Origin of the sequence: Corynebacterium capitovis DSM 44611 (genome assembly GCF_030440535.1) — a bacterium.
Classification (GTDB): Bacteria; Actinomycetota; Actinomycetes; order Mycobacteriales; family Mycobacteriaceae; genus Corynebacterium; species Corynebacterium capitovis.
This window is the reverse complement of sequence record NZ_CP047117.1, coordinates 1,431,300-1,486,143: the sequence shown is the minus strand read 5'-3', so window position 1 is coordinate 1,486,143 and position 54,844 is coordinate 1,431,300. Positions and strand designations below refer to the sequence as shown.

The window sequence follows — 54,844 nt, the reverse complement described above, 5'->3', positions numbered from 1 at the left end:
CACCAGCAAGATGGGGCTGCGCATTATGCAAAACGCAGACATTGTATTTGATAACGTCCTGGTCCCCCATAGCAATGTGATCCCGGGCGCGCAATCCTTCGCCAACGTTAACGAGTTCCTCTGTTCTTCGCGCGCATGGGTCGGTTGGCAGGGCGCGGGCTTGCAGCTGGGGATCTTTGACAAGGCGCGCGAGTACGCGGTGACGCGTCAGCAATTCAACCGGCCCATCGCGAAGTTCCAGCTAATCCAGGAACATCTCGCGCGCATCCTCGGCAACGCGAATGCGTCGCTGTCCATGATGGCCCAGGTGGCGCAGCTGCAGGAGGAAGGAAACCTGGACATGCCGCACGCCGCACTGGCGAAGGCAACGACAACTCGGTTCGCACGTGAATCGGCGGCAGCCGGGCGGGCCATCGGCGGCGGCAATGGCATCCTCACCGAGTACGGACTGTCCAAAATGATGGGCGATGCCGAAGTGCTTTTCACCTACGAAGGCACGTATGAGATCAACTCGCTCATCGTCGGCCGCGCCGTCACGGGCGTTTCCGCATTCGTCTAACAACCCCAGGCCATCTGCAACGAAGGGAAGAATAACCGTGGAACTGAATGGAATCTCGACCGTGGTCACGGGCGCCGCCTCGGGCCTGGGCCACGCGACCGCCAAAGCACTTGCCGCGCGAGGTGCCCTCGTGACCGGGTTTGACCTGCAAGAGGGGCCGGAGATGGAGGGAATCTCTTACCTCAGCGTCGACGTCACGGATCCCGCAGCGGTAGCAGAGGCGGTCAAAGTCGCCGCCTCGCAGGCGCCGCTGCGTGTGGCGGTAAACTGCGCCGGCATTTGCCCATCGGCCCGCATCGTGGGCCGCAATGGCCCGCACGATCCTGGCCTGTTTGCCAAGACTATCGACGTGAACCTGCGCGGCACGTTTCACGTTCTGACCGCTGCCGCCGAGGCCATGGCCGCCAACGAGCCTGTCGACGCCGACGGACAGCGCGGCGTGATCATCAACACCGCGTCCATCGCCGCCTTCGAGGGGCAGGTGGGGCAAGCCGCGTACGCCGCGTCGAAGGGTGCGGTGCATTCGCTTTCTCTCACCTGCGCGCGTGACTTGGCATCGCTCGGCGTTCGCGTCAACGCCATCGCGCCGGGAGTCGTGGCAACCCCGATGATGGAGCAGATCACCCCGGAGTTTCGCGCGGAGCTGGAAAGGAGCGTCCCGTTCCCCTCGCGGCTCGCCACACCGGAGGAGTTCGCGGCGCTGGTGCTGTCCATCGTGGACAACACGTATATCAACGGGCAGACGGTCCGTCTGGACGGGGCCTTGCGCATGCAGCCCCGCTAACTAAGCGGGCACCGGGCTCAAGCGCCACGCCGGCCAAGGCCGCCAGCACGGGCGGAAACGTGTTGATCGGCGGGGCGGGGTTGGTCCATACAGGCTAGGCTAGTCCGCGACAAGCGGCTCCATAGTCAGATCGGGATGCTCCTTTTCGACGAAAGCAAGCTTCCATTTGTCACCGAACAGGGCGATGAGCTTGCCGTCGGTGCGGGTGAAAATCTCCACCCCGCGCTGCCGCCCCAGCAGGTCAGCGGATTCGGGGTCGGTGCGCCGCGCCACCGAGTAGGGAACTGGCTCGGTGATGGTCTCGACGTTGTACTCGTTTTCCATACGTGCCTGCATGACTTCAAACTGCATCGGGCCAACGGCCGCCATGACAGGCGCGGCGTCACCGCGCAGGTCATTGCGCAGGATTTGCACGACACCCTCGGCGTCGAGCTGCTCCAGCCCCTTGCGGAACTGCTTGTACTTGCCCAGAGACTGTGCCCGTAGGGTACGGAAGTGTTCAGGGGCGAACTGTGGCATGGGCGGGAACTGCACCTTGCGGCCGCTGTAAATCGTGTCACCTGGCGCGAGGGATCCCGCATTGACCAGGCCGATGATGTCCCCGGGGAACGCGGTTTCCACGGTGTCGCGGTTGCGGCCGAACACGGTCAGCGCGTACTTCGTGGAGAAACTGCGCCCCGACTGCGCGTGGGTGACCTGCATGCCTCGGTCGAACTCCCCTGAGACCACGCGCATGAAGGCCAAGGTGTCCCGGTGGTTTTTGTCCATGCCTGCCTGCACTTTGAAGACGACACCGGAGAAGTCGTCGTCGAGTTCCCTTTCGGCATCCATCGCACTTGTCGACGCCTCCACAGCCGCCGGGTCAGACGCACGCCCGACGGGGGAGGGGGCGATGGCACACAGGGTATCGAGGATCTGGTGCACGCCGAAGTTGAGCATCGCCGAGGCGAAGATGACCGGCGAGGTGATGCACTGTTCGAACAGCTCTTGGTTGTGCACCGCGCCGTCGGCCGCGAGCAGCTCCGCTTCTTCGACGGCGGTTTCCCACGCATCCGCTTCGCGGGTCAGCGCGTCCGCTGGAGTGTAGTGTTCCTCGGGCGCGATGGTGGAGCCGCCGGCGGTGCGGATGAAGTGGATGTACGTGTCCGCTTCGCCGTCGGCGTTGATGTGGGCAAGCCCACGGAAGTCGCCGGCCTCGCCGACGGGCCAGTACAAGGGGGTGGGTTGCAGGTCGATCTCGGTGACGATCTCGTCGATAAGCTCGAGCGGTTCACGCCCCACTCGGTCCCACTTGTTAATCACTGTGACGATCGGCAGGCCGCGCGCCTTACACACCCGGAAGAGCTTGAGTGTTTGAGGCTCCAGCCCCTTCGCGGCGTCGATGAGCATGACGGCGGCGTCGACGGCGGAGAGCACGCGGTAGGTGTCCTCCGAGAAGTCCGCGTGGCCGGGAGTGTCCACGAGGTTGATGACGAAAGGTTCGGCGCCCTCCGACGCGGCAGGCAGGTACTCGAATTGAAGGGCCGAAGAAGCGATCGAGATACCGCGATCCTTTTCCATATCCATCCAGTCCGAGACCGTGGCCTTGCGGTTTCCCTTTCCGTGCACCGCCCCGGCTTCGGAGATGACGCGGGCGTGCAGGGCGAGAGCCTCCGTTAGGGTCGACTTGCCGGCGTCGGGGTGGGCGATGACGGCGAAGGTGCGGCGGCGTCGGGCCTCGGAAAGGGTGCTCATAGGGCGTATAGCCTAGTCGCCTGAGCGGCTCGTTATGAATCGTGCAGCTGTTGCGGAGTATAGTCACCAAGGCAAGATGTAGACACGTCAACAAGAAAGAGTTTCGCATGAAGAAGATTGGTGTCATTCTCGGTTCGGTGCGCGAGGGCCGCCTCGGCGAACAGGTTGCCAACTGGGTCATGGAGGAAGCCTCCACCCACGAGGGTGCCGAATACGAACTGCTCGACCTCACTGCCTTCAACGTGCCGCTGCTCACTTCGGCCACCATCCCGGGTGCGGCCAACAAGCAGTACGACAATGAAAACACCACCGCGTGGTCGAAGGCCGTCGATGCCTGCGACGCCTTTATCTTCGTCACCCCCGAGTACAACCACTCGATTCCGGGCGGTTTCAAGAACGCCTTCGATTCCCTCGGCTCCGAGTGGGCCGGCAAGCCGGTCGCTTTCGTGGCCTACGGCGCTGACGGCGCCATCCGGGCAGTCGAGCATTGGCGCCAGATCGTGGCCAACTTCTCCATGAACGACATCCGCAACCAGGTCTCCCTGGGGCTCTTCGACGACTTCACGAACGGCTCGTTCGCCCCGCGGGACGTCAAGATCGGCGATCGCGCCCGCGTGCTGGCCGACATCGAGGTCGCCCTCGCCTAAATTATCTAGGGGGCGTGGATCTCATTCTGCGCCCGCACGAGTCCTTGAGCGGGCACGAGTCGCGCCGCGCGTGCGGCTTTTTCGACCTCCGCGCTGACGTCGCCCTCTAGGGGGGAGAGCACCCAGTCAGGCACGGGAGTGCCCTTGGGCGGGCGCCCGATCCCAATGCGCACCCGAACATAACCGCGGGTTCCGAGGTTCTCGGTCAACGACTTCAGCCCGTTGTGCCCGTTTTCGCTGCCCCCAAGGCGCAGTCGCACCGTGCCGGGCGGCAGGTCAAGCTCGTCGTGGATGACGACGATGCGCTCCGGCGGGACGTGGTAGCGCTCGGCGAGCGGCGCGACCGCCGCACCAGACTCGTTCATGTACGTCGTTGAGCGAGCGTAGGCAATCCCGTCGCGCACCCCAGCTAGCGCCGGGGCCCCCGGGACGGGACGCAACGCGACACCGCGCTCTCGGGCCGCGCGGTCGAGCGCCATGTAGCCGATGTTGTGGCGGGTCGACGCGTACTCCTCACCCGGGTTTCCCAAGCCCACGACGAGCCATTCCACGGTTAGCTCGTCAGCGGGAACGGGGCGGAGAAGGCGCGCGAGGAATTCCAACATGGGTATGAATGATAGACAATGGCCGGCATGGACCTCCCTCGCATCGTTGCGGCCCCAATGGCGGGCGGGCCGAGTACCCCAGAACTCGTTAATGCCGTGAGCTTCGGATTTCTCGCCCTCGGCACGTGCTTAGTGACCGACGCGCGCGAGCAGCTCGCTGCGGTGCGCGGGCCCTTCGGCGTCAATCTGTTCTACCCGCAGGAAGAGCCTTCGCTTGACGACGTCACGCGGGTCGCCCAGGAGCTCGGTACCGACGTTCCGGGGGTGGACCTAACCGGCGGGTTCGCGGAGAAGTTCGAGCTTGTCCTCCACGCAGCTCCCGCGATCGTCTCCAGCACCTTCGGCTGTTTCACCGCCGCGGAAATCGACCAGTTGCACCGGGTTGGGTCTGCGGCGTGGGTGACGGTGACCTGCGAGTCCGAGGCGCAGGAGGCTGCCTCGCGTGGGGCCGACGGCCTGGTCGTTCAGGGCCCGCTCGCCGGCGGGCACCGCGGGACGTGGGACCAGAATGACACCCCAGACGAAAGGCCCCTTGAGGATCTGCTCCAGGCAGTTCTCGGGGCGGTGCCCACTCCTGTCATTGCGGCGGGCGGGGTGCGCGCTCGACGGGACGTCGAGAAGTTGCTTGGCCTAGGGGCGGCGTCGGTCGCGTGTGGCACTGCCTTCTTGCTGGCCGAGGAGGCGGGAACGAGCGTGCGCAACCGCGAGATCCTGCGCGCTGGGGGTACGTCGGTGAACAGCCGGGCGTTTTCCGGCCGCTGGGCGCGCGGGGTGGAAACGGATTTCACCCGCGCCCACTCTGATATGCCCGCGATCTACCCCTACCTCAAACCGATGGTCCCGGATAACCCGTATTGCCTGGTCGGCCACGGTTTTGATGACCTGGTGCAGGCTCCCGCTGCCGAGATCGAGGCGGCGCTGACGCCCTAAACGACGCGCGTGGTGTTTTCGATGTGGCCCAGGCCCTCGATGGCAACGCGCACCGTGTCGCCGTCACCCAGGTAGCGCTTCGGCGTTCGGGCGTGGCCGACCCCATCGGGCGTGCCGGTGGCGATCACATCGCCCGGATTGAGCGGGTAGAGGTGGGAAATGAACGCCACGAGGGCTGCGGGGCTGAACACCATGTCGTCGGTGGGGGAGTGTTGCATGCGTTCGCCGTTCAGGGTGGTTTCCAGCGCTGGACCCGGAGTCCATTCGGTGTCGAGCCACGGGCCGAACCCTGCCGTCTTCTCGAGGGACTTGCCTTGGTGCCACTGCTGGGTGCGGTACTGGTAGGCACGCTGGGTGTAGTCGTTGATAATGGTGTAACCCGCGATGTGAGCGGCCGCCTCCTGTTCTTTCACGTGGCGCGCGCGCGAACCGATGACCACGGCGAGTTCGCCCTCGAAGTCGAGGGTTTCGGCGTTGAAGGTGGGCACCACGGCGTCGTCGTAGGGGCCGATGAGCGCGTCAGGGAACTTGACAAAGAGCGTGGGGACGTCTGGGCACGCGTGCCCCATTTCGTCGATGTGCGTGGCGTAGTTCAGCCCGACGCAGACGATCTTGCCCGGCCGCGGCACGACCGGAGCGATGTCGGCGGGGGTGACGCGAACTACGGAGCCCCCAGCAGCTGCAATCGCGCGCCACTGTGGGTTGGCAAGCAGCTCGCCGACGTCGGCGTAGCCGGGGAGAACGGCGGCCTCGAGATCAGAAATGAGGCGGGCGGCGACGGTCAGATCGTCCGTGCGGAGTGTGACAAGGCGCATGGTTAAACGCTACCCGCCACGCACAACAGCTCATCGGCGGCGTCCGCGACAACGATGGGCAGCTCTTCGGCTTCCATCCGAGAGAACGGTGCGAGCACGTAATCCGCGGGGGCCATGCGCCCCGGCGGCCGGCTGATTCCCACGGCCAGCTTGTTGTATTCGCGGGTGCCCAGCGACTTCGTCACCGAGCGCAAACCGTTGTGGCCGTGGTCCCCGCCTCCGGCGCGCAGCTGAATTACGCCCAGATCGAGATCTAGCTCGTCGTAGATAACGTAGGTGTCGTCGACCGGTACTCCGAAGTAATCCGCCAGCGCCTTGACTGGGCCGCCGGAGACGTTCATGTAGCCGCGGGTGCGCGCCAGAACGACCCGCCGTTTGGGCAGCAACCTCCCCGCCGCGAGCTCGGCAACCTCCGTGTTCGTCTTTTTGTGAACGCTGAGCTGGGCCGGCATCGGAGTCGCCCGGCCAAGCAACTCCTCGACAACCAACCCACCTGCGTTGTGGCGAGTGCCGGCGTACTGGGGCCCTGGGTTACCCAGGCCAACAACCAAAACGGGGGAATCGGACACGGCCACATCATAAGCGACGCCCCCGCATCCCCGAAGCGGGGAGGGCGGGGGCGTCGTGAAGCGCGGGCAAGCTACTCGGAAGCTTCCTCGCTGGGCTCGGCACCGGCCTCGGCGCCGCCTTCCTCCGCCTCCGCGGCGGCAGCCTCGAGTTCAGCATCCTCCTGGAAGAAGGTGATGTTCACGATGAGGGTTTCCGGGTCGGTGGTGAGCGTAGCACCGGCCGGCAGGGCGATGTCGGCAGCGGTGATCTGATCGCCGATTTCCTTGCCCTCGATAGACACGACGATCTCTTCCGGAATGCTCAGGGCGTCAACCTCGATCTCGAGGACGTCCGCCTCCTGCAGTACGACAGCGTCCGGCTTGGCCTTACCCTCGGTGACGACCGGAACCTCGACGACGACCTTCTCGCCGCGCTTCACACCGAGCAAGTCGATGTGGTCGATCTCGAGGGTGAGGACGTTCTGGTCAACGTGCTTGACCATGCAGAGCAGCTTTTCACCGTCGATCTCGAGCTCGAGGACAGCGTTGACGCCCTCGTTGCGCACGAGTGCGGTGATCTCCAAGCGGTCGATGGAGAAGTGCACGTTGTCGATGCCGGCTTCGTACAGCACGCCGGGGACCTTGCCCTCGCGGCGCAGGCGGCGGGACGCGCCCTTGCCGAACTCCTCGCGCTTTTCAGCCTTGATGACGTGGGGGGTAGACATTTTTTGCAATCTCCTGTGAAGTGCACGGGCCACAGGAAAAGCCTGCGACCACTGAACGGATCTGGTCTCGTCGAGTGATCGCAGGCTTGAGAAAGTCTGAGATTCATATCGCGCCGATAACGGCCTTACAGCCCTCGCCGAGATTGCCCCATCTTAACACCGCTGCCAGAGAGGGCAAAACGCTTCTCGACGCCCACCCGCTAGCGCTGCGGGAGCAGGGCCTGTGCAAAGTACGCATCGAGCGCCTCGTTGTCCCCGAGCAGGAGGACGGCGGCGACGTACTGGGACGTACTGGTCGGGGCGAACAATGACTACGGCACCGTCGCGGCACATCCCGCGGCCAACAAACGCACCCGGACGTTCTCGCGGCGGTGGAGCACACCTTCCGGGTGGCCTGCGAAGCTGGTAAGCCAGTAGGGGTCAACGCTTTCAATGTGGATCAGGCCCGGGCGTATCTCGAGCAGGGTGCCGCGTTCGCGCTGGTGGGCGCCGATGTGCAGCTGCTGGCAACCTCGGCACGTGCCTTGGCGGCGGACTTCATCCCGAACAACAAGTAAGGAGCACGCACATGCTGAACGTAGAGGAACTGCTGAACAAGGTGGAAAAGCGCCTGTTCATTGGCGGCGAGTGGCGGGACGGGTCCGCGGGTGAAACCTACGACGTTCTCAACCCGGCCACCGAGGAGGTGCTGGCGACGATGTCTTCCGGCACCCGCGAGGATTCCCTCGCCGCCCTCGACGCCGCGCACGCGGCGCGCCGGGAATGGGAGCGCACTGCGCCTCGTACTCGGGCAGAGATCCTGCGCAGGGGGTACGGCCTGATGCAGGAGCGCAAGGAGGAGTTCGCCACCCTGATGACCCTGGAAATGGGCAAGTCTTTCACCGAGGCTAAAGGCGAGGTTGACTACGGCTCCGACTACCTGTTGTGGTTCTCGGAAGAAGCCAATCACTTCTTTGGGCACACTAACCTGTACCCGGCGAAGGGCAACCGCATGGTCACGGTACACAAGCCCGTCGGCCCGTGCCTGTTGATCACCCCGTGGAACTTCCCCCTGTCGATGGCGACCCGCAAGATCGCCCCTGCGCTCGCTGCGGGCAACACCGTCATCGTCAAACCTGCGAAGCTCACACCCCTGACCATGCAGTATTTCGTGCAGACGATGGTGGACGCGGGTGTGCCCGACGGCGTAATCAATATCGTCTCCTCGACCTCCGCGGCGAACGTCTCCGAACCAATCATGGAAGACCCGCGCCTGCGCAAGATGTCCTTTACGGGGTCGACCCCCGTCGGGTCCTCGCTCATGGAGCTGGCCGCGAAGAACATCATCAAGGTCTCCCTGGAGCTCGGCGGTAACGCCCCGGCCATTGTCTTCGCCGACGCCGACATGGAGGGCGCCGTGGCGGGGGTGAAGGCAGCCAAGATGCGCAACATCGGGGAGGCTTGTACCGCCGCGAACCGCATCCTTGTGCATGAATCCATCGCCGCTGAGTTCACCGAGAAGTTTGTCGCGGCGATCTCGGCGATGAAGGTCGGCAACGGCATGGACGACGGGGTCGAAGTCGGGCCGCTCATCGAGGCCAAGGCGGTTGAGCGCATGCAGGAGCTTGTCGACGACGCCGTCGCACACGGTGGGACAATTCTCACCGGCGGGAAGGCGGTGGATGGCAAGGGCTACTTCTTCGAGCCCACCGTGATCACGGGCGCCTCCCGCGACGCCAAGGTGTTCCGAGAGGAGATCTTCGGCCCGATCGCGCCCATCTTTACGTTCTCTAGCGAAGAGGAGGCGTGGGAGATGGCCAACGACACCGAGTACGGCCTCGCCTCCTATGTTTTTTCCGAGGACCCAGACATGATGTATCGCGCCTCTGACAACCTGGAGTTCGGCATCCTCGGTTTCAACTCCGGCGTCGTTTCGGACGCATCGATCCCGTTCGGCGGTGTCAAGGCCTCCGGCCTCGGTCGCGAGGGCTCCCGCGAGGGAATGCTGGAGTACACGGAGGTGCAGCACATCGGCACCCGCGACCCCTACCAGCGGGTCAAATAACCGGGTGCGTCGTCAGGAAGCGGCCAGTGCCTGCTTGCGGAAGACACTGGTGCTGACACCGTAAGCGTTTTTGAAGGGGCCTCGGCGGCGATGCGGAGGGTGGCGAACGCGGCCGTGGCCTCGCGCCACTGGGGCAGATTAAGGCTGTTGGTAACCTGGATCGTCATTCGCCCGTAGTCGCGGTGGCTCGGTGTGCAGCAGAAGCTCGTGCACGGATTGTGAAATACGATACCCCGTGGGCATGTGTGTCGGAAAGGACTCATGCGAAGATGAAGGGGTCCCACCCCTTCTTCACAGGAGCACGCAATGAGTTTTCCCACCTACAGTTCTTACGAGGAGCTTCTCTCCGCCATCGACGCGGGTGACTCTGGACGCGAAATCCTCAACCCCGCGACCGGTGAGAGGATCGGTTTCGCCGATACAGACAGCGTCGAGGACCTTAATGCGGCCGTCACGCGTGCCCGAGAGGCCTTCGCGAGCTTCGCCACGACCACCCACGAGCAGCGCAGCGCCATGCTCAACGCCGCCGCGGACGCAATCGAGGCGAACGCGGAGCCACTGGCGCAGCTTCTCTCGCGGGAACAGGGCAAGCCGCTAAACGGCCCGAACGCCCGCTTCGAGGTCGGGGCATGCTCCAGCTGGTTGCGCGCGACCGCGTCCTTCGAGCTGGAACCGGAGGTCATCGTGGACGATGGTGAGACCTACTCCACCATGACGTACCGCCCCTTGGGCGTCGTCGGTGCAATCGGCCCGTGGAACTGGCCAATGATGATCACCGTCTGGCAGGTCGCCCCCGCGCTACGGATGGGCAACACCGTTGTGGTCAAGCCCTCCGAATACACCCCCCTATCCGTTAAGGCCCTCGTCCACCTGATCGCCACCGCCGTTCCTGAGGGAGTGCTGAACTACGTCTCCGGCGACCGCGAACTTGGGGCCGCCCTGTCGAAGCACCCGGACGTGGATAAGCTCATGTTCACCGGCTCCACGTCGACGGGCCAGAAAATTATCGAGGCTTCCGCTCCCACCTACAAGCGCCTTACCCTCGAGCTCGGCGGCAACGACGCGGGCATTGTGCTTGACGACGTCGACCCGGCAGCCATCGCGGAGGGCCTCTTCTGGGGCGCCTTCATCAATACCGGTCAGACGTGCGCCGCGCTGAAGCGCCTCTACGTGCCGGAGTCCATCTACGACGAGGTCGTCAACGCCCTCGCGGAATTCGCGAAGAACGTGCCGATGGGCGAGGGTCTCGACGAGAACAACGTGCTCGGACCCCTGCAGAATAAGGCGCAGTACGACATCGTCGCCGACCTTGTGCAGAAGGCGAAGGACTCCGGCGCGCGCGTAGTCATCGGTGGCGACCCTGAGGAGGGGCAGAAGGGATACTTCTACCCAACGACACTTGTCGCGGACATTGACCCAGACAACGCGCTGGTTGTCGAAGAGCAGTTCGGCCCCGCCCTGCCGATCGTGCGTTACTCCACCGTCGACGAGGCGATCGACCTGGCCAACTCCCTCGACGTCGGGCTCGGCTCCTCCGTGTGGTCCGCCGACCGCGAGCGTGCCCTCTCCGTTGCCGAGCGCCTTCGTGCCGGCACCACGTGGATCAACAACCACGGCGCCGTCGACCCGCGCATCCCCTTTGGTGGCTCGGGGCACTCCGGCTACGGCGTGGAGTTTGGCATCGAGGGCCTCAAGGGCCTCGGCCAGCCCCACGTGATCACGGGGTAGCAAGCAAGGGGGGCGTCGAGAAGAACAAGCTTTTCGACGCCCCCTTTGCCCTGCGGGCTCTACCCCGTGTAGGACTTCTTCCAGGCGGTGAGGAACGCGTCGGTCTCTTCGGCGGTGGTTACCGTGACGCGGATGCCCTCGGGGAAGGCTCGGACGAGCACATTGTTCCTTGCAAGCGTCGCGGCGAGCTCCTCGGGAGCGATGCTGATGGACTCGGCCGGAATCCAGACGAAGTTGGTCTGTGACTTAGGCGAGCCAAGGCCGGTGAGAGCCTCGGCCAGGCGCTCACGCTGCTCGGCGGTGGTCTCGACTCGCTGCTGCAGCTCGTCGTGCATGTCCAGGGAGGCCAACGCGCCGACCTGGGCCACGGAGCTGACGCTGAAGGGGACAGCGACCTTGTTGAGGGCCTCGATGATCTCTACCGGGCCGAAAGCGTAGCCGACCCGGGCGCCGGCCAGTCCATACGCTTTGGAGAAGGTGCGCAGGCCCACGACGTTCCGGTAGGCGGTGATCTCCTCGGTGCCGATAGGCGAGGTACCGGAAAAGTTGTACTCGAAATACGCCTCGTCGAGGGCGACGAGGACGTCTGCGGGAACCGCGGACATGAATTCGCGCCACTCCCGCGTGGTGATCGTCGTCGCGGTCGGATTATTCGGGTTGCACACGAAGATGAGCTTGGTGTCGTCTGTGATGGCGGCGGCGAGACCGGCGAGATCGACGCGATAGTCGGACGTCAGCGCTACGGGTACTGGATTGGCACCGGCGATGTGGACGAAGATCGGGTACGCCTCGAAGGAACGCCACGGAAAGATGACGTCATCGCCCGGTTGCGCAGTGATGTTCACCAGCTGCTGGCAAAGGGCGGAGGAGCCAGTACCCACAGCAACCTGCTCAACCGAGAGACCGAGGTGGCGGGCTAGGGTGGTGCGCAGCTCAATGGCACCCATGTCCGGGTAGCGGTTGACGGTATCGAGCGAACCCGCCATCGCGGCCTTAACCGAGGGAAGCGGACCCTCGGCAATTTCGTTGGATGACAACTTCACGGCGGCGTCGTTGCGCGCGCCGGGCACGTAGGCAGGGAGGTGGGAGAGGTCGGGGCGGATCACGTGGAGTGGCTCCTAGAAATCATCGGGCGGGCGGACGGGCCCGCTGGGTCGGATGCATTCAAATGCTGTGCGTACGGTACCTCGCAGCGCCAGCTCACTGCGCCTGAACGGTGCGTGTTAGGGGTTGCGTGGGCCGCGGGGGCCGAAGTCGAAGTCGGCCGTTGCCGGCCCGAAGCCCTGCAGCGCTTTCGGGGCGTCGAACGGGTCGAGGTGCATCTCGATGAACGCGCCGTTTCCGCAGGATGAGACCTCCTCCAGCACCTTTTCCAGTTCGCCTTCGGTGGAGACGCTGTAGGTCTGCATGGACGTGTCTGCTTTGAACACCTTAGGCAGTTGAGAGAACTGCCAGTCCTGGATGTCGTTGTACTCCCGCTCCATGCCGAGGATGAAGCGTTCAATGGTGTACCCGCGATTGTTCACCAGGAAGATGATGGGTTTGAGATCCTCGCGCAGAATCGTGGAGAGCTCCTGGGCGGTGAGCTGGAAAGACCCGTCCCCGATGAAGAGAAGGTGGCGGCGGTCCGGGTCTGCGAGCATCGCGCCCATCAGGGCGGGCAACGTGAAGCCGATCGAACCCCAGATGGGCGAGTTGATGTACTTCACCGAATCCGGCATGCGCTGCGGGCCGAGACCGATGTTGGAGGTCCCTGCTTCGGCGATGACCACGTCTCCCTCGTCAATGAAGTTCGCGATGCGTGGCCACAGCCTGGCCTGAGTAAGCGGCTTGTCGGGTTGCACGTCGTAGGTCGGCGCGCTCACGGGTTCGGCCGGGGCCTTCTGAGCCTCCGGGACCGCGGCCGCGATGTCTTGTAGAACCTCAAGGGTATTGATGCCCACGATGAACTCGTTGTCGATCACCATGTGCTGGTCGCCGAAGTTCACCACGCCGGTCTCGGGGAGGGCGTGGGTGAAGTTGCCGGAATTGACTTCGATGAAGCGGGGGTTGGTGGTCACGAGGAAGTCCGATCCCTCCACCTTCTCCCTCACGCCGGGAGCAGAGGCGGCGCCGTTGTAGGTGCCAACGCACAGCGGGTGGCGCTCATTGAGCTGTGCCTTCGCGGAGGCCATGTGCGCGTACGGGATCTGGGCCCGGTCGATGATGCGACGGAAAACATCCGTGAAGCCGTGGCGGTCCGTGTCTTGGTCCAACAAGAACAGGGGCCGCTCGGCTTCCGCAAATGCGCCAAGGAACTTCTCGACGGCAGCGTGACGACGTTCCGCGTCGCTCGTCGGAGGATCAACCGTGAAAGGGGTGTCCGGTACGGTGACCTCGAGATGGGTGATGTCGGAGGGGACCTGGATATGCACGGGGCGTTTCTCCCGTACGCAGGTGCGCAGCGCGCGGTCAAACTCTCCCACCACATTCATGGGTGAAACCCGAATCGCCACCTCGGTGAAAGGGCGGACCGCATCCAGCATGTTGTCAAAGTCGCCGTCGGCGAGAGAATGATGGAGGTTCCAGCGGTATTCGGTGGCGTACTGCGGGGGAGCGCCAGCGATGGAGACGACGGGAACGTGTTCCGCACGCGCACCTGCGATGCCGTTAAGGGCGGAGAGCTCCCCGACTCCGTAGGTGGTCAGCAGGGCGCCCACCCCGTGGAGACGGGCATAACCGTCGGCGGCATAAGCGGCGTTCAACTCGTTGCAGGTGCCCACGAAGCGGAAGTCCTCCGCGGCATCGATTTGCTCGAGGAAGCTCAGGTTGAAGTCACCAGGAACGCCGAGGATCTCTCGGATGCCCAAGGCCTTGAGCCTGTCGATGATGAAATCGCCGATGGTCATCGTTGCCATCATGTTCTCCTTCGTGGGGGTTGCCGGACGGGGTGGGCTAGCGGGCAACACTAAATATGGCTGGCTCAGACGGTGCACGCGACGCACACTCGTTATCGTTCACGACACCGAGGCGCTTGTCGTTCATTATCTTGCCCTGTCAGATCAACCGGAGGGTGAGAATTCAGCCCACGAGAGCAATCGGGGTCCGACGTCTCGCCCGCAGCCATGTCCAGCGACATGAACCCGCCGAAGGTAAAGATCACCGCAACAAGGGAGAAGACGATGCCGCTGACGCCGATGGGCCTTCAGCGGGCTCGGGGGGGGGGCACCGCCTTCTCACGGGCGTCGAGAAGGGCCTCAGCACAGCTCGCGGGATGATAGACGAACTCTGCTAAGGGGCAAGGGCCCTCACCTTGCCTAGGCTTGGCCTTCGAAAAGCGTGGTCACCGAGCCATTTTCGAAGATCTCGCGGATCGTCTTCGCCAGCAGAGGAGCGATCGACAGCACGGTGAGGTTGTCCCAGCCCTCCGTGTCCTGGGGCAGCGTGTCGGTGGTGATGACCTCTTCCGCGCCGCACTGGCTCAGGCGCTCGCGGGCGGGGTCGGAGAAGACTCCGTGGGTGCAGGCGATCAGCACCGATTTCGCTCCCGCATCCTTGAGCACGCCGACGGCACCCGAGATGGTTCCGCCGGTGTCGATCATGTCGTCCATGAGGATGCAGTCCTTGCCCTCGACGTCACCGACGACGCGGTTGGACACCACCTGGTTCGCAGCATCGATGTCGCGGGTCTTGTGGACGAACGCCATCGGGGCGTCGCCAAGAGTGTTTGCCCACTTCTCGGCGGACTTCACGCGGCCCGCGTCGGGGGAAACAACGCAGAGGTTGCTCAGCGAGTACTTCGAGGCAATGTAGTCGGTGAGGATCGGCATCGCGTGCATGTGATCCACCGGCCCATCGAAGAAGCCCTGGATCTGATCCGTGTGCAGGTCGACGGACACGATGCGGTCCGCGCCCGCGGCGCTGAGCAGGTCTGCGACGAGGCGGGCGGAGATCGGCTCGCGGCCGCGGTGCTTCTTATCCTGACGGGCGTAGGGGTAGAACGGCAGAATCGCCGTGATGCGTTTGGCGGAGCCACGTTTGAGCGCGTCGATCATGATGAGCTGCTCCATCAGCCACTTGTTCAGGGGCTGCGTGTGAGACTGCATGACGAAGCAGTCGGAGCCTCGGACGGACTCTTCGAAGCGGATGAAGATCTCGCCGTTGGCGAAGTCGCGCGCGGTGGTGGGGACCAGCTCGATGCCCAGCTCGCTGGAGACTGCTTCGGCGAGCGCTGGGTGGGCGCGGCCCGAAAACAGCTTGAGGTTTTTGTGGCTCTCGGTGGAGTATCCGGTCATAGTTTTCTTAGTTCTCCCGTGCTTTCTGGGCAGCCTGGGCCGCGTCGGTTCCGGGGCGGTTCTTCTCCACCCAGCCCTCGATGTTGCGCTGGCGCCCCTCCTTGATAGCAAGCGCGCCCGCGGGAACATCCTTCGTCACTACTGTACCCGCGCCTGTGTACGCCCCATCACCGACGTTGACTGGGGCAACAAACATCGTGTCGGAGCCGGTGCGGACGTAATCACCGATCGTGGTGTGGTGCTTATTCACGCCGTCAAAGTTGGCGAAAACGCTCGATGCGCCGATGTTGGACTCGCGCCCCACGGTCGCGTCACCGATGTAGGTCAGGTGTGGCACCTTCGACCCCGGGCCGATCTTGGCGTTCTTCGACTCGACGAAACCACCGAGTTTGCCTCCTTCGCCCAGCTCTGTGCCCGGGCGGAGGTAGGTGAACGGGCCGACGGTGGCGTCGGCACCAATCACGCTGAGCTCTCCCTGGGTCCTTACCACCGAGGCGCGGGGCCCCACCTCCATGTCGGTCAACGTGGTGTCCGGCCCGATAACGGCACCGTCGCCGATGACGGTGGAGCCCCACAGCTGCGTGTTCGGGTGAATGGTCACGTCGCGTCCGATTTCGACGTCTGCACCGATCCACGTGGTCGCGGGGTCGACGATGGTCGCACCACCGTGCATGAAGCGCAGCACGAGGCGGCGGTTGAGCTCCTTGCCTGCCGTGGCGAGTTGGGCGCGGTCGTTGACACCGGCCAACTCGCGGGCGTCAGGGGCGGTAAACGCACTGACCGTGTTCCCGTCGCCGCGGGCGATGGCTAGCACGTCGGTGATGTAGAGCTCGCCCTGGGCGTTATCGGTCGTCAGACGGGTCAGCGCGTCGCGAAGCACCGCGGCATCGAAGGCGAACACGCCCGAGTTGACCTCGGAGACGCTCTTTTGGATATCGTCGGCATCCTTTTCCTCGACAATCTTCTCCACGCCCCCTTCCGCGTTGCGGATGATCCGCCCGTAGCCTGTCGGGTCATCTAAATCGAGGGTAAGGACGGTCACCGCTGCTGAGGCAGCACGGTGCGCGTCGATAAGAGATTGGATTGTCTCCCCGGTCAGCAGCGGCACGTCGCCGTTGGTAACCACAACAGTGCCCTCGAACTGGGGCAGAGCGGCAAGACCCACCTGGACAGCGTGGCCGGTGCCTTTCTGTTCCTCTTGCACTGCCTGCAAAATGTCAGTGTCAAGCTGGCGCGCGATCTCCTCAACGGCGGGGGAAACCTGGTCGCGCTGGTGCCCCACCACGGTGACCAAGTGCGTCGGCGAGATGGATGCTGCCGCGTGCAGGGAATGCGACAACAGGCTTCGCCCGCCGATTTCGTGCAGAGTCTTCTGCCGGTCCGATTTCATGCGGGTTCCTGCGCCCGCCGCGAGGACCACGATGGCACATTCGGAAGTGGAAGGCACTCGGGAGATCTCCTTCGAATTTCAATAAGAGAGCCGCGCATCTCGCGGCTGAGCAAAAACAAGCATAACGTCTAGCCCCGACCCCCGGACACGTCTTCCAGCCTGCCCGCACCGACCACTCCTGCAGCGCCGAGGGCCGCGAGGAAAACGAGTGTTTCCTGTGTACCAATCGTCGAGACCAGTGAGGACAACCCGCCCACGACGAGCAGCACGACACCCATGACGGTGTTCGACGCTCCCGTGATGAGTGTTCGGCGGTCGCCTTCCGCCATGTCCACGAGGTATGTTTTGCGGCTCACCCGCACGGTCGTGTGCGCGAGGTTCACCAGGAAAAACCCCAGTGGCATCACCCACGCATTCACGCTTGACGACGCCCACCGGGCGCTCGCCACGAGAATCACGAGCACCACCGAGGCCGCCCCTGCACTCCAGGCCATCGCCTGCTTGGATGAGACATCCGACCACCACCCGGACACGCGGCCCCCGAGGAGCGAGGCACCGCCCGAGGCGACGACGAATGCGCCAAGCCCCGTCAAGTCCTGTCCCGACTCGTGGGCGAGGACGACGATGAACGGAGTGGATAGGGCGGTCACCAGCATGAGCGAACGGACGAGGAGAAAGGACCGCACCTTCCGGTCCTCCCGCAACAACGCCAGAGTTTCCGCCAGCCAGTTGTGCCCGTCGGTCGAGCTCGGCCGGCCTTTCGCCACGGGTTCGCGCACCCCTGCGAAGACAATAGCGGCGAATGCCCACGTGGCGGCACCCCCGCCGAGCAGGGCGGCGACGACCCAGCGCGGGGCGCTATCGGGTACCGCGGACAGGCCGAAACCGATCACTAGCGTCGCCGCGCCGGTCAGCGCGGTGGCACGGCCGGTAACCTCACCGCGTCGGCCTTTACTGATCGTCCTGCCTTGCACGTCTTTGCCGGCGATGGAGCACAGCGCGCGGAACACGGCCTGGATGGCCAGGAAGAGGACAACAGCGGAACCCAGGGCGATGCCGTCGAGAAGAAGTGCGGCGACGGCGATCGCGGCGGCGGCGAGTGCTTGGCCGAGCGAGCCGATGATCCACAACCGAGTGCGGGACTTGGCCGACGCGACCCACGGGGTCAAGGCAGCCTGGGGGAGCATCGAACCCGCTTCGCGGATGGGGACGAGGAAAGCGGTAAAAACCGCCGGCACACCCGCAGCGGTAAACACCCACGGGAGAACGGTCTTGCCTGCGACAACTTGATCGCCCACGCCCTGTAACCCGTTCGCCCAAATGAAGCGCCGGGCGTTGCGGCTCTCCAGGGCATCGCTGCCGGTTGTGTCCATAAGACCTGATAGTAGGGTCGAGATGGAAGCGCTACCCGGTAAGTATGAGCTAACCGATTCAGGAGTGATGCCCCATGGCCCTTACACGCAGAACCTTTTTCCGGGGAATGCTCATTGCTACCGCGGGCGTCGTAGCCGCCTGTGCTGGAGAAGGGGGCGCGCGACGCGGTCAGGAGGCTCCGAGAGGAGCGCGCGAGGAGGCGCGAGACTTGCCCATTCCACCCCTCTACGAGGGAGAGTTGACCGGCACCACACGACGGTTCGAGCTCACCGCCCAGACGGGTCAGGCCGAAATCCTCCCCGGGGTCATCACAAACACATGGGGGTTCAATGGCTCATTCCTCGGCCCGACGTTGTACATGCGCCGGGGTGAGACGATTGAAATGACGGTGCGCAACAACGTCACCGAGCCGACCGTCGTCCACTGGCATGGTCTGCACCTGCCGGCTGCCGCCGATGGCGGGCCGGCGCTCGCATTCGCGCCGGGGGAGAGCTGGTCACCCACCTGGACCGTCGACCAAGCGGCCGCGACGTGCTGGTACCACCCTCACCCGCACGAGGTGTCCGCCCTTCACGCGTATAGGGGACTCGCCGGTGGGATTGTCATCGCGGACGATGAATCAGACGCGTTGGACCTACCCCACGCCTACGGGGAAGACGATATTCCCGTCATCATCACGGACGCGAAGTTCACTGAGGACAACCAGCTCGACGAGACGATCGACACCACCTATGGGCTGCTCGGAACGACCCCGGTGATCAACGGCATTACCAAGCCCCGCTTTACTGCGACGACTCGCCGCATCCGACTGCGGCTTGTCAACGGCGCGACGATGCGCTTCCACCACCTGACGCTAGGAGTGCCTTTCCGTGTCATCGCCACGGACCAGGGTCTCCTCGACGCCCCCGCGGAAGTCGACGCCATCTTGCTCAGCCCGGGCGAGCGCGCGGAGATTCTCGTCGAGTTGGAACCCGGCAAGGACCTGACGCTGCGCTCGGACGGTGTCCCCGACAACGGGGGTCTCGAGAAAGGGGAGACCGCAAACGGCTTCGGGCTCAAAGACACCTTCGACCTGCTGACAATCGTTGCCCCAGACGAGTCGGCGCCGGAGTTGGGTGCCGTTCCGGGGCAGCTGGTGAGCGTCGAGAAGCCTGATGCAACGGGCGCGACCGAGCGTGAGTTCCGGCTCAACGGTTTCCAGATCAACGAGCAATCGATGGACATGAACCGTGTCGACTTCGTCATCGATCGCCCAGGCATCGAGGTGTGGCGAGTGACCAACGAAAACTCGGACTGGCCACACAACTTCCACGTGCACAACGCGCGCTTCATGGTGGACAACGCCGATGGCAGCGAGATGGAGTTCACGGCCGGCTGGCACGACACCGTCTACGTCCCGCCGCTGTCGACGCTGATACTGCTGGTCGACATCGGGTATTACCCGGACCCCATGCTGGCGTACATGTTTCACTGCCACATGCTCTTCCACGAAGACGAGGGGATGATGGGGCAGTTCGTGGTGGCTGAGCCGGATCAGGAGGTCCAACTGGCGGGGGCGCATCACCACTAAAAAGCTTCCCCACCAGGACTCGAACCTAGAATGACGGTACCAAAAACCGTAGTGTTGCCAATTACACCATGGGGAAATGCGAGTGCTAAGTGTAGCGCATCTTCCCCCAAACCCTAATCCGCGGTGGGGGCACGGGGAACGTAAGGTGTACTCCATGGCTCGCCAGCGGATGACCGGCTCTCAGCGCCGTGCTCAACTCATGGATATTGGCCGCGCCGCTTTCGCGGAACGCGGCTTTGACGGCACCTCGGTCGAAGAGATTGCCACGCGTGCTGGGGTGTCCAAACCCGTCATCTACGAGCACTTCGGGGGAAAGGAAGGCTTGTTCAAGGCGATTGTGGATGCCGACGCGAAAACGCTAGAGTCCATGATCCTGGATTCAATCTCCCATGGTCGGTGGCGCGAGCGCATCGAGGGCGGGATTGTCTCTCTGCTGACGTTCGTGGAAGAGAACACGGACGGCTTTGTCATTCTCGTCCACAGCCAGGTGCCGGGGGAGGAGCGGATGTTCACCACTATGTTGCAACGCTCGGTCGAGCAGGTGTCAGGATTTCTGGGCGCCGCTTTCGAGCACCGTGGCCTGGATAAGTCCGTCGCTCCCCTCTACGCCCAAGCGTTGGTGGGCACAGCGTCGCACACAGCATTGTGGTGGCTGGATCAGCGCTCCCCGGACAAGTTCGCGGTCGCCGCACACATCTCCAACTTAGCCTGGAACGGGTTGAAGGGGATGGAGGCTCAGCCGAAGATCGAAGCTACTACCGCACACAACATCGCAGGAGAAGGTGCATGACGGAGACTCCGCCCGTACTAGCTGGGCTTTTGACCACAGCTTTGACGGACCCAAAGCTCCAAGGGTTGGTCAGCAACATAGGTTCCGAGCGCCTCCACATCACCGGGATTGACCAGGTGCGCAGCTGGGCCGTGGCGGCTCTGTCACGTCAGGTGCCAGTGCTCCTCGTCACGGCGACCGGCCACGAGGCAGAGGACCTCACCGCGGAGCTCAAGGCTTTGATCGGCGAGAGGAATGTCGCCCAGCTACCGGCCCTAGAGACCCTGCCTCACGAGCGGCTGTCCCCGGCCGCGGATGTCGTCGGCACCCGAGCAAAGGTGCTGTGGGAAATGCCACGCGTCATCGTCGCCGCAGCGCGCGCCGCCTGCCAGCCGGTTTTACCCGCCATCGAGCCGATCGTGGTGCAAAAGGATAAGGAATACGACTTCGCTGATCTCACACAGCGCATCACGATCTACGCCTATGATCACGTCGATATCGTGGCCAAGCGCGGCGAATTTGCCACCCGCGGCGGGATCATCGACGTGTTCCCGACCACCGCGGAGTACCCCGTCCGCGTCGAGTTCTGGGGCGATGAGGTGACCGACATCCGCACGTTTTCGGTCGCCGACCAGCGCACAATCGAGGATATCGAAAGCGTTTCACTTTTCCCCGCGCGCCAGCTTCTTATCGACGACGCCGTGGCCGCCCGGGCCGAACAACTCGCCCGGAATTTCCCCTCCAACCCGACGCTCGTGCACCTGCTCACCCGTGTGTCTGAAAAGCAGCACGCCGATGGCATGGAGGCGCTCATCCCGGTTCTTAGCGACCAGCCTTTCCGCGCCGTGCCCGAGCTCTTGCCCAGCGGGTCAATCGTGCTGGTCACCTCGCCGGAGAAGGTCCGCGCCCGGGTGGCGGACTTGGAAGCGACAGACCAGGAGTTCCTCACCGCGGGGTGGGAAGCCGCCGCAATCGGGGCCGACGGGCCCATCGCGGTGGAGGGCCTCGACGTCTCGGCGTCCTCGTACCGTTCGTTCGAGTCGCTCGAAGCCGCGGCGCGCGCCGCCGGCAACGCATGGTGGACGTTCGCCCCTCCCGGCATGTTCGCGGCCGATGATTCCCAGACCCTGCCGCTGGAGTTCGAGGCGGCACCTGCCCCGAAGGGTGAACCGAAGGCGATCGAGCAGCTCTACACCACGCTTAAGCTCCACCTGCAGCAAAATCGGGGTAGAGCCGCCTTCGTTGCCCCGGCGAAGGGAACCGTGGAGCGGACGGCGGAACGCCTGCGTGAGCACGGGGTCTCCGCGCGCATCGCCAGCCCGGGGCTGGAGCCGGTGGATGGGCAGGTCACCCTGTACCAAGCCCTCTCTCACGCCGGCCTCGTTTTCACCGGACCCAACCTCGTGGTGGTCACAGAAACGGACGTGACAGGCAACCGTGTCGGCGATATCGCGGGAGCGAAACGCCGCACACCGAAGCGCCGCAACCGGGTGGATCCCCTGGCTTTGAAGCCGGGTGACTTCGTGGTGCACGAGACCCACGGCATCGGCAAGTTCGTCAAAATGGCCGAACGCACCGTCAAAGCCGGTGACGAGGACTCCCGCCGCGAGTACATCGTGCTGGAGTACCAGCCTGCAAAGCGCGGACAGCCCAACGACCAGCTGTGGGTGCCGATGGAGTCGCTCGATCTGCTGAGCAAGTACTCCGGTGGTGAGCAGCCGTCGCTGTCGAAGATGGGTGGCTCCGACTGGAAGAACACCAAGCGCAAAGCTCGCGCCGCCGTGCGCGAAATCGCCGGCGAGCTCGTCGAGCTCTACGCCAAGCGCCAGGCAGCGCCCGGCCACGCGTTCGCGGCGGACACGCCGTGGCAGAGCGAGATGGAAGACAACTTCCCCTTCGTGGAAACGGAAGACCAGCTCATCGCCATCGAGGCGGTGAAAGAGGACATGGAAAAGTCCACCCCCATGGACCGGGTGATCGTCGGTGATGTGGGTTTTGGCAAGACGGAAGTCGCAGTTCGAGCCGCCTTCAAGGCGGTCCAAGACGGCCGCCAGGTCGCCGTCCTCGTGCCCACGACGCTGCTCGCCCAGCAGCACTTTGCGACGTTTACCTCCCGCATGGACGGCTTCGGCGTGAACGTAAGGGAGCTGTCGCGGTTTACGTCGACAAGCGATGCGAAGGAGATCATCTCCGGGCTGGCAGATGGGTCTGTCGACATCGTGATTGGCACCCACCGGCTGCTGCAGACCGGGGTGCAGTGGAAAAACCTCGGGCTCGTTGTCGTCGACGAGGAACAGCGCTTCGGCGTGGAGCACAAGGAGCACATCAAAGCGCTCAAGTCGCACGTCGACGTGCTGACCATGACCGCGACCCCAATCCCGCGCACCCTCGAGATGAGCCTGACGGGCATCCGCGAGATGACTTCGATTACCACACCGCCCGAGGACCGCCACCCCGTTCTCACCTACGTCGGCCCGCAAGAGGACAAACAGATCGCCGCAGCCATTCGCCGCGAGCTTCTTCGCGACGGCCAGGTGTTCTACATCCACAACAAGGTCTCCGACATTGAAAAGGCTGCCTCCCACCTCCGTGAGCTGGTTCCTGAGGCTCGCGTCGTCGTTGCTCACGGCCAGATGTCGGAACAGTTGTTGGAGCGCACCGTGCAAGGCTTCTGGGACCGCGAATACGACGTGCTTGTCTGCACCACGATCGTGGAGACGGGCCTAGACATCGCCAACGCCAACACGCTGATTGTGGAGAACGCGCAGAACATGGGCCTGTCGCAGCTGCACCAGCTGCGCGGGCGCGTCGGCCGGTCCCGCGACCGCGCCTACGCGTACTTCCTCTACCCGAAGGACAAGACCCTCACCGAAACCTCCTACGATCGGCTGGCCACCATCGCTCAGAACAACGACCTCGGTTCCGGCATTGCCGTGGCGCAAAAGGATCTTGAGATGCGCGGCGCAGGCAACGTCCTCGGCGCCGAGCAGTCGGGCCACATCGCAGGAGTCGGTTTTGACATGTACGTGCGCCTCGTCGGGGAGGCGGTGCAGACCTACAAGTCTCTCCTGAAGGGGGAAACGGTCGACGCCACCGACCAAGGGCCGAAGGAAATCCGGGTTGACCTGCCCGTCGACGCCCACATTCCCGACACGTACATCAACTCCGAGCGGCTCCGCCTCGAGGTGTACCGAAAGCTCGCCGAGGCGCGTGACGACGCCGCTTTGACAACCGTCGCCGAAGAAATGGTGGACCGCTACGGGCCCTTGCCCACCGAGGTGCGCCACCTCATGGAGGTCGCTCGCGTGCGACACCAAGCTCGCCGAGCCGGAGTTGCTGACATCCTCGCCCAGGGCACCCGGATCAAGTTCCACCCCGTTGAGTTGTCCGATTCCAAGCTGGTTAGACTGAAGCGACTTTACTCCGGAGCGACCTACCGGGCGGCGGCGAAGGTCTTGCAGGTGCCCTTCCCGCGGGAGGCGAAAGGCGCGAACCAGCCGACGCTGCGCGACACCGAGCTGCTGCAGTGGGTGGCCGATTTCCTCTCCTCGATGTTTGACGTCGAAAAGGTGTCCGTTACGGGTTCGGATGTAGTTCCCGACCGCGCCACTGTGTCCGTCAGCGAGTAGGGGTGGTGTGCGGGGTGCCACTAGTGCCCCGTACACTTATTCTCTATGCCCCCATAGCCCAATCGGCAGAGGCAGTCGACTTAAAATCGATTCAGTGTGGGTTCGAGTCCCACTGGGGGCACAAAAGTGTCAGGTCAGGACATTTCAGACCCGCCGCTACACGGTTACCCCCGTTTGATTCCGCCGCCGGACAAAACCCACAAAACCTTAGGTCACGGCGAGGTCATCGCCAAGGCCGAAACCGCGCTTGGGCTCGCGCTTGGGCTTGGCCGTGGGCAGGGGCGGGAATAAGCGCGTGAGGATTGTCACGTCCCCGTTCCGGGGAGAGTGCGGTGGGCACGGCTCGGGCATCCCCCCGTTTGGAGCACGCCCACAACGATTTCTCCAGTACCCCCGTAGCCATGCCTGGTCAGGCATGGCGCTGTACGCTGCGGCGACGAGGAGAGGGGCACGAATCCACACCGATGCAGTGTGGGGTCGAGTCCCACTTGGGGGCACCAAACGAGGCGCGGCGGTCGAAGGCGGCGGCCTTATGGCCCAAATAACGCGAAGAGCACGGACATTGTTACGACGCCGCCCGTGATGTAGTTGAGCCAGAGGAAAACTTTCCACGCACGATTCACGGTTTCCGACGTCTCATCTCGCACCCCGGCAAAGCGGATCGTGTTGGCCGCGTAACCCAGGCCCAGCAAGCTCACCAGCCAGCCACTGAAGGGCAGCCCGACGGCGAGCAGTGCCGCGAGGACGTAGAGAGCGGCGGCGAAAAACGTCGTCAAGCGGGCCCCAAACTGGGTCGCGATAGACGTGAGTCCTCCCTCGCGGTCAGCGTTGACGTCTTGAACCGCCCCGAGCGCGTGGCTGGCCATGCCCCACAGGAAGAATGCTACGGCTGCGAAGGCGAAGCGCGGGTCGACGTGGTGGGTTGTAAGCGTCGCGCCGATCAGGGCGGGGGTGACGAAGTGCGTCGACGAGGTCACGGAGTCAAGGACCGGAATTTCTTTGAAGCGGAACGGCGGAGCGGAGTAGGCGTAGACGGCAAAAAGCGACAGCGCGAGCCAGGCGGCGGAGACGGAAGTGCCACAAAAGAGCAGCGCGATAATGAAAGGTAGCGTCGTTACCGCGGAGGCGATGAGCAGCGGGCGGTGCATCGACTTCGGCAACACCGCGCCCTCCACCCCGCCCTTGCGCGGATTGCGGATGTCGGACTCGTAGTCGAAGACATCGTTGATGCCATACATCGCAATGTTGTAGGGCACCAGGAAGAACACGAATCCAAGCACAAGGCGCCAATCCCACGAGCGGGTAGCAAGGAGGTACCCGAGGGCAAAGGGCACGGCGGTGTTTACCCAGCTCAAAGGGCGCGATGCGGCGAGGATAGAGCGGATCATGGCTGGTCTCCTTTAACGGGCCACAGTGCCGTAACCGCAAGGGAGACGACGACTGAGTAGAAGAGGTCCTCCACGGGGATGAGCCCAATGCGCACGCCGGTGTTGTTCCCGCTGTGGTATTCGACGAGACCCGCCGCCACCATGAGGTTGTCGAAGATAACGGTAAGGACGCAGATCATCGCGGTCACCGACACCGTGACGGCGAGGTGATTCGGGCGCGCGCGCCGAGACAACGATAGCACCACAGCAAATAGCAGGAATGGGATGCTGATAAGCAGATACGTCACACCCGCCCCCGTCCTGCACGTGCGTGGGCGGCCGAAGCGAGGTTCATGGTGAGGTATGTGAGGAAGAAGAGGAACACGGGTTCTTCAAGAGGGAGCTCGGGGGCGAGCTCGACGCCTGTCATGTACGGTGAGTCGCCGCGGAAGAAAGTGCCAGTCGCGATCCCGAGGGCGTCCCAGAGAAGGAACAACGCGACCATACCGGCGCTCAACGCGGTGGCGCGGGGCGCGTCGCGAAAGAACGCGAGCCGCCACCGCCAGTCACATAACCCCATGCATGCAATGGAGATCAACAGGAAGGCGAGATACGCCAGATGCATCACGGCTCCTCCCGAAGCGGACCGGCCGAACGGTCTCCCCGCACGCGTTTGAGCACGTTCTCCGCCGAGATGAGGCACATCGGCACGCCAACGCCGGGCAGTGTTGTCGCCCCGGCATAGTAGAGGTTGTCTAGCTTTGCTGAGCGATTGCGGCCGCGGAAAAACGCGGACTGCTTCAGCGTATGGGCGGGGCCAATAGAACCTCCCGACCAGGCGTTGTAGCGATCTGCGAAATCTGAGGGGCCGAGTGTGCGACGAACCACAATGCGTTCGTGCAGGTCGTCGACGCCGCACCAGGAGGCGATCTGGTCAATAGCGGCATCGGCAACCGCCTCGACGTGCGGGGACGGCTGCGGGCTGTAGAGAGAACCGCGTCCGCCTTCCGCGGCAGCCGGAACAGGCACGAGGACGAACAGGTTCTCGCAACCGTCGGGGGCCGTTGATGGGTCGGTTACAGACGGCATGGAGATGTACAAGGACCGCGACGCATTGAGGGGGCGTGAGGACACAGGACCGTCGAAGACCGCGTCGAAGTCACTCGACCAATCCTGACTGAACAGCAGGTTGTGGTGGGTGAGCTGGGGGAGCCGCCCACGGACCCCAAGCATGACAAGCACCGTGCCCAACCCCGGGTCCCGGCGGGCGAACCACGACTCGTCGTAGGTGCGCTTGTGCGGCGGGAGTAGACGCGTTTCGGTGAAGTGCAGGTCGGCGCAGGACACGACCATGTCGGCTCTTAGGTCCTCGACCGATCCGTCCGCGCGACGGACGCGGACTCCGGTGGCGCGGTCGCCGTCGTCAAGAATAGCCGTGGCCTCCGTTTTGAGGCGGATCTCGGCACCGTTATCCAGCGCGAGCGAGCCCAGGGCATCCATGACAGCCGTGAAACCACCCTGCGGGTACTTCACACCCTGGACGAGGTCGGTGTGGCTCATGAGGTGGTACATCGACGGAGTGCGGGAAGGGTGCGAGGAAAGGAACACGGCCGGGTAGGTGAGTATTTGTCGCAGGCGCGTGTCCTGAAACCGCGCAGCGACGTGCTTGTCCAAGGGCACCGTGAGGTAGCGAGCGAGGTCGAGGTAGCGGCGCCGCACGCCGGAATCCACAAACGGCCGCACCGAAGTGAACGTGGTGTACAAAAAGCGCTCGACGGCCATGTCGTAGGTGTCGGCGGCGTCATCGAGGTAGGCGCGCAGTACCTCGCCCGCACCCGGTTCGATCTCCTCGAACAACGCGGCGGCGTTTTCCTTCCCCGAGACGACATCCACCGGCTCTTGGCCCTCGGGGAAAAGACGATACGCGGGGAGGAGGTCGACGAGGTCGAGCACCTCCTCGGTCCGTTTGCCGAACAACCCGAAGAAGTGGTCGAAGGCATCCGGCATGAGATACCACGACGGGCCGGTGTCGAAGCGGAAGCCATCCACCGTCTCTTCACCCGAGCGCCCACCGATGGCATCAAGCTTCTCGACGACCACCGTGGCCACCCCCTCCCGCCCGAGGAGGGCGGAGGTGGCGAGGCCGGCGGCACCCGCACCGATCACGATCGCGGTGCGTGTGTGCTCAGGCATGGTGGGGACCCTTTCGTGCGACGGATCGGGCCGCGGCCCTGGCCGTGATGTACAGCTTGCGGTGCGATGGGACGCTGACGCGCCGTGCCGCGACCTCAGTTGCGGGGGTGGCGTCGATGAGATTTGTCAGCTCGGTGAAAAGGGCGGCGGCTGCGGCGACCGCCGCGCGGGGGGCGCGGGGGAGAAGGGGCAGGGCGATGGCGGCCCGGGTGAGATCAGCGCGGATATCGGCGACGAGTTCATCCTTGTGCGCATCCGTCAACTGTCCACCGCTGAGGGCGGGGAAGTAACTGCGCCCCAGCTCTCCGCGGTCCTCGGCGAGATCGCGCAAGAAGTTGACCTTCTGGAACGCAGAGCCGAGCGCCTTGGCGCCGCGCTCGAGTTCTTGGCGCTGTTTGTCGTCGACGGAGTGGTCCGCGAGGAAAACGGACAGGCACAAAAGTCCGATGACCTCGGCCGATCCATAGACATAGTCGTCGAAACCCGCGGTATCTCCCGCGTACGAGTCCTGCCTCAAGTCGCGGCGCATCGACGCAAAGAACGCCCGGACATGGTCGGGGTCGAACTGGCACCGGCGCGCGGTGTTGGCCCAGGCGTGAAGAATTGGGTCCGTGTGGAAGCGGGACGTCGAAGCACCTAGGGCGCCAAGGGCGCCAAGGGCGCTGGCCTCGTAGGTGTCCAGGAGAGACGTGAGGCCCGCGCAACCGGCCTGCTCGGCCGTGCCATCGACGATCTCGTCAGCAATACGTACCACGGCGTAGAGGTTGCGAATATCCGCTCGCGCACGGGGCTCAAGGAACCGTGTGGCCAGGGAAAAGCTAGTCGAGTAATCGAGCATGACCTGGGCCGCGGCGCGGTCGCACATGCGGTCGTACCGGGAGAGGAAGTCCATGGAGGCCATGTTAGGAGAGTGTACGTTGTGCACGTGCCCCTAGTTGGCCACGGCGAGCGAGGCGCACGTGTGGGGGTGAGGTGGAGAAACCACGCCGCATCGAATGGACCCCGCGCGCGAAGCGCCGCCGCAGCTGGGTCAGTCCGCGCAGCGCTCGCGCGTCCATGTGCAGAGCGGGGTGGGGCCGGTATAACACGGTCTCGTCCGGGCGAACCGCGAAAGAGAGCGCGATGTCGTCGTGGGAGGCGGTGTCGGAGGGGTCGATGGAATCGCGCACACTGAGCCACCACGCGGCGGTGAATGAGCAATTCGTTCCGAAGAACGGCGCGTGACCAAGCGCTGAACCCACCGACGCGCGGTATGCCCCCAGATAGAGAGCGCTGGCGGCCCGACTCAGGCGCGGCAGGTCGAACTCGGCCGGCCCGGTGATACCGACGACGCGCTTTCTGGCGTGGGCGCTCCCCCACACGTCGAGAAGCGACTGGCAAAAGCTCGCGTCCGCCCAGGCGTCCGCGTCAGTCCTCACGATGATGTCCGCGCCACGTCGCGCGGCCTCGTCGTAACCCGCGCGTGCCGCCCACGTCACGCCGCGGTGTGGCTCACTGATCACGATCACCCCGCGTGACCGAGCGACGTCGACAGACTCATCGCGCGAGCCGTTGTCGACCACAATGACCATCTCAGGCGGGCGGGTCTGCCGGGCGAAGCTGTCCAAGCAACGGGCGAGTAGCGTCGCGTCGTCCAAACAGGGGATGACCAGCGCAAGCGAGGGGGAGGGCACCGGGCCAAGCATACGCGCGCGCCGTCGCCCCCGCTCCCGTCGAGTATTCTCGGGCCCATGTCTGAGATTCACGACACCCCCCACCGAGTGCCCGGTGAACACGGGCCCCGCTTTGTTACTGACGGATACCTCTGGGCATCGAATCTCCGGAAAGATGCCGAACTATCCCCCGACTCCCAGTGCCCGGTTACGACCACTCTCCTCGGTGCGGATGCGACCCTCATCCGCGGCGCCGACGCCGTTTCCTTCTTCTACGACGAGTCGGTGATCAAACGCGAAGGGGCAATGCCGCGAGTCCTCGGTGACGCCCTCGTCGGAAAGGGTGCCGTGCACTCCCTCGACGGGGAGGAACACAAGGCCCGAAAGGCGCAGATGGCCGACATGGCGTACGAAGATGATCGCGTCGCCGAGTTCGCGCCCCTAGTCAGCGAGGAGGTAGACCGCGTCGTGGCCGACTGGTCCGCAGCAGAGGGCAATGTCTTCGCGGATCTCTCCCTCGCCTTCGGACGGGCCGCCTTCCGCTGGGCGGGAATCGAGCTACCCCAAGAAAAGACCGACGAACTCGTGCGCCGCATGACCACGCTGCTCGACACCGTCGGCAAGGTGGCCGGCACGCCAAAGGCCTTCTGGCAGCGCAACAAACTGGACTCGTGGGCGGAGCAGCTGATCACGGACGTCCGCGAGGGGCGCGTTAGCGCACGGCCCGATTCGGTCCTCGAGCACATGGCCAATCTCACCCATGCCGACGGCTCACTTGTCGACGCAAAAACGGCCGGAGTTGACCTGCAAAACTTGACACGCCCCACCGTTGCTGTCGGCATTTTCGCCTCGTTTGCCGCCGTCGCGCTCGCCGAGAATCCGGCGTGGCGCCAGCGCATTCACCAGGCAGTGTCCGCACACGATGGCCTCCCCTCCGACGTGCGCGAGGCCATCGCCTTCGCCCAGGAGGTGCGCCGCTTCTACCCCTTCGTGCCCATGTTCCCCGCAAAGGCGCTTAGCGACACGGAGTTTAAGGGCTGCCCGATCCGCGAAGGGCAGCGCGTCCTGCTGGACTTCGTGGGCACGCTTCACGAACCGGGGGAGTGGGACAACCCGGCCACCTTCGACCCCGAACGATTCATGCCCTACGCCACGCAGGCTGAGGCAGAGCGGATTACGACGTTTATTCCGCAGGGTGGTGCCGACGTCCGCTCGGGGCATCGCTGCCCGGGTGAGAAGATCGCGGTCACCGCGCTGTCGACCGCGGTCGCGGCGCTTGCCCGGCCCGAGATCCACATCGGCACCGAGGCGTCGGATACCTATTACTCGATGACAAAGGTCCTCACCCGGCCGGAGAGCGGGGTCCGGGTGACGGCGGGTTAGAGAGACGCCACGTAGTCTTTCGCGATTGTCGTCGGCTCCGCTCTTTCTGAACCGACGTTGCGCAGGTTCATCGCCACGAGATCGTCCGTTGTCAGTGACGCGTCGACCTTGTTAATCACGTCCAGGGCGCCGTCGGGCAGGGAGCCCGCCTTGAGGACCGGGACCACGTTTTGCGGGGGAATGAGGTTCTTCGGGTCGTCAAGAATGACCAGGTCGGCAGTGCTCCCGTCGGGAAGAAGCGCCGGGGAGGTTGTGAAAATGTTGGCGGCGTTCGCGGCACCGTCGACCAGAGTGCGCACGGTGAGCGGACCCCCGCCGTCGGAAATCGGCGTCACCGTCACCTTTGCGGCGTTAATCCCATAGACGCTTGCAAGGCCCTTCGGGCCCGCCGGGCGCTCCGCGAACTCAGGCGGCGCCGCGATCGTAATGGTATCCAGCTTCGCCAGGTCCGCGATCGACTCTAAGCCATACTGCTGCGCGACCCCACGAGTTACGCGGTACGCGTCTTTCGATTGGGCGGGGCTGAAATCACCCGTCTGAAGCCCCTCCGGGAGGTTGGCGCGAAGGGCGTCGGAAACCGCCGCTTCGTCTGCACCTTCCGCCACATCCCCGTAGAACTGCGCCAGGTTGCCCGAGTACTCGGGTACGAGGGTGACGCTTCCTTCCTGCAGCGCGCTGAGGTAGACCTCGCGCGACCCGATGCCGGAGGATACTGAGACGTCGTACCCGGCGTCGCGCAGGGCCTGCGCCCAGATCTGGCCGATGATCTCTGACTCAGGGAAGTTCGCGGTACCGATCACCACGGTGCCCTTCTCGGACTCGCCGCCCGATTCACGGTCGAACGGATCACTGGAACCACATGCGGTGATGGTAAGGGCGAGCAGGGTGGCGGCAGCAGCGCTAGCTGGGATTGTCGTGGCCTTCATAACCGCCCACTCTAACCGGCCCTCACCACACCCGGTGGCCTGATAGCGCGCTGCACCCCTGCCAACGCGACGTCAATAAAAAGAGCCAGGCCCGTCACGAGCACGGCACCCGCTACCATGCGCGGGTAGTCCTGCACGGCGAGGCCGTCGACAAGCAAGCGCCCCAAGCCCCCCAGCCCGATGTAGGCGACGACGGTTGCGGTCGCCACGACCTGCACGACGCAGGAGCGAAGGCCGCCGATCATCACTGGAGCCGCAAGCGGCAGCTCAACCCGGCGCAGGATCTGTGCTTCGCTATATCCCGCTGCTCGAGCGGAGTGGACAATGTCGCGTTCTACAGACTCGAACCCGGCGACGATCCCGGCAAGCAACGGGGCCACCGCGAGGAAAACGAGAACAATCGTTGCGGGAATGAGCGGGACGGTGACACCCCCGGGCAGCGCGATGGCCAGCCACGTCAGCAACCCCAGCGCGGGAAGTGCCCGCAGCGCGCCGGCTGTCGCGAGGACGGGAGCCGTTCCGCGCCGGGTGTGACCGACGGCGAATCCCAACGGGACCGCGATGAGCAATGCGATGCCGACGCCTAGGGCGCTGTAGGTGAGGTGCTCCGCGCAGCGTGCGCCCAGGCCGGACGGCCCAAACCAATTCGCACCATGCGTAAGGATGCCGAGGGCGTCGCGTACGTGGTTCACTGGACCCCCTCCCGGGCCGTCCACGGCATGAGAAGGCGGCCGAAGATGAGCAACGTGGCGTCGACCAGCAGTGCGAGGACGATGGTACCGAGGATCCCGGTGAGAATCTGGGTGGGAAATGAGCGTTGGAAGCCCTCGGTAAAGAGCGTGCCCAGCGACTGCACCCCGATGAGCGAGCCGACCGAAACGAGGCTGATTGTCGACGCCGCGACCACCCGCACACCGGCCAACAAGCCGGGCCCCGCGAGAGGTAGATCGACACCGAGGGCGCGCCGGGCCGGCGAATACCCCGCGGCCAGCGCGGATTGGCGCACCGCTTCTGGCACGGCCCCAAACGAGTCCGCCGCTGAGCGAACCATCAGTGCAACGCCGTAGAGCGTCATCGCCACGACGACGTTGGCAGGGGAGAGGACGGAGGTACCCAGGACGAGGGGGAGAAGAACGAACATCGCTAGGGAAGGGATGACGTAGATCAGGCTCGTTGCTGTCACGACCACTTCCCTCAGCCGGCGCGATCGCTGCGCCAGCCAACCGAGCGGAACCGCAATGGCGAATGCCGCGACGACGGCGGGAAGGCTGAGCGCGAGGTGATCAAGAGCCAGAGAGCCAATCCTGCCGGAGTTTGAGGCGATCCAGTCCCAGTTCATGACAGGACCCCTTTGATCCTTCCTGCCGCATCAACGACCAGCGTCTCGCCGTCGCGGTGCACCGTGGACAAGGACCAGTCCTGCGCGCCGATGAACTCCCGGACGGCGTCCCCGGCCGGGTGAGCGACGATGTCCGCTGGGCTTCCGGCCTGCTCGATCGTTGCGGCGGGTCCCAAGATGACAACTTGGTCGCCCAGCAAGAACGCCTCGTCGACGTCGTGAGTAACAAAGAGAATTGTCGTAGACAGCCGTTCCTTGAGCGAAGCAACCTCCCGCTGCAGGCTACGCCTTACGACGGGATCCACCGCGCCAAATGGCTCATCCATGATGAGGATGTCGGGGCGCGTCACCATGCCACGGGCAACCCCGACGCGCTGCGCCTGCCCCCCTGATAATTCCGCCGGGTACCTGCCGTACAGGGAGTTGTCGAGGTTGACCAGCTCGAGGGTCTCGGCGGCGCGCTGCTTCGCTTCACCCTTACTCGCCCCAGACAGCGAAGCGATATCAGCAACGTTGTCAAGCACGGTGCGGTGGGGCATAAGCCCTGAGTGCTGCATCACGTAACCGATACTGCGGCGCAACTGCACAGGGTTACTGTCCGCGACGTCCTCGCCGCGGACGAACACGGACCCCTCGTCGGGCGCCACCATCCGGTTGACCGTGCGAAGCAGTGTGGTCTTTCCGCACCCCGATGGACCGACGAAGCATGTCGTTGAGCCTTTTGTGACGCTGTGGCTAAACCGTTCCACGGCCGGCGCGGCGCTGCCAGGGTATGTCTTGCTGACGTCGCGGAATTCGATCATGTGGTGCCCCATCTAGTTGAAGAAGAACGGGAGAATGAGCAGCATTCCGATGCTCCACGTCAGATGCAGTGCGATCGGGGAGTACAAGCGGCCCGTGCGCGACGCTTCAATCTGCGCGACCGCTCCGATGACAGCGGCGGCGAGGATGAGCAGCGCCACGCCCATCGCGATCGTAACGACGCAGTAGACTGCGACCGCGACCGCCCCCGCGGCTCGTGCGGTGGGGACGACGCGACGCGCCAACAGCTGGCGGGGCACAACATCGCGATAGACGAGTTCTTCGGTTACACCGTTGATGATTAGAACGAAGAGGGTGGGGGCAAGCCCGCCGCGGTCGGTAGTACTGAGGAGTTGGGTGGCCGGTTGAGCGAGGGCGGGGACGTGGCTGACCACCACGGCCCCGGCGACGAAGACCACCGCGAGGATGGCACCGAGCAAAACCCCCACGCCAATGTCGAGGGCTATTGTCTCGAAACGACGCGCCGTGAGGCGCTCCCGCCGTCCCCACCTCCACCAGGCCGCGGCGTAGACCAGCGCGGTGGCGACCGTGGCGGCGTAGAACCCAGGCGTACCGTCCCCCGCCTGGCGGGCGAGGTAGAGTCCTGCGGCGCCCGCGAGGCAGGGGAGGAGGAACGCAAGTTTCACGGAACACCTCATGTCGTCGGTAGCGCGGAGGCCGGCGCCCCCGTCTTTCGAAGTATAAGCTCACTTTCATGACTCATGCCTCCGCACCGGCCCGCCGCGCGCTGGTCACTGGTGCCACCGGTTTCATCGGCCGCTCCCTCGTCAGCGCCCTAGTGGAGCAAGGATGGGAGGTGCGCTGCCTGTGCCGCAGCCGCGCCAAGGTTGCATCGATGCCGTGGGCGCGCTACGCCGACTCTGGCGTCGTCCACGTCGTCGAGGGCGACGCGACGGATCGCGCGGATCTTGAGCGCGCCCTCAACAACGTCGATTGCGCGTGGTACTTGCTTCATTCGATGTCGGGGGGTACCGGGTTCGCAGAGCAAGAGGCGGAAATGGCGCGCCAGTTCGGCGAGGTAGCCAAGGAGAACGGGGTGAAACGTATCGTCTACTTGGGTGGGCTCCACCCTGATGACGTGCCGCCCGGGCACCTGTCCGAGCACCTGGAATCCCGGGTGGAGGTTGGCCAGGCGCTCATGGATTCAGGCGTGCCCACCGCCGCGCTCCAGGCCGGGGTCGTCATCGGGGCCGGTTCGCTGTCCTTCCGTCTCCTGCGCCACGTCGCCGAACGCGTTCCCGCGTTCATCGCGCCGCAGTGGATCAACAACAAGATCACCCCGATCAGTGAGCGAGACATTGTTCATTACCTCCTCACCGCCGCGGACGTGCCGGCCGAGGAGAACCGCACTTTCGATGTCGGCGGGCCCGACAGCATGCCCTACGTGGAGATGATGCAGCGTTACGCGGAGGCTATGGGTGTGCGGCGCCGGCCTTTCGCGACGGCGCCGATTATGACGCGGGGACTCGCGTCGTGGGGCCTGTCCGTCCTCACCCCGCTCGAGATGCGCGAAATCCTGCCCATCTTCGACTCGGTGGCGGCCGACACCGTGGTCAAAGAGCGCGATCTCGAAGATATGGTGGGGCAACCGGAGGGCGGAAACCAGACCTTCGAGGACGCGGTGCGAAGCGCCGCGGAAGGGACGGACCCCGCCCGTTACGGAAGAATTGCGAACTGGGTGCATGGCGCGGTTCTCGCCGCGGCAGTAACCGGGTCGCTGCTTTCGAACCCGAAGTCGCTCCGCTACAAAACGCTCACCAAGCCCTCCTGGCAGCCCCCGGCGTGGGCGTTCCCCCTGGCCTGGACCGTGCTCTACGCGGACCTCGCCGTCATCTCGACGACCACGATCGCGGATGCCCTCGAGCAGGAGGGTGCCACCGCCGCCCGAGCAGACGCGACGGCGCTCGGCCTCAACCTCGTCCTGAACGCTGGGTGGAGTGGCCTCTTTTTCCGTTCACGCAAGCGCTTCTTATCGACGGCATGGGCCGCCGCCCTGACCCTTTCCTCCGCCGATCTGGCCCGACGCGCCTGGAAGCGCTCACCGTCGCGTGGCCTCCTCCTCGCTCCCTACCCCGCGTGGTCGGCTTTTGCGACCCTCCTTAACGGGCGAATCGCGCAGCTCAACCGCTAGTCCTTGATGTCGCCGTAGGCCGCTAAGGCCGTGTTCCTCGACTCGGTTATGTTGACCATGGGCTCGGGGTAGAAGGGAGTGGCCGTTTCCGGAACCCAGCGCGCGACGTAGGAGCCGTCCGCGTCATACTTTTTCTGCTGCGTGAGCGGGTTAAAGACTCGAAAGTAGGGGGCTGCGTCGTCTCCGGAGCCGGCGACCCATTGCCAGTTGAAGGCGTTGGAGGCCGCGTCGGCGTCGACAAGCGTGTCCCAAAACCATTCCTCCCCGTGGCGCCAGTGGATCCCCAGGTTTTTGGTCAGCCACGACCCCGTCACCATGCGGGCGCGGTTGTGCATGCGGCCGGTGGCCCAGAGCTCGCGCATTCCCGCGTCGACGAGGGGTACTCCCGTACGTCCAGACTGCCACGCGGCGAGCTCCTCAAGGTGCTGGGCGCCGGGGTCCATCTCGGCGTGGGCGAATGCCCGCGGTGTCGACGACGGCTCAGCCCGTGGCGTCCACTCCCAGGGGAAGCGCTCGAAAGTGCCGCGGACGTTCACGGTTGCCATGTTTGGCACGTGGAAGAAACGATGCCAGGCGAAATCGCGCCAGAGCAGCTGGCGCAGGAAAGCCCCAGCTTCCTCCGCCGCGCCGCTGACCTCGGACCATACGGTGGCTGGGCTGATTTCCCCGAACCGCAGGTGTGGCGAGAGGCCCGACGTGCCTGCGGCTCCCAGATCGTTGTTGTCGTAGTGGGTGACGTCAAACGCGTGCAGCTTCTCAACGCCCCCCAGCTCGCCGGGCTGATTATGTCGGCCCAGCGTGCCTACCCATTCCGGTTCAGCGACAGCGGGTAGCGCCTCCGGTTCCACATCCGCCGGTGTCACCTCTGGCATGGGGAGGGGTGACGGGGGAGCGTCGAGAAGAAGAGCTAGAGCCGCGCGGTAAAACGGGCTGAACACTTTGTAGGGGGAGCCACCTTGAGTGCGAACGTGCCACGGTTCGGTGAGGAGGTACCCGGGGTGGGTGGTGGCGCCGGTGGCGTGTGTGATGCCCGCGTCGATGTCGCTGAGGTGGTAACGGCGGTTCCACGTTACGGCCGCACCGAGTTCGCGAGCCAGTTGCGGCACGATGTCGCGGGGGTCCCCGCGACGCTCGATAAGCGGTGCCGAGAGGCGTTTCCGCAGCTCATTTAGACTTTTCCGCTGCCACCACGCGGCGGCGGATCCGAGCGGGCGGCCTACTGTCTCGTGGATAAATAGGCCGACGACGGGCCCGCGCTCGGCAGCCCAGTGAAGGGCTCTGTTGTCGGCTAGGCGCAGATCGTCCCGGAACCAAACGATCGTCGGTGGAGAGGGCATTGGCCCAGGCTACCGGCGGCAAGTGCTAGAGCACGGCAGCAACTTCGTTGGCGACGAAGCGGGAACCCTCGAAATTGGGATGAAAGGACATGTGGTAGTTCGAGGTGGTCGTGTCAATCGACCCCGCAACCCACCTCTGCGCATCTTTCGCGCACGAGTTGTGATAGCTCGAACCGCCCTTAATGTCCACGAATTGACCCCCGACCGCAGCGGCCGCGGCAATCTGGTTCGAGCGGTTGAGTTCCTCAACCTGCTGCAGCAAAGGGGATGGAATTCCACCAGGCAGATTCGGAACGACATTGATGAAGCAGACCATGTGGGCCCCATACGGCTCGGTCAGTGAAAGCATGCCCGGGATGATGATCCTCGCCTCGGGCGCGACGGAGCGAACCCGCGTCACCGCCGCTTGTACGTTGGAGACGTAGTTCCGCTCAATGAGCCCCTGGTCATAGCGGGTGTTGAACTGGATGACACTGCCTGGCCAGTAGTCGTTGAAACCGGCTGCGATAGCAACCGCCCGGGTCCCGGCGTTCAGATCGCCCGCGTGAATCGCTTGCTCGACGCGCGACAGCACGTGGGCGGAGTTCGCTCCGGAGCACGACCAGTCTGCGACGCGCCGTCCGGTAATTGCCTGCATCTGGCGCGGCCAGTTGTCATCGCTCTGGAGGCAGCCGCCCGTATTGGTGTACGTACCGGGGTAGGGCAGGTTCAGGGCGCCCGTCAACCGCAGGATAGTGTGCTGGACTTGATCGGGGTTAGAAACGTAGGAATCGCCAAAGACGACGACATCGGCACCTGGTTGTGCTTGAGCGGGACCTGCACTGACACACAGGCCAACCGTGGCCAGCGCGGCGGCGCCTGCGGTAGTTACAGCGCGAAGGAAAGATCGGAACGTCATGCGTACTCGTAGGTGTTGAGGTGTCTGGGGCTGAGTCTTTTCTGGCCCAAATAATACACGGGCCTGCGGTTCCCCCGTCGACGGAACCCGTCGTCGCATCCGAAAGAACGGGGGATCTGCCGGTGGCCGCACGTGACGGGAACAAACGTGCCGCTCGCGGCGTTGCTCAGTTGTGAAGAAAGCGAACAACGTCTATGGAAAGGAACGCTCACGGTGAGAAGCAACAACCCCGTTTTAACGTCACTGCCGGGTGCCCGGGGGCAGAGCGGCTATGGCTATCAGGGCGGCTATCAGGGTGGCCAGCTGGGCTCTGTGCAGTCCGGTGTTGCGTCCTCAGCGGGATTCGAGCGTCCCATGACGGTCGATGATGTCGTGTTGAAAACCGGTGTCACGCTTGGTGTGATCGTGCTTGCAGCTGCTGCCAATTTCGGCATCGCGCTAAGCGGCAACTACGGCCTCGCCATGATGCTCACACTCGTTGGGGCTATCGGCGGCTTCATTACGGTCCTGGTCCACTCGTTCGGGCGGAAGTTTGGAAGTCGCGCTGTCACGCTGACGTACGCCGTGTTCGAAGGCCTCTTCGTCGGCGGCTTCTCCCTCGCCGTGACGGGGTGGACCGTCGGAGGCGCAGACGCTGGAGCGTTAGTCTTCCAAGCGATCCTGGGCTCTCTGGGAGTGTTCCTCGGCATGCTCTTCGTCTACAAGACGGGCGCGATTAGGGTGACCCCGCGGTTCAATCGCGTTCTTACAGGAGCGATCTTCGGCGTCGCCATTCTGGCGCTCGGCAATTTGCTCCTGGCGGTCTTCTCGCCGCTCAACCCGCTTCGCGACGGCGGGATGCTGTCCATCATCTTCGGCGTGGTCTGCATCGTCCTCGCAGCGCTGAGCTTCCTGCAGGACTTCGACCTGGCGGATCGGCTGGTTCGCACCGGAGCGCCGGAGAAGATGGCGTGGGGCGTCGCCCTCGGCTTGGCAGTCACGGTCGTGTGGCTCTACACCGAGATCCTCCGCTTGTTGTCGATCGCAAACCGCGACTAGCCCGCGAAAAAGCCCCTCAAAAGACCCCCGAAAAAGCCGCTCCGGCGGCGCCCTCGGCCAAGGCGTGTCTCACATTGGGTGTGGTGAGTGTGTGGGAGGCCGTGTCGTATGTCGCGTTTCCAGATGCTCACGGATTCCCAGTTCGACCCCTAGCCGCACCGTTGAAGGCATTCTCTACCGGCTGCGCGCCGGCATTCCCTGGGGGGCCTGCCGAAATGCTTCGGCTTCTGGCAAACCGTCCACCGGTGGCACCACCGTCTAGCCTGCGACGGGACGTGGGATGTTATCTTGACCCGGCTGCTGGTGCAGGCCGACGGCGAAGGCAAAATCGACTGGTCGGTCAGCGTGGACTCCACGATCAACCGCGCCCACCAGCACGCGACGAACATCACCCGCCACACAGGGGGCTGGGTCGAATTACAACAATGCGCCTAACGAGCCCGCCGACCACGCCTTCGGGCGACCACGCGGCGGACTCTCGACGAAGATCCACGCCCTCGTCGACGGCCACGGAATGCCACTGGTGGTGCTCATTGGACCGGGCCAGGGTGGGGACAATCCGATGGGCATCCCCCTGCTGGAAAACCTGCGCGTGCAACGTGCCTGCGGGCGACCGCGAACGCGCCCGGATGAACTTCGCACCGACAAAGCCTATTCATCCCGCCAGGTACGCGACTATCTGCGCAAACGCCGTATCACCGCGACGATCCCCGAGCCTGCAGACCGCATCGCCAACCGCAAACGCAAAGGATCCCGCGGCGGCAGACCACCGGCATTCGACACCGTCTCATACAAGGGCCGCAATGTCGTCGAGCGCCGGTTCTGCGACTTCAAACACGCAATCGTCTACCGGGCCGGCGTCGTCATCGCTGACGTCGTCGCATGGCTCAAAATAATATGAGACACACCCTAGCGCTGGGCGCTGTCGGGGTTAATTGTTTCCCCGTCCACGGTGACGACGGTAAAGCGCAGTTCACCATCAACGATCTGGGGGGAGGACAAAACGATTGTCGCGTCCTCTTCGCGGCGGTCAGGATCAACGGTGACCCGCGTCCCTACTCCAGCGGCGAGGCTCTCACCCCAGGAGCGCCACGAGATGTTCTCCATGAAATCGTCCTGGTCCTTGCACGACAGCGCGAGGCGGGTGGGGCGCTGCTCGGCGACCCCATCGCAGTTTTCGTACGCCGGGACGGTGCCGGGGGCGAGGGTGGCGGTGGCGTCGGCGGATTTGCGCGTGGCGGATGCTTCAGCCACGTTGGTGGACGTCGCCTTCGTTGTTGAGGCGCTGCCGGCAAGGGAGTCGGGGTTCTGCGTTTTTGCCGTATCAACCTTCTGCTCGGAATCCACCTGGTGGGGCGGAGAGCAAGCAGCGAGACCCAGGGCTACGACGGCCGAGAAACCGGCCGAGGCCACGGTACGAGAAGAGAGAGTTTTCACGGAAGAATCCTTTGCGTATATGGGTTTCCCGGACGGGCAGAGGCGCGCGAATTAGGCCTGCCCGCGCGGACGAGCTGCCTTATCCGAATCATACGGCGCGGCGTCGACGATCGTGACTGAAATTTCCCTGCCGTTGGGGGCGGTGTACGTCCGGGTCTCGCCCTCGGAGGCGCCGATCACTGCCGCGCCCAGCGGGGAGTTCTCCGAGTAGGTCTCCAGGTCCTTGTTTCCGGTTGACGCGGCGCGGGTACCGATGAGGAACGTTTCCTTGTCGTTCTCATCTCCGTTGTAGAAGACGTGGACCACGGAGCCGACGTGGGCCACACCTTCGACAACCCCAGCCCGTTCGGTGGTGGAATTGGCCAGGATCTCGGAGATCTGCTTGATCCGAGCTTCCTCTTGGTCCTGCTGCTCCCGGGCGGCGTCGTAGCCGGCGTTTTCTTTGAGGTCACCCTCTTCGCGACGCTCGTTGATCTCGGCGGCGATGACCGGCCGGTTGTCGATGAGTGCCTGGAGCTCGTTTTCGAGCTTCGCCTTCATCTCAGGCGTGATGTACTGCTGCTGGGTTTCAGCCATGCGTTTTCAAACCCTCCCTGGAGTATTGAGGTGCGTCGATCGAGCGGACTGCTCAGCCGATTATTCAGGCAAAAGCCTAACACGGTGGCACATTGCGCCCCGTGGGCCCCGCGGAGCCGCGCACCGGGTTCCCCTTAGTGCAAGACGTAACTCGGGTTGTCCGTATCCATATAGAACGGGATGTCTTGGGAGCACCCATACACTCGCCCCGACACGGCAGCGCCACGGACGGGCAGCTCGACGCCAATCCGGGTCAGTTCATCTCCCCCCGCCGGCAGAATGACCTCCCGGCGCCCGACCTCCGCGACCGAATAATCGACGGCCGTGACGATGCAGTACGACGGTTTCGACGTGTCCTTCCTTGACACGTCGACCCACAGCTTCGCGGTGTCATCCGACATCCGTTCGGCCGTGATGAAGTCCGCGGTGACCGGGACGGACCGGCGCTCCAACACGCTGCGGCCGTACGCGATAGCGATGAGGAGTAAGAGGAGCGCGATACCCAAAAGAACGAGCTTCCCTGCGCCCCCGCTCAGCCGGGAACGCGCCGCCTCGTTACCGTATCGAGCGGCAGGGCGGGAGGGGGGACTGGTGCTCACAGGGAGAATCCTTCGCGGAGGGAACAGGCGGCGTGTGAGCCGGAACGGAACTTCTGGTGTTGAGATTCGATGGTACTAAGATTGGCCCGAGTTACAGACTGGACCCACATGCACATCAATCAAAGCCCAAGAAAGCTGGTGGAATGGTGAGCGGAAAACGCCTGCTGGCAATTCATGCGCACCCGGACGACGAGTCGTCGAAAGGCGCGGCCACGATGGCGAAGTACGCCGCAGAAGGACACCGCGTCAAAGTCTTAACCTGCACGGACGGGCAGCGCGGCGACATTCTCAACCCGGCGATGAACCGCCCGGGGGTTCGAGAAAACATGATGGAGCTGCGACGCCAGGAAATGGCCGCCGCCGCCGAGGCGCTGGGGGTCGAGCATGAGTGGCTCGGCTACGTGGATTCGGGATTGCCGGAGGGGGATCCTATGCCGCCACTCCCAGAGGGGTGCTTCGCTCTCGAGGAAACCGACGTTGTGGTCCGCGACATTGTGCGGGTGATCCGCGAGTTCCGTCCCCACGTCATTTTGACTTACGACGAAAACGGCGGTTACCCGCACCCAGACCACCTGAAAGTACACGAGGTTTCGATGGTGGCGTGGGACAAGGCGGGCGACGCAGACTATGCCGAAGAGGCGGGTGAGCCGTGGACTCCGGTGAAGCTGTATTACTCGCATGGCTTCATCCTGCAGCGTATGAAACGGCTGCACGAGCTGCTACTGGAACGCGGCCAGAAGAGCCCGTACGAGATGATGATCCACCGCTGGGAAGAAAACCAGGCGGATGTGATGAGCCGCGTGACCACCCAAATCGAGTGTGCCGACTACTTTGAGCAGCGCGCCGCCGCGCTCACAGCGCACGCGACGCAAATCGATCCCGCGGGTGCCTTCTTGGCCAGCCCGGTCGAGGACCAACGCCGAGTGTGGCCGACCGAAGAGTTCGAGCTGGCCCGCACCCGATTGTCTACCCACCTGCCCGAGGACGATCTCTTCGCGGGAATCACAACCGAGAAAGAGGAGACGCAATGATCGCGGTGAATGTCACATCATGGGTCGTGGCTCAGGCACCCCAGGACACTCCGGTAGGTCCGGAGTTTGGCAAGGCGTCGCCCATTGGCCTGCTCCTTCTCGTCGCGCTCCTCGTCGTGGTGTTGTACTTGGGTTACGCGTTCCACCGTCGACACTCGCGCTTCAATCGCCGCCGCGTTTTCGCCGAGGCCCACGGGATCGACCCTTTCGACACCCAGGCCGTTGACGCGGCGATGGCGGAGGCTGGGGTGTTGGACCGCCGTCGCAAGCCAATTCTCTGAACCAGGTAGACTCGCTGTCGTGACAGCGCTGGCGCGGGTTCTTTACCCTCTGTATGAAGAGCGGCTGCGGTGGCAGCTTCGCGGCTCCGACCTGCCCAAGCACCTCGCGGTGATGGCGGACGGCAACCGCCGCTGGGCGCGCGAGTCAGGCTACCGCGACATCTCCCACGGGCATCGGGCTGGCGCCGCAAAAATCGGTGAGTTGGTGCGCTGGTCGGCGGAGATGGACGTCGAAGTCATCACCATCTATTTGCTCTCCACCGAAAACCTAAGTCGCGCCAGCAGCGAGGTGGAGTTATTGTTCGACATCATCTCCGGGGTAGTAGAGGACTTGGCCACCGAACACTACTCCTGCCGGGTCAAGATCGTCGGTCACCTCAACCTCCTGCCCCCGCACGTGGCGGAGCGGATGCAAAAATCCGCCGCCGCAACGACAGACAAACCCGGGCTCACCGTCAACATCGCGGTGGGGTACGGGGGCCGCCAAGAAATCGTCGACGCGGTGCGCACGCTTATCGACGCCGAAGTGGCCGCAGGGACACCTGTTTCCGAGCTGGCGAAGAAGGTAACGGTTGAATCCGTCTCCACCAATCTTTACACCTCGGGCCAGCCTGACCCGGACCTCGTGATCCGCACGTCGGGTGAACAGCGGTTGAGCGGGTTTCTCTTGTGGCAAGCCGCGTATTCCGAGATTTGGTTTACCGATACGTACTGGCCCGCGTTCCGCAAGGTGGACTTTTTGCGCGCTTTGCGGGACTACTCGCGGCGCTCTCGCCGGTTTGGCAAATAGGGCGTCGATAAGCGGTGCTCTAAAGCTTGCGCAGGCGTACTCTCCGAACCGTGTGATCGGCGCCTTTGGACAGAACGAGGGAGGCGCGCACGCGGGTGGGGAGGATGTTTTCCACCAGGTTGGGCAGGTTAATGGACTGCCAGATCTCGCGGGCTGAGGCGGCGGCGCTGGCCTCGTCGAGGTTGGCGAAACGTGCGAAGTGGGCGCCGGGTTTGCGGAAGGCCGTCTGGCGCAGCTTGAGAAAGCGGTCGATGTACCACTTTTCGATGTGGCCGGTTGCGGCATCGACGTAGACGGAGAAGTCGAAAAGATCGGAGACCATCAGCGTCGGCCCCGTCTGGAGGACGTTGAGCCCCTCGAGGATGAGGATGTCGGGCTGCCGTATCACCTGGGTTTCGCCCTTGACGATGTCGTAGGCGCTGTGGGAATAAACGGGTGCGGACACCTCAGGCTGGCCCGACTTGACCTCGGTGACAAAGCGCAGAAGCTGGCGGCGGTTGTAGGACTCGGGGAAACCTTTGCGGGCCATGAGGCCGCGCGCTTCGAGCTCGGCGTTGGGCAGGAGGAAGCCATCGGTGGTGACCAGATCGACGCGAGGGTGCGTTTCCCACCGCTGCAACAACACCTGGAGGACACGGGCGGTCGTCGACTTTCCGACGGCCACCGATCCGGCGACCCCGATAATGAAAGGGACGTGCAAAGGCCCACCCACGAAGGTCTCGGTCGCGGCGATCAGTTCTTGGCGCGCCCGAACGCGCAGGTGAATAAGACGCGAAAGGGGAAGGTAGATCTCAGCGATTTCGTCTAGGTCCAGGTTTTCGCCGATGCCGCTGAGCTGCGCCACTTCCTCAGCGGTGAGGACCTGGGGCCACGCCGCGCGGCGCTCACGCCAGTCTTCGCGGGTGAATTGCAGGTACGGGCTGGGATCGACAGCGCGGGACATAGCACTATTGTGTCACCAGGAACGCGCTCCCCTGAATTGGGTGACGGTGTCGGGGCCGGGGAATATACTGCTCGGAACGGCCCACCCCACTGAAAGGACCAGCTGACCTGTGAGCTCACACGCCAACGAACCAGACTTCCGCTACCAAGACCTTGCGACCTTCGATCCCGAGGTGCACCAGGCCATCACTCACGAGCTGGCGCGCCAGCGCGACACGTTAGAGATGATCGCCTCCGAGAACTTCGTGCCTCTATCTGTGCTCCAGGCGCAGGGGTCCGTCTTCACCAATAAGTATGCGGAGGGGTACCCGGGCCGCCGCTACTACGGGGGGTGCGAGTTCGCTGACGTCGTCGAGGACCTCGCTCGTGAGCGCGCGAAAGCGGTGTTCGGGGCGGCCTACGCCAACGTGCAACCCCACTCCGGCGCACAGGCGAACGCCGCTGTCCTCATGGCATTGGCCGAGCCGGGGGACACGATCCTCGGCCTTGACCTCGCCCACGGCGGGCACCTCACGCACGGAATGAAGATTAATTTCTCGGGGCGCCTCTACAACGTCGCCGCCTACCAGGTGGAAAAGGACACCTGCACGATCGACATGGCGAAGCTGCGTGAGCAGGCGCGCGAGGTCAAGCCCAAGGTCATCATCGCGGGTTGGTCCGCCTACCCGCGCCACGAGGACTTCGCGGAGTTTCGCTCGATTGCCGACGAAGTCGGGGCGTACCTCTGGGTGGACATGGCACATTTCGCGGGCCTTGTGGCAGCCGGCCTGCACCCGTCACCCGTTCCCCACGCGCACGTCGTGTCGTCCACAGTGCACAAAACGCTCGGCGGGCCGCGGTCCGGCTTCATCCTCACCAACGACCTTGAGCTGCACAAGAAGCTCAACTCCGCCGTGTTCCCGGGACAGCAGGGGGGACCGCTGATGCACGTCATCGCCGCGAAGGCGACAGCGTTTAAGGTCGCGGCGTTGCCCGAGTTCAAGGACCGCCAGCGCCGCACACTCGACGGCGCGCGGATCCTTGCGGAGCGCCTAACGGCCCCCGACGCGAGGCAGGCCGGGATCGACGTCGTCTCCGGCGGCACGGACGTTCACCTCGTGCTGGTTGACTTGCGGAACTCTCCGATGGACGGCCAGCAGGCCGAGGACCTTCTGCACAGCGCGGGGATTACCGTTAACCGTAACGCCGTGCCTTTCGATCCTCGTCCGCCCAAGGTCACGTCTGGATTGCGTATCGGAACCTCGGCGTTGGCCACTCGCGGGTTCGGCGAGGACGAGTTTCGCGCTGTCGCGGACATCATCGCCGAGGTGCTCATCGCCGGTGAGGGCGCCGACGTCGAGGAGCTGCGCCGCCGAGTGGGCGAGCTCGCGCAGCGCCACCCGCTCTACCCAGGCCTTGAGGACGCATCGCTACTTTAGTCAGTTTCGGTTGGAGCCCTCGTTATCGGCGGCGTCGCGCCGCTGCTCGGCGAGCTGGGCGCGAGCGGCATGGAGCCACTCAGGTTGGTCCGATAGAAGCTCCATGATCTGCTGCGTAGTCAAGGGTGTGTCTATCCCGGACTTTTTCAACGCCGTGATAGTCACCCCTAGCTTGCGGGCCACCTCGTTGCGCGGGTGCGGGCCGTTGAGACGCAGGTTTTTCAGCCACTCCGGTGGATTGTCCTGCAGTTCGCGTAGCTCGGCGTGGGTCACCGCTCCTTGCTGAAACTCGGGTGGGGTTGAGGCGAGGTCTATCCCGAGTTTTTTGGCCGCTGTCAGTGGTTTCATGGCGGTACCCGAAGGCTTAATGTCGGTCATAGCTCGACGGTAGCATTCACCTCATGCTCACCCTTTTCTTCGCGACGGGTACCGAACCAGGCAAGTGGCTCCGTCGGTATGAGGAAGGCACGCGCCACGGACTCGCTGCCTCCGGCGCCGATGACCCGCTGGCCGGTCTCCTTGCGGGAGAGTGCGACCTCGCCCTCGTTCGCCTTCCCGATCCGCGGGTCGGCCCCGAGTATCACGTAGTCATTCTTTACGACGAAGCGCCCGGTATCGCCGTGCCCCGAGAGTCCGACTACGCATCGGTCTACGCCGGAACGGGCGAGGCCGTCACCGAGGATGATGTCGCGCTGGAGCCAGTGAATTTTGTGTACCGCGAGGGCGCAAACCTCGACGATCTGCGCACCGCACTTCAGGTGGTGGCAGCCAACGTAGGGGTCGCCTTCGCGCCCATCCCGCTGCTGCGAGCCTTGTCGAAAAAACAGGTCACGGTGCTCAGAGTCGCGCACGCAGGAGTTGAGCCGACCCGCGTCGGGCTGGTGTGGCGGCGGGATCACGATAGCAACGCCATTCAGGATTTCGTCGGCGTAGCCAAGGGGCGGTCGGTTCGTTCCTCGCGCTCCTCGCAGGGCTCTGCTTCCCCCAAACAGGGGGTCGCGACCCGTCGGCGTAAACGCTGAATATGGATAATAGATGGAAAACTCAGGTTTTGAGAAAGGATTTCATGATGTACCTCGCCCGTCTTGCCACAGCTTCTACCGCCGTCGTTCTTACGGCGGGACTCGTCGCGTGCTCGGACTCCGGTAGTTCGGACTCGACGTCAACGGTCAAGGAAACGGCGACCGAGACGAACGTAACCACCTCTGCGTCTTCTGCAAAGTCCTCCGCATCCTCTGCGGCCACTCAGTCCTCGACGTCAGCGGCAGGCGAAACCGTGGAGATTAGCACCGCCGATGGCGCAACGGCGCTGGTTCCCCAGGGCGTCTCCCAGGCGATCGACAAATTCGCCCAGCCGGAGTGGGGCAAACCCGTCTCTGTTGAAGAAACCCCGAACGGCTGGATCGTGGCGTACGACGCAGCGCACTACGTCACGTGGAACCAGAACACCGGTGGCGCGCCGACGTGGGGCGAAATTGCGAACAACTGGATCACTAACGTCCGCACCGACTCATCCCTGGGCTTCCCCCTCGCGCCGGAAGAGAAGCTGCCGGACTCTTCGGGTTGGATTCAACAGTTTGAACACGGAACGATTGAATGGACCCGCGGCGCCACAAACGACGCGTTTGAAGCTGTCGTCACCCCCAAGTAGCTCACCCGAACGACGAGCCTAACGCCCCACCGCCGGTGGGGCGTTGGTGTTGCGTGGGCTAAGCGGTCTGTGAACAATGGTGCGCATGTCTGAAACCGGCTTCATTATCCGCCCAATTCAACCGGCGGACTACCCGCAGGTGCGGGCCATCTACGAACTGGGCCTGAGCTCGGGCCATGCTTCCTACGAAAGAACCTCCCAAACGTGGGAGGAGTTTCAAAACAAAAAGATTATGGAAACTGTATTCGTCGCCGTCGACGCCAAGGATACGGACAAGATTCTTGGCTGGGTTTCCGCCGCACAAGCGTCCTCCCGTTCGGTTTTTCACGGGGTCGTGGAGGACTCGATTTACACCCACCCCGATGCCCGCGGCAGGGGTGTGTCCGGTGCATTGCTCGATCGTCTTATTGAGGCGTGCATCGAGCTGCACAAGTGGGCGATCCACTCGTGGATTTTCCCCGAAAATGCGGGATCCGCGGGCCTTCACCTGTCCCGCGGATTCTCGAAGGTTGGCACCTTCCATGACATGGCGAAAATGACCTACGGAGACATGGAAGGACAATGGCGCGATACCGATATCTACGAGCTTCTTTTGCCGAAGCCCGACGAGAGGTAGCGTGCCATCGTGCGATCGTGTGAAGGAAGTGGGCGTTAATTCACCGTATCTTTTAGTGTCTCTTCCTTCACTGGAATGAGCAACACCAGCGCAAAAATGGCGAGGGGGAGCATCATCAAGAAAATGGGGGTGAGTCCGTCGTTGTAGCTCGACAGTACGACGTCGCGCAGTGCGCCGGGGAGCTGGTTCACAGCCGTGGGCGTCAGCGATTGGCGTGCGCTGCCCGACGCGAAGGCCTGGGCATAGGGCGCGAGCTCCGGGCCTGCGGACGCGAGGACCTCCGGGAGGCGCTCTTTCAAGTGTTCCGTCATGTTATGGATGAACAGCGAACCGATGAGAGAGGCGCCGATGGCGCTGCCGATCTGGCGGAAGAAGTTGTTGGCCGCTGTGGCCGTTCCCACCATCGTGAGCGGGAAGGAGTTCTGCACGATGAGGACGAGAACCTGCATGACCAAGCCCAAGCCGAATCCGAAGACGAACATGTACAGGCCGAGCTGCCAGAGCGGGGTGGTCACCTCGAGAGTAGACAGAAGCCACAGGGCAACCGCAGTGACCGCCATGCCGGCAAGCGGGTAGACCTTGTAGCGCCCGGACTTCGAAATGAGGAAGCCCACTCCGACGCCGGTACCGAGCAACCCCACGACCATCGGCAGCATCATAAAGCCAGCTTGAGTAGGCGTGAGCGAGTGAACCATCTGCAGGTATGTGGGCAGGTAGGCAAGCGCGCCTGCCATGGCCATGCCGAGAACCAAGCCCGCCACGGTCGTCAGGATCATGTTGCGGTTGGTAAAGAGCGTCATCGGAATGAGCGGGTTCGACGCGCGGAGCTCAACGAGAACGAAGAGGATCGCGGCGACCGCAGCAGTAATACCCAGGCCGATGATGCGCGGGGAGGACCACGCGTACTGGGTCCCGCCCCAGGTCGTCGTGAGAATGAGCGAGGTTGTGGCGACAACCATGAGAAGGGTTCCGGCGTAATCGAACTTCAGGTTCTCTGCTGAACCGCGGCGAAGCTTCAGAACGGCAGCGGACACGCCCATAGCGAGCAGAGCCAGAGGGATATTCATCCACATGCCCCAGCGCCATCCCGGGCCGTCCGTGAACCAGCCGCCGAGCACGGGGCCGAGAACCGAGGCGACGCCGAAGACGGCGCCCATGGCGCCCATGTACTTGCCGCGCTCACGGGCAGGCACGACCTCGGCGATAATCGCTTGGGAGGTGACCATCATGCCGCCGGCACCGAAACCCTGGATAGCGCGGCCGACGATGAGTAGTTCCATCGTGTGGGCGAAACCGCCGAGCGTACAACCAACGATGAAGAACGTGATGGCGGTGATGTAGAGCCACTTCCGGCCGAGGCCGTCGCCGAGCTTGCCGAAGACCGGCAGTGCGATAGTCATCGTGACGAGGAAGGAGGAAATGACCCAGCTCATGTGGTCGACACCGCCCAGCTCACCGACGATGGTGGGAAGAGCAGTGGAAAAGATCATCTGGCCCAGGGAGCTCATGAGCATCGTCGTCATGAGCGCGGTGAAAACAAAGCCAATGTTGGGCTCTACGTTGTCCGCCGTAGCGGCGGTGGAGCCGCCGGAGGTTTCCGGCTCTCTTGTATCTAGTGCTTCTGCCATGTCATCTCCTTGGCGAAATCGGTAAAGGCGCGGGCGGCAAGGCGCACGTGGTCCACATCAGGACCACCTGACGCGGGGAAGTGCGGATTGCTCATGTACATCGTCACCGAGGCGCGCGCGATCTCGATGGCGACGTTGATCTCAACCTGCACGGGCAGGTCGGGCAATACTCGGTCGTGAGGGAAGGTCTCGAAGTGCTTGGCCAGCGCAGATCCCAACGTCGATAAGAGGTCGTACTTCTGGCGGGACACTGCGTAGTGGAGCGCCGGGTTTTCAAAAACGATCACCCGCCGTCTCCGGAGAAAGTCAGGGTCAACGGAGTTAAACGTGATGACGAGCTGGCTGAGAACCAGATCGACGATGTTGTCGGACTCCGTCGTGGCGATAAACTCCATCGCTCCCTCCCTGAATGCAAACGGGAAGGTTCCGGTGACTGCCTCCTCCTTCGACTCCATGTAGTTGAAAAAAGTGCGTCGTGAAATCTCGGCCTGGGAGCAAATCTGCTCGACGGTAACGTTGTCAAAGCCCTGGTTCTCGACGAGATCCAGCGCAGATTCGACGATTTTCCGCCGCGTAGTAATGCGCTTTTTCTCCCGCAAGCCGATATCTTCGTCTTTCACGGGGTGCAAGATTACACCCTGTGCACAAACACGCAACTCGGCCCTGTGAAGAGCAAAAATCCCGGGCCCAGCCACAGCGGCCGAACCCGGGAAGGAAACCGAGTCTCTAGTCCCGGTCGGTATTCGCCATGTCGAGGACATTGAGGCGCCGGTCGAGCTCTTCTTCGGTCAGCTTTTCGCCGTCGACAAAGCCAAGAGCGATGACGGTCTCGCGGATCGTCTTGCCCTCCTTCAGTGCCGTCTTGGCAACCTTGGCAGCGTTTTCGTAGCCAATGGCCGAGTTGAGCGGCGTTACGATAGAAGGCGAAGATTCCGCCAGGGTGCGCATCCGCTCCTCATTGGGCTCGATGCCGTCGACAAGTTTGGTGGCAAATTGACGGGCGGTGTTGGCGAGTAGACGTGAGGATTCAAGCACGTTACGCGCCATCATTGGGATGAACACGTTGAGTTCGAACTGGCCCTGGGAACCGCCGAAGGCAATGGCAGCGTCGTTTCCGATCACCTGCGCGGCAACCTGGGTCGCGGTCTCGCACAAAACGGGGTTGACCTTACCCGGCATAATCGAGGACCCGGGCTGCAAATCAGGCAGGTGGATCTCGGCGAACCCGGTGAGCGGGCCGGAACCCATGAGCCGGATATCGTTGGCAATCTTGTACAGCGACACCGCCACCGAGCGCATCGCGCCGGAGAACTCGACAAGCGCATCCCGGTTGGCCTGAGCCTCGAAGTGATTCTTCGCCTCGCTGAGCTGCTCGACTCCCGTCAGCTTCTTCAGCTCCTCTGTCACCTTCGCACCGAATTCGGCGGAGGTGTTCAAGCCAGTGCCCACGGCGGTCCCGCCGATGGCGAGCTCGCCGAGGCGAGCCAGGGTCGCTTCGACGCGTTCGATGCCCAGCTCAATCTGGCGCGCATAGCCGGAGAACTCTTGGCCAAGGGTCACCGGAACCGCATCCATAAGGTGGGTGCGTCCAGACTTCACCACCGAGTGCCACTCAGTGGCCTTCTTCGCCAGCGACTCGTGCAAAACCCTCAGACCCGGGAGAAGGTCGGAAACGGCGGACTCGGTCGCGGCGACGTGGGTCGCGGTCGGGAACGTATCGTTCGAGGACTGGCCCATGTTGACGTCATCGTTCGGGTGAACCTCCACGCCGGCAGCCTTGGCCAGCGAAGCGATGACCTCGTTGGTGTTCATATTGGAGGACGTGCCGGAGCCCGTCTGGAAGACGTCGATGGGGAACTGGTCGTCGTGCTTGCCGTCGGCAATCTCGCGCGCAGCGGCGATAATCGCGTCGGCCTTCGTCGCATCGAGAGCACCAAGATCCTTGTTCACCTGCGCACACGCGGCCTTGAGCAGGCCGAGGGCGCGGATCTGCTGGCTTTCAAGGGGGCGGCCGGAGATGGGGAAGTTCTCCACGGCGCGCTGAGTCTGCGCGCGCCACAAGGCGTCGATAGGCACCTTGACTTCACCCATCGTGTCGTGTTCGATGCGGTATTCCTGCTCAGCCATGAGTCCTTAAGTGTTCTTTCGTCTAGTGGGTTGGAGTGGTGTCTAGCGCTTCGTGGGGTCTGAGTAATCGATAACGGAGTATTCCTGCAGCTTGGCCAGCTGGTGAATGGACTCGACGTAGCGAACGGTTCCCGACTTCGCGCGCATGACCAAAGATCGCGTCGTTGCCCCGTTGCGACGGTAGGACACGCCGCGCAGCATGTCACCATTCGTCACACCCGTTGCGGCAAAGTAGCAGTTGTCGGAGCTAACGAGGTCCCTGATCCCGAGAACGCGGTCGAGGTCGTGCCCAGCGTCGAGCACCCGACGGCGCTCTTCTTCCGACTGCGGCGCCAGCTGCCCCTGAATTTCCCCGCCCAAGCACTTCAAAGCGCAGGCGGTGATGACACCTTCGGGGGTCCCGCCAACACCCATTGCGATGTCGATGGAGTTATTGTCCTGGGCTGCCGCGATGGCGCCCGCGACGTCACCGTCCATGATGAAACGCACTTTCGCGCCTGCACGCCGGATCTCGGCCACCAGGTCCGTGTGGCGGGGTCGATCGAGGACGACCACGGTGACCTCACCGGGTTTGACGCCCTTCGCCTTAGCGACGGCACGAATGTTGTCCTCTACAGGGGCGGCGATGTCAATCATTCCGGCCGCCTCAGGTCCGACCGCAATCTTGTTCATGTAGAACGCGTCCTGCGGGTTGAACATCGACCCCCGGTCGGCGGCGGCTATGACGGAGATCGCGTTGGGCCGGCCTTCTGCCATGAGTCGCGTTCCGTCGACTGGATCGACCGCAAGGTCGACCTGGGCGCCGCTGCCGTTCCCGACGGATTCGCCGTTGTAAAGCATGGGGGCTTCGTCTTTTTCCCCCTCGCCGATGACGATGACGCCGTCCATGTTGACGGAGTTGATCATCTTCCGCATTGCGTCGACGGCTGCACCGTCGCCTTCGTTTTTCTGCCCGCGCCCCACCCAGCGGCCTGAGGCTAGAGCCGCCGCTTCGGTCACTCGCACGAGTTCTAGTGCCAGGTTCCGATCGGGATATTCGGTGGACGGATCAGTCATCGAAGGCAGCCTCCTGAGCTGGGTGTAAACGTCAATGTTGCCACGAACGTGGCAACGGGGGGAGTGCTCACGCACGCCACCAACTCCTATTGTCTCATTTGCGGGGGTTCAGAGGAGGCGATTGCCCACCCTAACGGGGGAGAGTGAGGGGCCGTGCAATACTTGGGTGCGTGGCAGCCGACAACAAACCCCGTATCTTCCAAGACGGCCGAGACATGTTAATCAACGTGGTCGTAATCGTCGTTTCCATGCTCTTAGTCGTGGGGTTTACCGGCTTATGCTCGTTCGATCCAGGAGCACCCGAGCAGGGGCCGGTCCAAAAAGTAGATGCGGAGTCGTTTCTCAAACTGGAGGCCCGAGCGGTGAACTTCCCGGTTAGGTATCCAGTTATGCCGGAGGGGTGGACCACAAACTCCGCTCGCCGGTCGATGATCCACGGTGCGCCAGCGCCCGTTGTCGGGTGGGTCACCCCTGCAGAAAGCTACATTCAGCTGACCCAGACTGGGGCGTCCTTAGACGAGGCGGTCACACAGGCCGATCAGCATCCTCGGTCACTGGCGCGGACCGAAGACGTGGCGGGTACACCGGCGCAGGTGTACACCTCGGATGACGCCGAGGTTCGCGACGTGTGGGCTGTTGATGCCGGTGAATCCCGCCTGCTTCTCACCGGAGCGGGAGATGCGGAGGAGTTTAAACTGGTCATCTCCACCGCCCTTGCCACCGCGCCGCTTCCGGGAGCCGAGGCGGCCTCCTAAGCGTCGGGGGAATCGTCGGCGGAATCAGGGCCGGTACCCTCATTGCCGGCCGAGCGCGCGATCGCTGCCTCAACCCGCTTGGACGCGCCGTCGAGAAGTACTTCGCACCTCTTCGCTAGAGTCTCACCCCGCTCCCAATAGCGCAGTGACTCGTCGAGGCTCATCTGCCCCAGTTCGAGGATTTTCACCGTTTCAATGAGCTCATCGCGAGCGGCCTCGTATGACAGCGTGTCGGGGTCCGGAAAGGCGTTGGCACCCGCGCGTCCGGCCCCAAAAGTTGATTCGGTCATGGCTAGTCTCCTTGTTGTTGTCTACATGGCGGGTCTAATCAGCGGGCGCCGTGGACATGGTCGCCGCGGTGATGGAACCGTCGGCGACGCGGATCCGCAATTGTGACCCGGGCGGGGCCTGAGCGATCTGGGTCACGACGTCTGGCCCTGTGCCGTCGCGAGGCATGACCTGGACAACGGCGTATCCCCTTCCCAAGGTGGCCCCTGGGCCGAGGGAGCCGACCTGCGCTCGCAGGCCCTGCACCCGCGCGGTCTCGCGGTCAACGAGATGCTGGAGGTCGCGGCGCGCCATAGCCACCGCGTGGGCAATTTCTTGTCGACGTTGCGTGATCACCGAGCGCGGGTTCGCCAGGGCGGGTCGCGAGCGCACCGCCGCCAACTGGGCTTGCTCGCGGCGCACCCAGCCGCGGAGCGCACCGTTCATCCTGGAGCGAGC

General features: G+C 63.9%; 57 protein-coding genes and 1 tRNA gene (2 of these 58 only partly in view). 24 read left to right on the top strand and 34 right to left on the bottom strand.

Annotated features, from left to right (window positions below):
- Together CAPI_RS07240 and CAPI_RS07235 are read left to right on the top strand one after the other, a co-directional pair.
- Positions 1-559, top strand: the final stretch of a protein-coding gene (locus CAPI_RS07240; RefSeq protein WP_018017984.1) for an acyl-CoA dehydrogenase family protein. It extends 635 nt beyond the left edge of the window; only the last 559 of its 1,194 coding nucleotides appear in the window; the start codon falls outside the window, past its left edge; it ends in the stop codon at positions 557-559.
- A gap of 37 nt (positions 560-596) precedes the next feature.
- Complete coding sequence (locus tag CAPI_RS07235) at positions 597-1,343, top strand: SDR family oxidoreductase (RefSeq protein WP_018017983.1); 747 nt, start codon at positions 597-599, stop codon at positions 1,341-1,343.
- Between the two features lie 99 nt (positions 1,344-1,442).
- Here the strand turns inward: CAPI_RS07235 and CAPI_RS07230 are convergent, their stop codons facing one another.
- Positions 1,443-3,077, bottom strand: coding sequence for a peptide chain release factor 3 (locus CAPI_RS07230; RefSeq protein ID WP_018017982.1), 1,635 nt, complete (start codon positions 3,075-3,077; stop codon positions 1,443-1,445).
- A 107-nt stretch (positions 3,078-3,184) separates the two neighbouring features.
- Between CAPI_RS07230 and CAPI_RS07225 the strand changes: the two genes are divergently transcribed.
- Positions 3,185-3,724: an NADPH-dependent FMN reductase gene (locus CAPI_RS07225; protein WP_018017981.1), complete on the top strand. Its 540-nt coding sequence runs from the start codon at positions 3,185-3,187 to the stop codon at positions 3,722-3,724.
- Between the two features lie 5 nt (positions 3,725-3,729).
- On the opposite strand, the gene pth (CAPI_RS07220) is transcribed toward CAPI_RS07225, so the two are convergent.
- Complete coding sequence (pth, locus tag CAPI_RS07220) at positions 3,730-4,329, bottom strand: aminoacyl-tRNA hydrolase (protein WP_018017980.1); 600 nt, start codon at positions 4,327-4,329, stop codon at positions 3,730-3,732.
- 18 nt (positions 4,330-4,347) lie between these two features.
- Here pth (CAPI_RS07220) and CAPI_RS07215 point away from each other — a divergent pair, with 18 nt between their 5' ends.
- Entirely contained in the window at positions 4,348-5,259 is a 912-nt protein-coding gene (locus CAPI_RS07215; RefSeq protein WP_018017979.1) for an NAD(P)H-dependent flavin oxidoreductase, read from the top strand.
- Here CAPI_RS07215 and CAPI_RS07210 read toward each other — a convergent pair.
- The 3 genes from CAPI_RS07210 to CAPI_RS07200 form a co-directional block, all read right to left on the bottom strand.
- Positions 5,256-6,074 (bottom strand): fumarylacetoacetate hydrolase family protein, encoded by an 819-nt coding sequence (locus CAPI_RS07210; protein WP_018017978.1) that lies wholly within the window; start codon positions 6,072-6,074, stop codon positions 5,256-5,258. The two genes, CAPI_RS07215 and CAPI_RS07210, sit on opposite strands and share 4 nt — an antisense overlap.
- 2 nt (positions 6,075-6,076) lie before the next feature.
- Complete coding sequence (pth, locus tag CAPI_RS07205; protein ID WP_026157187.1) at positions 6,077-6,643, bottom strand: aminoacyl-tRNA hydrolase; 567 nt, start codon at positions 6,641-6,643, stop codon at positions 6,077-6,079.
- Between the two features lie 71 nt (positions 6,644-6,714).
- Complete coding sequence (locus tag CAPI_RS07200; RefSeq protein WP_018017976.1) at positions 6,715-7,347, bottom strand: 50S ribosomal protein L25/general stress protein Ctc; 633 nt, start codon at positions 7,345-7,347, stop codon at positions 6,715-6,717.
- A gap of 434 nt (positions 7,348-7,781) precedes the next feature.
- On the opposite strand from CAPI_RS07200, the gene CAPI_RS09640 reads away from it, so the two are divergent.
- The 3 genes from CAPI_RS09640 to CAPI_RS07185 all read left to right on the top strand — a co-directional run bounded on the left by CAPI_RS09640 (position 7,782) and on the right by CAPI_RS07185 (position 11,119).
- Positions 7,782-7,904, top strand: coding sequence for a hypothetical protein (locus tag CAPI_RS09640; protein WP_363324494.1), 123 nt, complete (start codon positions 7,782-7,784; stop codon positions 7,902-7,904).
- A gap of 11 nt (positions 7,905-7,915) precedes the next feature.
- Complete coding sequence (locus tag CAPI_RS07190; protein WP_018017973.1) at positions 7,916-9,391, top strand: NAD-dependent succinate-semialdehyde dehydrogenase; 1,476 nt, start codon at positions 7,916-7,918, stop codon at positions 9,389-9,391.
- Positions 9,392-9,697: 306 nt separating this feature from the next.
- Complete coding sequence (locus CAPI_RS07185; protein WP_018017972.1) at positions 9,698-11,119, top strand: aldehyde dehydrogenase family protein; 1,422 nt, start codon at positions 9,698-9,700, stop codon at positions 11,117-11,119.
- A 59-nt stretch (positions 11,120-11,178) separates the two neighbouring features.
- Here CAPI_RS07185 and hisC read toward each other — a convergent pair whose 3' ends face one another.
- The 5 genes from hisC to CAPI_RS07160 form a co-directional block, all read right to left on the bottom strand.
- Positions 11,179-12,225, bottom strand: coding sequence for a histidinol-phosphate transaminase (gene hisC, locus CAPI_RS07180; RefSeq protein ID WP_018017971.1), 1,047 nt, complete (start codon positions 12,223-12,225; stop codon positions 11,179-11,181).
- Positions 12,226-12,342: 117 nt separating this feature from the next.
- The gene (locus CAPI_RS07175; protein WP_018017970.1) at positions 12,343-14,016 is read right to left on the bottom strand and encodes an alpha-keto acid decarboxylase family protein; all 1,674 of its coding nucleotides are present in this window, start codon (positions 14,014-14,016) and stop codon (positions 12,343-12,345) included.
- Between the two features lie 399 nt (positions 14,017-14,415).
- Positions 14,416-15,393, bottom strand: coding sequence for a ribose-phosphate diphosphokinase (locus tag CAPI_RS07170; protein WP_018017969.1), 978 nt, complete (start codon positions 15,391-15,393; stop codon positions 14,416-14,418).
- A gap of 7 nt (positions 15,394-15,400) precedes the next feature.
- The gene (glmU, locus tag CAPI_RS07165; RefSeq protein ID WP_018017968.1) at positions 15,401-16,840 is read right to left on the bottom strand and encodes a bifunctional UDP-N-acetylglucosamine diphosphorylase/glucosamine-1-phosphate N-acetyltransferase GlmU; all 1,440 of its coding nucleotides are present in this window, start codon (positions 16,838-16,840) and stop codon (positions 15,401-15,403) included.
- A 71-nt stretch (positions 16,841-16,911) separates the two neighbouring features.
- Positions 16,912-18,156 (bottom strand): MFS transporter, encoded by a 1,245-nt coding sequence (locus CAPI_RS07160; protein ID WP_018017967.1) that lies wholly within the window; start codon positions 18,154-18,156, stop codon positions 16,912-16,914.
- Between the two features lie 209 nt (positions 18,157-18,365).
- Here CAPI_RS07160 and CAPI_RS07155 point away from each other — a divergent pair, with 209 nt between their 5' ends.
- From CAPI_RS07155 to CAPI_RS07140, 4 genes are all read left to right on the top strand, one after another.
- Positions 18,366-19,727: a multicopper oxidase family protein gene (locus CAPI_RS07155; RefSeq protein WP_018017966.1), complete on the top strand. Its 1,362-nt coding sequence runs from the start codon at positions 18,366-18,368 to the stop codon at positions 19,725-19,727.
- A gap of 154 nt (positions 19,728-19,881) precedes the next feature.
- On the top strand, positions 19,882-20,517 hold the full coding sequence (locus CAPI_RS07150; protein WP_018017965.1) for a TetR/AcrR family transcriptional regulator: 636 nt from the start codon (positions 19,882-19,884) through the stop codon (positions 20,515-20,517).
- Positions 20,514-24,125 (top strand): transcription-repair coupling factor, encoded by a 3,612-nt coding sequence (gene mfd, locus CAPI_RS07145; protein ID WP_018017964.1) that lies wholly within the window; start codon positions 20,514-20,516, stop codon positions 24,123-24,125. The genes CAPI_RS07150 and mfd overlap by 4 nt, the downstream gene beginning before the upstream one ends.
- 47 nt (positions 24,126-24,172) lie before the next feature.
- A tRNA-Leu gene (locus tag CAPI_RS07140) sits at positions 24,173-24,246 on the top strand.
- A gap of 409 nt (positions 24,247-24,655) precedes the next feature.
- On the opposite strand, the gene CAPI_RS07135 is transcribed toward CAPI_RS07140, so the two are convergent.
- From CAPI_RS07135 to CAPI_RS07110, 6 genes are read right to left on the bottom strand one after another with little or no spacing between them, the layout of a single operon-like run.
- On the bottom strand, positions 24,656-25,513 hold the full coding sequence (locus tag CAPI_RS07135; RefSeq protein WP_018017962.1) for a prenyltransferase: 858 nt from the start codon (positions 25,511-25,513) through the stop codon (positions 24,656-24,658).
- Positions 25,510-25,800, bottom strand: a complete 291-nt coding sequence (locus CAPI_RS07130; protein WP_018017961.1) for a lycopene cyclase domain-containing protein — start codon at positions 25,798-25,800, stop codon at positions 25,510-25,512. Before CAPI_RS07130 ends, CAPI_RS07135 begins: the two co-directional genes overlap by 4 nt.
- Positions 25,797-26,117, bottom strand: coding sequence for a lycopene cyclase domain-containing protein (locus CAPI_RS07125; RefSeq protein WP_018017960.1), 321 nt, complete (start codon positions 26,115-26,117; stop codon positions 25,797-25,799). Before CAPI_RS07125 ends, CAPI_RS07130 begins: the two co-directional genes overlap by 4 nt.
- The gene (gene crtI, locus CAPI_RS07120) at positions 26,117-27,685 is read right to left on the bottom strand and encodes a phytoene desaturase family protein (protein WP_018017959.1); all 1,569 of its coding nucleotides are present in this window, start codon (positions 27,683-27,685) and stop codon (positions 26,117-26,119) included. Before crtI ends, CAPI_RS07125 begins: the two co-directional genes overlap by 1 nt.
- Positions 27,678-28,586, bottom strand: coding sequence for a phytoene/squalene synthase family protein (locus CAPI_RS07115; protein WP_018017958.1), 909 nt, complete (start codon positions 28,584-28,586; stop codon positions 27,678-27,680). The genes crtI and CAPI_RS07115 overlap by 8 nt, the downstream gene beginning before the upstream one ends.
- A gap of 1 nt (position 28,587) precedes the next feature.
- Positions 28,588-29,358 carry a glycosyltransferase gene (locus CAPI_RS07110; protein WP_040356900.1) on the bottom strand — a complete coding sequence of 257 codons (771 nt, stop codon included), beginning with the start codon at positions 29,356-29,358 and terminating at the stop codon, positions 28,588-28,590.
- 57 nt (positions 29,359-29,415) lie between these two features.
- Here CAPI_RS07110 and CAPI_RS07105 point away from each other — a divergent pair, with 57 nt between their 5' ends.
- Positions 29,416-30,720 (top strand): cytochrome P450, encoded by a 1,305-nt coding sequence (locus CAPI_RS07105; protein WP_018017956.1) that lies wholly within the window; start codon positions 29,416-29,418, stop codon positions 30,718-30,720.
- On the opposite strand, the gene CAPI_RS07100 is transcribed toward CAPI_RS07105, so the two are convergent.
- The 5 genes from CAPI_RS07100 to CAPI_RS07080 are packed head-to-tail and all read right to left on the bottom strand — an operon-like array spanning position 30,717 to position 34,433.
- Positions 30,717-31,646 carry an ABC transporter substrate-binding protein gene (locus tag CAPI_RS07100; protein WP_018017955.1) on the bottom strand — a complete coding sequence of 310 codons (930 nt, stop codon included), beginning with the start codon at positions 31,644-31,646 and terminating at the stop codon, positions 30,717-30,719. The genes CAPI_RS07105 and CAPI_RS07100 overlap by 4 nt on opposite strands.
- A gap of 11 nt (positions 31,647-31,657) precedes the next feature.
- The gene (locus CAPI_RS07095; RefSeq protein WP_018017954.1) at positions 31,658-32,338 is read right to left on the bottom strand and encodes an ABC transporter permease; all 681 of its coding nucleotides are present in this window, start codon (positions 32,336-32,338) and stop codon (positions 31,658-31,660) included.
- Positions 32,335-32,985 (bottom strand): ABC transporter permease, encoded by a 651-nt coding sequence (locus tag CAPI_RS07090; RefSeq protein ID WP_018017953.1) that lies wholly within the window; start codon positions 32,983-32,985, stop codon positions 32,335-32,337. The genes CAPI_RS07095 and CAPI_RS07090 overlap by 4 nt, the downstream gene beginning before the upstream one ends.
- Complete coding sequence (locus CAPI_RS07085) at positions 32,982-33,788, bottom strand: ATP-binding cassette domain-containing protein (protein WP_018017952.1); 807 nt, start codon at positions 33,786-33,788, stop codon at positions 32,982-32,984. The genes CAPI_RS07090 and CAPI_RS07085 overlap by 4 nt, the downstream gene beginning before the upstream one ends.
- Positions 33,789-33,800: 12 nt before the next feature.
- Positions 33,801-34,433, bottom strand: a complete 633-nt coding sequence (locus CAPI_RS07080) for a CPBP family glutamic-type intramembrane protease (RefSeq protein ID WP_018017951.1) — start codon at positions 34,431-34,433, stop codon at positions 33,801-33,803.
- Between the two features lie 68 nt (positions 34,434-34,501).
- Here CAPI_RS07080 and CAPI_RS07075 point away from each other — a divergent pair, with 68 nt between their 5' ends.
- The gene (locus tag CAPI_RS07075) at positions 34,502-35,938 is read left to right on the top strand and encodes an SDR family NAD(P)-dependent oxidoreductase (RefSeq protein ID WP_018017950.1); all 1,437 of its coding nucleotides are present in this window, start codon (positions 34,502-34,504) and stop codon (positions 35,936-35,938) included.
- On the opposite strand, the gene CAPI_RS07070 is transcribed toward CAPI_RS07075, so the two are convergent.
- Together CAPI_RS07070 and CAPI_RS07065 are read right to left on the bottom strand one after the other, a co-directional pair.
- Positions 35,935-37,275 (bottom strand): cryptochrome/photolyase family protein, encoded by a 1,341-nt coding sequence (locus CAPI_RS07070; protein ID WP_018017949.1) that lies wholly within the window; start codon positions 37,273-37,275, stop codon positions 35,935-35,937. The genes CAPI_RS07075 and CAPI_RS07070 overlap by 4 nt on opposite strands.
- A 25-nt stretch (positions 37,276-37,300) precedes the next feature.
- Entirely contained in the window at positions 37,301-38,173 is an 873-nt protein-coding gene (locus tag CAPI_RS07065; protein ID WP_018017948.1) for a GDSL-type esterase/lipase family protein, read from the bottom strand.
- A gap of 213 nt (positions 38,174-38,386) precedes the next feature.
- Here CAPI_RS07065 and CAPI_RS07060 point away from each other — a divergent pair, with 213 nt between their 5' ends.
- The 3 genes from CAPI_RS07060 (at position 38,387) to CAPI_RS07050 (ending at position 40,112) form a co-directional block, all read left to right on the top strand.
- Entirely contained in the window at positions 38,387-39,211 is an 825-nt protein-coding gene (locus tag CAPI_RS07060) for a Bax inhibitor-1/YccA family protein (RefSeq protein WP_018017947.1), read from the top strand.
- Between the two features lie 288 nt (positions 39,212-39,499).
- Positions 39,500-39,646: a hypothetical protein gene (locus CAPI_RS07055; RefSeq protein ID WP_018017946.1), complete on the top strand. Its 147-nt coding sequence runs from the start codon at positions 39,500-39,502 to the stop codon at positions 39,644-39,646.
- Between the two features lie 91 nt (positions 39,647-39,737).
- Positions 39,738-40,112: a transposase gene (locus CAPI_RS07050; protein WP_245531646.1), complete on the top strand. Its 375-nt coding sequence runs from the start codon at positions 39,738-39,740 to the stop codon at positions 40,110-40,112.
- A gap of 8 nt (positions 40,113-40,120) precedes the next feature.
- On the opposite strand, the gene CAPI_RS07045 is transcribed toward CAPI_RS07050, so the two are convergent.
- From CAPI_RS07045 to CAPI_RS07035, 3 genes are all read right to left on the bottom strand, one after another.
- Positions 40,121-40,648, bottom strand: a complete 528-nt coding sequence (locus tag CAPI_RS07045) for a hypothetical protein (protein ID WP_018017944.1) — start codon at positions 40,646-40,648, stop codon at positions 40,121-40,123.
- 51 nt (positions 40,649-40,699) lie between these two features.
- Complete coding sequence (gene greA / locus CAPI_RS07040; RefSeq protein WP_018017943.1) at positions 40,700-41,224, bottom strand: transcription elongation factor GreA; 525 nt, start codon at positions 41,222-41,224, stop codon at positions 40,700-40,702.
- A 134-nt stretch (positions 41,225-41,358) separates the two neighbouring features.
- Positions 41,359-41,823: a DUF4307 domain-containing protein gene (locus tag CAPI_RS07035; protein ID WP_026157185.1), complete on the bottom strand. Its 465-nt coding sequence runs from the start codon at positions 41,821-41,823 to the stop codon at positions 41,359-41,361.
- A gap of 143 nt (positions 41,824-41,966) precedes the next feature.
- Here CAPI_RS07035 and mca point away from each other — a divergent pair, with 143 nt between their 5' ends.
- The 3 genes from mca to CAPI_RS07020 are packed head-to-tail and all read left to right on the top strand — an operon-like array spanning position 41,967 to position 43,925.
- Complete coding sequence (gene mca / locus CAPI_RS07030; protein ID WP_018017941.1) at positions 41,967-42,854, top strand: mycothiol conjugate amidase Mca; 888 nt, start codon at positions 41,967-41,969, stop codon at positions 42,852-42,854.
- Positions 42,851-43,135 carry a hypothetical protein gene (locus tag CAPI_RS07025; RefSeq protein WP_018017940.1) on the top strand — a complete coding sequence of 95 codons (285 nt, stop codon included), beginning with the start codon at positions 42,851-42,853 and terminating at the stop codon, positions 43,133-43,135. The genes mca and CAPI_RS07025 overlap by 4 nt, the downstream gene beginning before the upstream one ends.
- A 19-nt stretch (positions 43,136-43,154) precedes the next feature.
- Complete coding sequence (locus CAPI_RS07020) at positions 43,155-43,925, top strand: isoprenyl transferase (RefSeq protein ID WP_018017939.1); 771 nt, start codon at positions 43,155-43,157, stop codon at positions 43,923-43,925.
- Positions 43,926-43,944: 19 nt separating this feature from the next.
- On the opposite strand, the gene coaA is transcribed toward CAPI_RS07020, so the two are convergent.
- Positions 43,945-44,868, bottom strand: coding sequence for a type I pantothenate kinase (coaA, locus tag CAPI_RS07015; RefSeq protein WP_018017938.1), 924 nt, complete (start codon positions 44,866-44,868; stop codon positions 43,945-43,947).
- A 109-nt stretch (positions 44,869-44,977) separates the two neighbouring features.
- Between coaA and glyA the strand changes: the two genes are divergently transcribed.
- Entirely contained in the window at positions 44,978-46,285 is a 1,308-nt protein-coding gene (glyA, locus tag CAPI_RS07010) for a serine hydroxymethyltransferase (RefSeq protein WP_018017937.1), read from the top strand.
- Here glyA and CAPI_RS07005 read toward each other — a convergent pair whose 3' ends face one another.
- Positions 46,286-46,663 (bottom strand): DUF5997 family protein, encoded by a 378-nt coding sequence (locus CAPI_RS07005; protein ID WP_018017936.1) that lies wholly within the window; start codon positions 46,661-46,663, stop codon positions 46,286-46,288.
- A gap of 23 nt (positions 46,664-46,686) precedes the next feature.
- Between CAPI_RS07005 and CAPI_RS07000 the strand changes: the two genes are divergently transcribed.
- The 3 genes from CAPI_RS07000 to CAPI_RS06990 all read left to right on the top strand — a co-directional run bounded on the left by CAPI_RS07000 (position 46,687) and on the right by CAPI_RS06990 (position 48,552).
- Positions 46,687-47,307, top strand: a complete 621-nt coding sequence (locus tag CAPI_RS07000; RefSeq protein WP_018017935.1) for a LysR family transcriptional regulator substrate-binding protein — start codon at positions 46,687-46,689, stop codon at positions 47,305-47,307.
- Between the two features lie 47 nt (positions 47,308-47,354).
- Positions 47,355-47,936 carry an LGFP repeat-containing protein gene (locus CAPI_RS06995; RefSeq protein WP_018017934.1) on the top strand — a complete coding sequence of 194 codons (582 nt, stop codon included), beginning with the start codon at positions 47,355-47,357 and terminating at the stop codon, positions 47,934-47,936.
- Between the two features lie 85 nt (positions 47,937-48,021).
- A complete protein-coding gene (locus tag CAPI_RS06990) occupies positions 48,022-48,552 on the top strand; it encodes a GNAT family N-acetyltransferase (protein ID WP_018017933.1) in 531 nt (176 codons plus the stop codon).
- A 35-nt stretch (positions 48,553-48,587) separates the two neighbouring features.
- On the opposite strand, the gene CAPI_RS06985 is transcribed toward CAPI_RS06990, so the two are convergent.
- The 4 genes from CAPI_RS06985 to glpX form a co-directional block, all read right to left on the bottom strand.
- Positions 48,588-50,180 carry an MDR family MFS transporter gene (locus CAPI_RS06985; protein ID WP_018017932.1) on the bottom strand — a complete coding sequence of 531 codons (1,593 nt, stop codon included), beginning with the start codon at positions 50,178-50,180 and terminating at the stop codon, positions 48,588-48,590.
- The gene (locus tag CAPI_RS06980; protein WP_018017931.1) at positions 50,165-50,800 is read right to left on the bottom strand and encodes a TetR family transcriptional regulator; all 636 of its coding nucleotides are present in this window, start codon (positions 50,798-50,800) and stop codon (positions 50,165-50,167) included. The genes CAPI_RS06985 and CAPI_RS06980 overlap by 16 nt, the downstream gene beginning before the upstream one ends.
- Before the next feature lie 106 nt (positions 50,801-50,906).
- Positions 50,907-52,307 carry a class II fumarate hydratase gene (locus tag CAPI_RS06975; RefSeq protein WP_018017930.1) on the bottom strand — a complete coding sequence of 467 codons (1,401 nt, stop codon included), beginning with the start codon at positions 52,305-52,307 and terminating at the stop codon, positions 50,907-50,909.
- 42 nt (positions 52,308-52,349) lie between these two features.
- Positions 52,350-53,363, bottom strand: coding sequence for a class II fructose-bisphosphatase (gene glpX / locus CAPI_RS06970; protein WP_018017929.1), 1,014 nt, complete (start codon positions 53,361-53,363; stop codon positions 52,350-52,352).
- Positions 53,364-53,533: 170 nt separating this feature from the next.
- On the opposite strand from glpX, the gene CAPI_RS06965 reads away from it, so the two are divergent.
- Positions 53,534-54,118 (top strand): DUF4245 domain-containing protein, encoded by a 585-nt coding sequence (locus CAPI_RS06965; protein ID WP_018017928.1) that lies wholly within the window; start codon positions 53,534-53,536, stop codon positions 54,116-54,118.
- Here the strand turns inward: CAPI_RS06965 and CAPI_RS06960 are convergent.
- Both CAPI_RS06960 and xseA read right to left on the bottom strand, forming a co-directional pair.
- Positions 54,115-54,408 carry an exodeoxyribonuclease VII small subunit gene (locus tag CAPI_RS06960; RefSeq protein ID WP_018017927.1) on the bottom strand — a complete coding sequence of 98 codons (294 nt, stop codon included), beginning with the start codon at positions 54,406-54,408 and terminating at the stop codon, positions 54,115-54,117. The genes CAPI_RS06965 and CAPI_RS06960 overlap by 4 nt on opposite strands.
- A 34-nt stretch (positions 54,409-54,442) precedes the next feature.
- Positions 54,443-54,844: the final stretch of an exodeoxyribonuclease VII large subunit gene (xseA, locus tag CAPI_RS06955; RefSeq protein WP_018017926.1), read on the bottom strand. 849 nt of this gene lie beyond the right edge of the window; the window shows 402 of its 1,251 coding nt (coding positions 850-1,251); its start codon lies beyond the right edge, outside the window — the gene reads right to left on this strand; its stop codon occupies positions 54,443-54,445.

What these genes read in the sequence shown, in the direction of transcription:
- CAPI_RS07210 (WP_018017978.1), bottom strand. Translation starts at nt 6,074, where the DNA reads ATGCGCCTTGTCACACTCCGCACGGACGATCTGACCGTCGCCGCCCGC.
- mfd (WP_018017964.1), top strand. Translation starts at nt 20,514, where the DNA reads ATGACGGAGACTCCGCCCGTACTAGCTGGGCTTTTGACCACAGCTTTG.
- CAPI_RS07200 (WP_018017976.1), bottom strand. Translation starts at nt 7,347, where the DNA reads ATGTCTACCCCCCACGTCATCAAGGCTGAAAAGCGCGAGGAGTTCGGC.
- coaA (WP_018017938.1), bottom strand. Translation starts at nt 44,868, where the DNA reads ATGTCCCGCGCTGTCGATCCCAGCCCGTACCTGCAATTCACCCGCGAA.
- CAPI_RS07135 (WP_018017962.1), bottom strand. Translation starts at nt 25,513, where the DNA reads ATGATCCGCTCTATCCTCGCCGCATCGCGCCCTTTGAGCTGGGTAAAC.
- CAPI_RS07150 (WP_018017965.1), top strand. Translation starts at nt 19,882, where the DNA reads ATGGCTCGCCAGCGGATGACCGGCTCTCAGCGCCGTGCTCAACTCATG.
- CAPI_RS06975 (WP_018017930.1), bottom strand. Translation starts at nt 52,307, where the DNA reads ATGGCTGAGCAGGAATACCGCATCGAACACGACACGATGGGTGAAGTC.
- CAPI_RS07005 (WP_018017936.1), bottom strand. Translation starts at nt 46,663, where the DNA reads ATGACCGACATTAAGCCTTCGGGTACCGCCATGAAACCACTGACAGCG.
- greA (WP_018017943.1), bottom strand. Translation starts at nt 41,224, where the DNA reads ATGGCTGAAACCCAGCAGCAGTACATCACGCCTGAGATGAAGGCGAAG.
- CAPI_RS07100 (WP_018017955.1), bottom strand. Translation starts at nt 31,646, where the DNA reads ATGAAGGCCACGACAATCCCAGCTAGCGCTGCTGCCGCCACCCTGCTC.
- CAPI_RS07125 (WP_018017960.1), bottom strand. Translation starts at nt 26,117, where the DNA reads ATGCATCTGGCGTATCTCGCCTTCCTGTTGATCTCCATTGCATGCATG.
- mca (WP_018017941.1), top strand. Translation starts at nt 41,967, where the DNA reads ATGGTGAGCGGAAAACGCCTGCTGGCAATTCATGCGCACCCGGACGAC.
- CAPI_RS06985 (WP_018017932.1), bottom strand. Translation starts at nt 50,180, where the DNA reads ATGGCAGAAGCACTAGATACAAGAGAGCCGGAAACCTCCGGCGGCTCC.
- pth (WP_018017980.1), bottom strand. Translation starts at nt 4,329, where the DNA reads ATGTTGGAATTCCTCGCGCGCCTTCTCCGCCCCGTTCCCGCTGACGAG.
- CAPI_RS07175 (WP_018017970.1), bottom strand. Translation starts at nt 14,016, where the DNA reads ATGGCAACGATGACCATCGGCGATTTCATCATCGACAGGCTCAAGGCC.
- CAPI_RS07115 (WP_018017958.1), bottom strand. Translation starts at nt 28,586, where the DNA reads ATGGCCTCCATGGACTTCCTCTCCCGGTACGACCGCATGTGCGACCGC.
- CAPI_RS06960 (WP_018017927.1), bottom strand. Translation starts at nt 54,408, where the DNA reads ATGACCGAATCAACTTTTGGGGCCGGACGCGCGGGTGCCAACGCCTTT.
- CAPI_RS07075 (WP_018017950.1), top strand. Translation starts at nt 34,502, where the DNA reads ATGACTCATGCCTCCGCACCGGCCCGCCGCGCGCTGGTCACTGGTGCC.
- CAPI_RS06995 (WP_018017934.1), top strand. Translation starts at nt 47,355, where the DNA reads ATGTACCTCGCCCGTCTTGCCACAGCTTCTACCGCCGTCGTTCTTACG.
- CAPI_RS07170 (WP_018017969.1), bottom strand. Translation starts at nt 15,393, where the DNA reads ATGACCGGATACTCCACCGAGAGCCACAAAAACCTCAAGCTGTTTTCG.
- CAPI_RS07105 (WP_018017956.1), top strand. Translation starts at nt 29,416, where the DNA reads ATGTCTGAGATTCACGACACCCCCCACCGAGTGCCCGGTGAACACGGG.
- CAPI_RS07025 (WP_018017940.1), top strand. Translation starts at nt 42,851, where the DNA reads ATGATCGCGGTGAATGTCACATCATGGGTCGTGGCTCAGGCACCCCAG.
- CAPI_RS07065 (WP_018017948.1), bottom strand. Translation starts at nt 38,173, where the DNA reads ATGACGTTCCGATCTTTCCTTCGCGCTGTAACTACCGCAGGCGCCGCC.
- CAPI_RS07230 (WP_018017982.1), bottom strand. Translation starts at nt 3,077, where the DNA reads ATGAGCACCCTTTCCGAGGCCCGACGCCGCCGCACCTTCGCCGTCATC.
- CAPI_RS07185 (WP_018017972.1), top strand. Translation starts at nt 9,698, where the DNA reads ATGAGTTTTCCCACCTACAGTTCTTACGAGGAGCTTCTCTCCGCCATC.
- CAPI_RS07000 (WP_018017935.1), top strand. Translation starts at nt 46,687, where the DNA reads ATGCTCACCCTTTTCTTCGCGACGGGTACCGAACCAGGCAAGTGGCTC.
- CAPI_RS07070 (WP_018017949.1), bottom strand. Translation starts at nt 37,275, where the DNA reads ATGCCCTCTCCACCGACGATCGTTTGGTTCCGGGACGATCTGCGCCTA.
- CAPI_RS07085 (WP_018017952.1), bottom strand. Translation starts at nt 33,788, where the DNA reads ATGATCGAATTCCGCGACGTCAGCAAGACATACCCTGGCAGCGCCGCG.
- CAPI_RS07190 (WP_018017973.1), top strand. Translation starts at nt 7,916, where the DNA reads ATGCTGAACGTAGAGGAACTGCTGAACAAGGTGGAAAAGCGCCTGTTC.
- crtI (WP_018017959.1), bottom strand. Translation starts at nt 27,685, where the DNA reads ATGCCTGAGCACACACGCACCGCGATCGTGATCGGTGCGGGTGCCGCC.
- CAPI_RS06990 (WP_018017933.1), top strand. Translation starts at nt 48,022, where the DNA reads ATGTCTGAAACCGGCTTCATTATCCGCCCAATTCAACCGGCGGACTAC.
- CAPI_RS07215 (WP_018017979.1), top strand. Translation starts at nt 4,348, where the DNA reads ATGGCCGGCATGGACCTCCCTCGCATCGTTGCGGCCCCAATGGCGGGC.
- CAPI_RS07225 (WP_018017981.1), top strand. Translation starts at nt 3,185, where the DNA reads ATGAAGAAGATTGGTGTCATTCTCGGTTCGGTGCGCGAGGGCCGCCTC.
- CAPI_RS07160 (WP_018017967.1), bottom strand. Translation starts at nt 18,156, where the DNA reads ATGGACACAACCGGCAGCGATGCCCTGGAGAGCCGCAACGCCCGGCGC.
- CAPI_RS07090 (WP_018017953.1), bottom strand. Translation starts at nt 32,985, where the DNA reads ATGAACTGGGACTGGATCGCCTCAAACTCCGGCAGGATTGGCTCTCTG.
- glpX (WP_018017929.1), bottom strand. Translation starts at nt 53,363, where the DNA reads ATGACTGATCCGTCCACCGAATATCCCGATCGGAACCTGGCACTAGAA.